The 57671-nt window shown below is 35.2% G+C and carries 39 protein-coding genes (2 of these 39 cut by a window edge); 24 read left to right on the forward strand and 15 right to left on the reverse strand.

Translation table 11 applies throughout. The features are described 5' to 3' along the window. From Q0951_RS01365 to Q0951_RS01380, 4 genes are all read left to right on the forward strand, one after another. Window positions 1-5357: the 3' portion of a gliding motility-associated C-terminal domain-containing protein gene (locus Q0951_RS01365; RefSeq protein WP_299333276.1), read on the forward strand. Its footprint begins 55 nt before the window's first position; the window shows 5357 of its 5412 coding nt (coding positions 56-5412); the start codon falls outside the window, past its left edge; its stop codon occupies window positions 5355-5357. Window positions 5358-5428: 71 nt separating this feature from the next. Beyond that, window positions 5429-6331, forward strand: a complete 903-nt coding sequence (locus tag Q0951_RS01370; RefSeq protein WP_299333278.1) for a type IX secretion system membrane protein PorP/SprF — start codon at window positions 5429-5431, stop codon at window positions 6329-6331. A gap of 19 nt (window positions 6332-6350) precedes the next feature. Beyond that, complete coding sequence (locus Q0951_RS01375) at window positions 6351-8264, forward strand: OmpA family protein (protein ID WP_299333280.1); 1914 nt, start codon at window positions 6351-6353, stop codon at window positions 8262-8264. 147 nt (window positions 8265-8411) lie between these two features. Next, window positions 8412-13673, forward strand: a complete 5262-nt coding sequence (locus Q0951_RS01380) for a choice-of-anchor L domain-containing protein (protein ID WP_299333283.1) — start codon at window positions 8412-8414, stop codon at window positions 13671-13673. Window positions 13674-13759: 86 nt separating this feature from the next. Here the strand turns inward: Q0951_RS01380 and Q0951_RS01385 are convergent, their stop codons facing one another. From Q0951_RS01385 to Q0951_RS01395, 3 genes are all read right to left on the reverse strand, one after another. Further along, a complete protein-coding gene (locus Q0951_RS01385) occupies window positions 13760-14134 on the reverse strand; it encodes a hypothetical protein (RefSeq protein WP_299333286.1) in 375 nt (124 codons plus the stop codon). A gap of 67 nt (window positions 14135-14201) precedes the next feature. Next, window positions 14202-15620: a DUF5689 domain-containing protein gene (locus tag Q0951_RS01390; protein WP_299333289.1), complete on the reverse strand. Its 1419-nt coding sequence runs from the start codon at window positions 15618-15620 to the stop codon at window positions 14202-14204. 54 nt (window positions 15621-15674) lie between these two features. After that, window positions 15675-18524, reverse strand: a complete 2850-nt coding sequence (locus Q0951_RS01395) for a TonB-dependent receptor (RefSeq protein ID WP_299333292.1) — start codon at window positions 18522-18524, stop codon at window positions 15675-15677. A gap of 137 nt (window positions 18525-18661) precedes the next feature. On the opposite strand from Q0951_RS01395, the gene Q0951_RS01400 reads away from it, so the two are divergent. Continuing rightward, window positions 18662-19729 carry an endonuclease/exonuclease/phosphatase family protein gene (locus Q0951_RS01400; RefSeq protein ID WP_299333295.1) on the forward strand — a complete coding sequence of 356 codons (1068 nt, stop codon included), beginning with the start codon at window positions 18662-18664 and terminating at the stop codon, window positions 19727-19729. Window positions 19730-19790: 61 nt separating this feature from the next. On the opposite strand, the gene Q0951_RS01405 is transcribed toward Q0951_RS01400, so the two are convergent. From Q0951_RS01405 to Q0951_RS01435, 7 genes are all read right to left on the reverse strand, one after another. Beyond that, window positions 19791-20228 carry a hypothetical protein gene (locus tag Q0951_RS01405; protein ID WP_299333297.1) on the reverse strand — a complete coding sequence of 146 codons (438 nt, stop codon included), beginning with the start codon at window positions 20226-20228 and terminating at the stop codon, window positions 19791-19793. An 88-nt stretch (window positions 20229-20316) separates the two neighbouring features. Then, entirely contained in the window at window positions 20317-21975 is a 1659-nt protein-coding gene (locus Q0951_RS01410) for a solute:sodium symporter family transporter (RefSeq protein WP_299333299.1), read from the reverse strand. A 52-nt stretch (window positions 21976-22027) separates the two neighbouring features. Further along, window positions 22028-24376 carry a penicillin-binding protein 1C gene (gene pbpC, locus Q0951_RS01415; protein ID WP_299333302.1) on the reverse strand — a complete coding sequence of 783 codons (2349 nt, stop codon included), beginning with the start codon at window positions 24374-24376 and terminating at the stop codon, window positions 22028-22030. A gap of 22 nt (window positions 24377-24398) precedes the next feature. Next, window positions 24399-24710 carry an antibiotic biosynthesis monooxygenase gene (locus Q0951_RS01420; protein WP_299333304.1) on the reverse strand — a complete coding sequence of 104 codons (312 nt, stop codon included), beginning with the start codon at window positions 24708-24710 and terminating at the stop codon, window positions 24399-24401. Then, window positions 24700-24978, reverse strand: coding sequence for a hypothetical protein (locus Q0951_RS01425; RefSeq protein ID WP_299333307.1), 279 nt, complete (start codon window positions 24976-24978; stop codon window positions 24700-24702). The genes Q0951_RS01420 and Q0951_RS01425 overlap by 11 nt, the downstream gene beginning before the upstream one ends. Before the next feature lie 9 nt (window positions 24979-24987). Next, window positions 24988-30573, reverse strand: a complete 5586-nt coding sequence (locus Q0951_RS01430) for an MG2 domain-containing protein (protein WP_299333310.1) — start codon at window positions 30571-30573, stop codon at window positions 24988-24990. 156 nt (window positions 30574-30729) lie between these two features. Beyond that, on the reverse strand, window positions 30730-31809 hold the full coding sequence (locus tag Q0951_RS01435) for an isoaspartyl peptidase/L-asparaginase family protein (RefSeq protein ID WP_299333313.1): 1080 nt from the start codon (window positions 31807-31809) through the stop codon (window positions 30730-30732). 121 nt (window positions 31810-31930) lie between these two features. Here Q0951_RS01435 and Q0951_RS01440 point away from each other — a divergent pair, with 121 nt between their 5' ends. The 4 genes from Q0951_RS01440 to Q0951_RS01455 all read left to right on the forward strand — a co-directional run bounded on the left by Q0951_RS01440 (window position 31931) and on the right by Q0951_RS01455 (window position 37482). Then, entirely contained in the window at window positions 31931-33484 is a 1554-nt protein-coding gene (locus tag Q0951_RS01440; RefSeq protein WP_299333316.1) for an aldehyde dehydrogenase family protein, read from the forward strand. 270 nt (window positions 33485-33754) lie between these two features. After that, entirely contained in the window at window positions 33755-35125 is a 1371-nt protein-coding gene (locus Q0951_RS01445) for a DUF1800 domain-containing protein (protein WP_299333319.1), read from the forward strand. Between the two features lie 2 nt (window positions 35126-35127). Beyond that, a complete protein-coding gene (locus Q0951_RS01450) occupies window positions 35128-36318 on the forward strand; it encodes a DUF1501 domain-containing protein (protein ID WP_299333322.1) in 1191 nt (396 codons plus the stop codon). 591 nt (window positions 36319-36909) lie between these two features. Beyond that, the gene (locus Q0951_RS01455) at window positions 36910-37482 is read left to right on the forward strand and encodes a hypothetical protein (RefSeq protein ID WP_299333325.1); all 573 of its coding nucleotides are present in this window, start codon (window positions 36910-36912) and stop codon (window positions 37480-37482) included. Window positions 37483-37524: 42 nt separating this feature from the next. Here the strand turns inward: Q0951_RS01455 and Q0951_RS01460 are convergent, their stop codons facing one another. Genes Q0951_RS01460 through Q0951_RS01480 form a run of 5 tightly spaced genes read right to left on the reverse strand, consistent with a single transcriptional unit; the run spans window position 37525 to window position 41739 of the window. Next, window positions 37525-38658, reverse strand: coding sequence for an ATP-binding protein (locus Q0951_RS01460; RefSeq protein ID WP_299333328.1), 1134 nt, complete (start codon window positions 38656-38658; stop codon window positions 37525-37527). 27 nt (window positions 38659-38685) lie between these two features. Then, window positions 38686-39408, reverse strand: coding sequence for a phosphodiester glycosidase family protein (locus Q0951_RS01465; RefSeq protein ID WP_299333330.1), 723 nt, complete (start codon window positions 39406-39408; stop codon window positions 38686-38688). A gap of 1 nt (window position 39409) precedes the next feature. Further along, window positions 39410-40039, reverse strand: a complete 630-nt coding sequence (locus tag Q0951_RS01470; protein WP_299333333.1) for a hypothetical protein — start codon at window positions 40037-40039, stop codon at window positions 39410-39412. After that, the gene (locus Q0951_RS01475; RefSeq protein ID WP_299333335.1) at window positions 40036-40788 is read right to left on the reverse strand and encodes an SDR family NAD(P)-dependent oxidoreductase; all 753 of its coding nucleotides are present in this window, start codon (window positions 40786-40788) and stop codon (window positions 40036-40038) included. The genes Q0951_RS01470 and Q0951_RS01475 overlap by 4 nt, the downstream gene beginning before the upstream one ends. 12 nt (window positions 40789-40800) lie before the next feature. Continuing rightward, complete coding sequence (locus tag Q0951_RS01480) at window positions 40801-41739, reverse strand: aldo/keto reductase family oxidoreductase (protein ID WP_299333337.1); 939 nt, start codon at window positions 41737-41739, stop codon at window positions 40801-40803. 29 nt (window positions 41740-41768) lie between these two features. Here Q0951_RS01480 and Q0951_RS01485 point away from each other — a divergent pair, with 29 nt between their 5' ends. The 15 genes from Q0951_RS01485 to Q0951_RS01555 form a co-directional block, all read left to right on the forward strand. Further along, the gene (locus Q0951_RS01485) at window positions 41769-42341 is read left to right on the forward strand and encodes a DUF4382 domain-containing protein (protein ID WP_299333340.1); all 573 of its coding nucleotides are present in this window, start codon (window positions 41769-41771) and stop codon (window positions 42339-42341) included. A 188-nt stretch (window positions 42342-42529) separates the two neighbouring features. After that, a complete protein-coding gene (locus tag Q0951_RS01490) occupies window positions 42530-43531 on the forward strand; it encodes a MoxR family ATPase (RefSeq protein ID WP_299333343.1) in 1002 nt (333 codons plus the stop codon). A 55-nt stretch (window positions 43532-43586) separates the two neighbouring features. After that, entirely contained in the window at window positions 43587-44453 is an 867-nt protein-coding gene (locus tag Q0951_RS01495) for a DUF58 domain-containing protein (protein ID WP_299333346.1), read from the forward strand. Window positions 44454-44501: 48 nt separating this feature from the next. Beyond that, window positions 44502-46103 (forward strand): hypothetical protein, encoded by a 1602-nt coding sequence (locus tag Q0951_RS01500; RefSeq protein ID WP_299333348.1) that lies wholly within the window; start codon window positions 44502-44504, stop codon window positions 46101-46103. Beyond that, window positions 46103-47107: a VWA domain-containing protein gene (locus Q0951_RS01505; RefSeq protein ID WP_299333350.1), complete on the forward strand. Its 1005-nt coding sequence runs from the start codon at window positions 46103-46105 to the stop codon at window positions 47105-47107. Before Q0951_RS01500 ends, Q0951_RS01505 begins: the two co-directional genes overlap by 1 nt. Before the next feature lie 5 nt (window positions 47108-47112). Beyond that, window positions 47113-48156 carry a VWA domain-containing protein gene (locus tag Q0951_RS01510; protein WP_299333352.1) on the forward strand — a complete coding sequence of 348 codons (1044 nt, stop codon included), beginning with the start codon at window positions 47113-47115 and terminating at the stop codon, window positions 48154-48156. A gap of 86 nt (window positions 48157-48242) precedes the next feature. Beyond that, window positions 48243-48740 (forward strand): hypothetical protein, encoded by a 498-nt coding sequence (locus Q0951_RS01515; protein WP_299333355.1) that lies wholly within the window; start codon window positions 48243-48245, stop codon window positions 48738-48740. 1 nt (window position 48741) lies between these two features. Next, a complete protein-coding gene (locus tag Q0951_RS01520; protein WP_299333357.1) occupies window positions 48742-49572 on the forward strand; it encodes a tetratricopeptide repeat protein in 831 nt (276 codons plus the stop codon). Window positions 49573-49587: 15 nt separating this feature from the next. Next, complete coding sequence (locus tag Q0951_RS01525) at window positions 49588-50394, forward strand: BatD family protein (protein ID WP_299333360.1); 807 nt, start codon at window positions 49588-49590, stop codon at window positions 50392-50394. A 20-nt stretch (window positions 50395-50414) separates the two neighbouring features. Further along, window positions 50415-52190, forward strand: a complete 1776-nt coding sequence (locus Q0951_RS01530; protein ID WP_299333363.1) for a BatD family protein — start codon at window positions 50415-50417, stop codon at window positions 52188-52190. Window positions 52191-52231: 41 nt separating this feature from the next. Beyond that, a complete protein-coding gene (locus Q0951_RS01535; RefSeq protein ID WP_299333365.1) occupies window positions 52232-52948 on the forward strand; it encodes a tetratricopeptide repeat protein in 717 nt (238 codons plus the stop codon). Window positions 52949-53049: 101 nt separating this feature from the next. Beyond that, window positions 53050-53310 (forward strand): hypothetical protein, encoded by a 261-nt coding sequence (locus tag Q0951_RS01540; RefSeq protein ID WP_299333367.1) that lies wholly within the window; start codon window positions 53050-53052, stop codon window positions 53308-53310. Window positions 53311-53395: 85 nt separating this feature from the next. Further along, on the forward strand, window positions 53396-54991 hold the full coding sequence (locus Q0951_RS01545; protein ID WP_299333369.1) for a SulP family inorganic anion transporter: 1596 nt from the start codon (window positions 53396-53398) through the stop codon (window positions 54989-54991). Between the two features lie 13 nt (window positions 54992-55004). Then, window positions 55005-55829, forward strand: a complete 825-nt coding sequence (locus Q0951_RS01550; protein WP_299333371.1) for a universal stress protein — start codon at window positions 55005-55007, stop codon at window positions 55827-55829. Between the two features lie 118 nt (window positions 55830-55947). After that, window positions 55948-57671, forward strand: partial view of a SulP family inorganic anion transporter gene (locus Q0951_RS01555; protein WP_299333374.1) — the 5' portion only. It continues 139 nt past the right edge of the window; the window shows 1724 of its 1863 coding nt (coding positions 1-1724); its start codon is at window positions 55948-55950; the stop codon falls past the right edge of the window.

A 57671-nucleotide genomic window follows, 5' to 3' on the forward strand; every position in this document is an offset into this window, starting at 1 on the left:
CTGATGCGCAAATTACTTCATATCCATACTTAGAAGATTTTGAGTCTGGTGATGGAGGTTGGACTGTAGATGGTACTAACTCAGGTAGCTGGGCATTGGGAACACCAGCAGCAGCTGTCATTAACAGTGCAGATACTGGAACCAATGCATGGGTTACCAATTTAACAGATAATTACAGTGCCAACGAAAACGGTATTGTTGTAAGTCCGGTTTTTGATTTTTCATCTTTAAATGCGCCATCTATTGAGATGAGTGTTTGGTGGAATTCAGAATTTAGTTGGGACGGTATGGTTCTTCAATCGTCAATTGACGGTGGAACCACATGGGTTAACGTAGGAGCAAATGGAGATCCTAACAACTGGTACAATGATGGTACCATAGCTGGTAATCCAGGAGGTCAACAAGAAGGTTGGACTGGTAGAGGAGCTACTGGATCTGGTGGCTGGGTTGTTGCCAGACATGCTTTGAATGGATTAGGAGGAGAAGCAAATGTAATTCTTAGAGTTGCTTTTGGTTCTGATGGTTCAGTTCAAGATGAAGGAGTAGCATTCGATACAGTTTCAATATTTGACGTCAGTTGTCCAGAACCATCTGGAATTACCGTTGCTGGAATTACAGCAACTGGTGCAGACATCAGTTGGACAGCTGGTGGTTCTGAAACAGCATGGGAGGTAGTTGTTCAACCAGTTGGTACTGGAGAGCCTACAGGTTCAGGTACAATGACAATGGATAACCCTTACACAGCAGGAGGCTTAACTCCTGTAACCGATTATGAAGTATGGGTACGAGCCGATTGTGGTGCTGATGGAACTAGTAGTTGGGTTGGTCCAGTGAACTTTTTATCAGGATGTGATGTATTTGTTCCAGATTATTTAGAGTCGTTTGGGACTATCATACCAAATTGCTGGGATGAAGCAGGAGATGGAGATGCTACTACAGGGCCTACAGGATTAGGTGCTGGAGATTGGGCGCCAGATGGATTTTTAAATAACGGTTTTGATGGTGCTTATAAGATCAACTTATGGCAAGCTTTTAAGAGCGATTGGATCTTATCCCCTCAATTTGATCTCACAGGAGGACCATTCCAAGTCGATTTTGATTTTGGAATCATGCAGTTTGGAAGTAATACCAATGCAGGAACTCTTGGTTCAGATGACACAGTTCAATTATTAATATCAACAGATAATGGTGCAACTTGGACAAGTTTAGTTACTTTCGATAATACAAGTGTAGTACCAGCAACAGGAACACAGGTTGTATTTGATCTTACTGCATACGCTGGACAAACAGTGCAGTTTGGAATATTAGGTTCCGAAGGAACTGTAGATGATCCGGAAGATAACGACGTATTTGTCGATAACTTTAGAGTTAGAGCAATTCCATCCTGTCAAGAGCCGACAGGTTTAGGAGTAGATAATATAACTGATACATCAGTAGAGGTAAGTTGGACTCCAGGAGGTGCTGAAGCATCGTGGGAAGTTGTTGTTCAACCTCAGGGAACAGGTGTTCCTACAGGTGCAGGTACAGCCACAACAGATAATCCGTATACAGCCACTCCAATTGATCCAAGTACAGCATATGAAGTATGGGTAAGAGCCGATTGTGGCGCAAATGGATTAAGTAGTTGGACTGGTCCTGTTGATTTTTCAAGTTTAAATACACCGCCTCCACCTCCAAATGGAGTAACGTGTGCCTCGGGATCATCCTCATTTATATTCACAGAAAACTTTGATCAAAATCCTCCAGCTGGATGGACAGGAACAGGGTTTGATGGTTCAAATGGTAATTGGGATATCGCAGCAGCAGGAGCCAATTCGTTTGGAACTGGTCCAGCAAATGCATTTGATGGAGGTACTGGAACGCATTTAGAATATGAAGCTTCAGGTAATTCTACTGATATTGCATCTGCTATAAGTCCCGCAATTGATTTAACCACAGCCACAGATGGCGCAGAATTATCATTCTTCTTCCACGCTTTTGGAGAAGATATGGGAACCTTAAATGTAGGAATAGCTAATGATGCAGCAGGACCATTTACTAACTTATTTACTTGGGTTGGAGATTTACAGATTTCTGATGATGAAGCATGGGTTCCAGTAGGAATCAATTTAGATGCTTATTTAGGACAAGTGATTTATTTAGAGTTTAGTTATGGCGGAGCAGGAACAGGTTTTGAAGGTGATTTGTCAATTGATTTTGTTAGAGTAGAATCATGTGGATCATTCTGTATACCACCAAGTGGAATTACAGTGTCAAATATTACAGGGACATCAGCAGACATCAACTGGGATGCTAACAATGGAGAGTCTTCATGGGAGTTTGTTGTTGTACCCTCAGGAACAGGAGAGCCAACTGGTGCTGGAACAACAGTTGGAGCAACTAATACACCTATATCTGGTTTAGAATTTGAAACAGAATATGAAATATGGATAAGAGCCGATTGTGGTTCAGAATTTAGTATATGGTCTGGACCAGTGGTCTTTACTACAACGATACAAACTAACTTTGATGTTGATTGTGCAGCTGGGCCTATTACAGGTTCTGTATGTTACGGAAATAATGATTCGGAAATTTTTACATACACAAGTTCAGATGGTTCACCTGTGAATCTAACATTTAATGCAGGAGAAGTAGAAGGCGCACCATTTGATTTCTTAGTCGTATTTGATACCGATGGTACAGTCTTATATAACGATGAAGGAAATGATGGCGATATTTCAGGATTAACTTTCCAATCTACAGGAGATACGATTTCATGGCAAGTCCAATCGGATGGATCAGTAAGTTGTGAATCTGGAAGTTTCTGTTGTTCCGCAGGAATTGATTATACCGTAGCATGTGCAACGTGTATCAATCCAGCAGCAACATATCAGGTTATTGACGATTGTGATAATGGAGATCAATTCCTTATTGATGTTAACGTGACATCACTAGGTGATGCAACATCACTTACAATCTCTAATAATATTGATGCAACAACGGTTCCGGTAACTACACCAGGAATATATCAAATTGGACCTTTCCCATTTTTAGTAGATGTGATTGTATCTGTAAGTAATGATCAGGATGTTAACTGTGTGATTACTAGTAGTGCTATTCAACTGCTCGCTTGTCCTCCTGAAAATGATAATCCATGTAACGCAACAATTGCAGTGGTTAATGATGACGAATCTTGTGATCAAACAACACCTGGAACTTTAGTTGAAGCAACAGATTCTGGAGTCCCTAGTGGATCATGTGGAGGTAATCCAGATGATGATGTATGGTTTGAATTTACAGCATTAAGTGAAGTACAGTTAATTTCACTTGTTAATATAGCAGGTGGTGGATTTAATACAGATATTGCTTTATATGAAGGTGCTTGTGATGCTCTTGTAGAGTTAGAATGTTCGGATGCAGATGCTATGGTGTCTCCACAATTGGTTATAGGAAACACATACTATATTAGAGTGTTCTCTGGTGGAAATGATTCTGAAACAACAACATTTGACCTTTGTATCAAAGAAGCACCAACAAATATTATATGTGAAAATGCAGAAAACTTCTGTGCTGAACCAGGAGGAGCTTTAACAACTTCAAATATTATTGGTATTCCAGACCCTACAGATATTGCATGTTTATTCTCTGCACCAAATCCAACTTGGAATATCATTCAAATTGGAGATCCTGGATTAATTGAAATAGAAATTGCTCAGGTTGATGATGCTGGAAATGGACTAGATGTAGATTTTGTTCTTTGGGGACCATTTGCTTCACTAGATGACGCTTGTGGAAACTTAGATCTTGGTTGCCCTAATCCAGGTGGTGATTGTCCAAACAATACAGGAAATCCTGATTTCTATCCATTTGGTAATATTGTGGATTGTAGTTATTCAGCGGCTCCAACAGAAAACCTTACTATAGATAATGCTCTATCAGGTGAAATCTATATTTTATTGGTTACAAATTTCTCTGATGACCCTGGAACGATTTCTATAAGTCAGACCAATACTGGTGGTACTGATGATGGAAATATTACAGCTGAAATTGAAGTAGATTTAGGACCAGATCAAGAGTTTTGTGGATTTGATTCTTATGAGATCATTGCTGATTCTCCATTTGCTGATACATGGGAGTGGTACTGTGATGGGTTTATAATTGATGGAGAAACATCTTCTTCTTTAATAGTAACGGAATCATGTACATACACCGTTATTGTTTATGACGAACAATGTGATGCTCAGGCTCAGGATTCTGTTACGATTACCTTTGGAGACGAACCAACAGCAAATGATGTAGCTGATATTATTACTTGTGATGATATCTCCGCAGATGAAATTGAAGACTTTGATTTAAGTATTCAAACCGATGGGATTTTAGGAGGACAATCGGCTTCAGATTTTAATGTTACATATCACTTAACGTTATCAGATGCTCAGTCTGATATGAACCCATTACCATTAAACTATACTAATACATCTAACCCACAAACCATTTATGTGAGAATAGAGGATGCTAATGCAGAGTTTTGTTCTGCAACTACAACATTTGATTTGATTATTTCTGGTCCAACACCAGATGCTACAAGTGTTCCAATTGAAGAATGTGATGACGATACCGATGGTGTAACTCTATTTGATTTGGCGGCTCATGATGCCAATATTTTAAATGGACAAAATGCTGCTGATTTCACGGTAAGTTATTATGAAAGTGAAGCAGATGCTATTGCAGGAACAGGAGCTATTGATACTTCAGTATTATATAGTAGCTCGTCTCAAACTATTTATGCAAGAGTAGAAAGTAATGTTGCTTTCGACTGTTTCTCAACAACACCATTTGATTTAATAGTTAAGCCATTACCTAGTACGTCATTTACTACCGACTTTGATTATGAAGTTTGTCCAAATGCAACAGTACCAATTTTAATAACGGCAACGCCAAACAACTACAATGCTTCCGAAGTTACTATAGCTTGGTATCAGGATGGCGGACTTATTGCTGGTGAAAATGGATTGACATTACCAGTATTAGAAGCTGGACTTTACGAAATTGAAGTGACCTTCAATGACGGAACACAGTGTTCTAGTATAACTGCTCAGGATGTTATTGAGCTTGAAAGCTGTGTAATACCACAAGGTATATCTCCTAATGGAGATGGTATGAATGATACTTTTGATTTAAGCAGCTATGATGTAAGTAAACTTGAAATATTTAACCGAAATGGTACATTAGTCTATTCAAAGGAGAACTATACGAATGAGTGGTATGGTCAATCCAATGATGGTGATGAGTTACCTGTAGGTACATATTTTTATACTATGGAATATGAAGACGGAAAGCAAAGAAGTGCTTGGGTTTACATTCAACGACTAAATTAAATAACCAATTATAATCAACGATATGAATTCATTGAATTCAACCAAAAACAACTAAATCAAACAACTAACAAATGAAAAAATTTTATATCATTATTGTATTGCTCATAGCAACACAAGTGTATGGCCAGCAAGACCCTCAATATACACAGTACATGTATAATATGAATGTCATCAATCCGGCTTATGCAGGTTCAAAAGAGAATCTGTCGTTTGGGTTACTTTACCGTACACAATGGACAGGTATTGACGGAGCTCCAAAAACAGGAACCTTTTTTGGTCATTTACCTGTTGGAGAAAAAGTAGGTATAGGTTTATCTGTAATCTCTGATGAGGTAGGACCTATTAAAGAAACTAATGCTTACGCTGATTTCTCATACACCCTACAATTAGGAGGAGAACATAGATTAGCATTTGGTGTTAAAGCAGGAGCAACATTTCATGACATAGGACTAGCAGGAATTGATTTAATAGATCCTAACGATCCATTTTTTCAGAACATTAATACAACAACTCCTAATATAGGAGCAGGATTCTTTTATTATACAGATAACTACTACTTAGCAGGATCTGTTCCAAATATTTTGAATTCTGTCCATTTAGATGCTAATGGGAATAAACTAGGTTCTGAGGAAGCACATTATTTTTTCACTGGTGGATATGTATTTCAATTATCTCCTAACGCAAAGCTCAAGCCTTCGTTCTTAGTGAAATCTGCATTTAGCGCACCTACATCATTTGATGTTAACCTTAACGCCTTGTTTTATGAAAAATTCGAGATTGGTGCATCTTACAGATTAGATGATTCATTTTCAGGACTAATAAATTTTGCGATCACGCCTTCAGTAAGAATTGGGTATGCTTATGATAGTGTTACTTCTGATATCAGAAGATACGCACCAGCATCTCACGAATTTATGTTATTATTTGATTTAAACTTTCCAAAGAGAGTTTCTCGTTCACCAAGATATTTCTAAACAGTTAAGCTAAACAATTATGAAAAAATTATTGACACTTTTCACAATAGCAGCATTAAGTAGTTTCAGCTTAATTGCTCAGAATAAAGACACAAAAAAAGCAGATAAACATTTCAACAGATTTGAATTTGTTGAAGCTGCTGAAGATTATGCAAAATTAGTTGAGGACGGAAAAGGAGATCCTTACGTATATGCACAGTTAGCAGAATCTTACTATAACGTATTTAATACACAAGAGGCTGAGCGTTGGTATGCAAAAGCATTAGAAAGCTCTGATAGCCCAGAAATGATTTTCAAGTATTCTCAAATGCTAAAAGCTAATGGTAAATATGAGGAATCAAATACTCAAATGGCAAAGTTTGCTTCAATGCGCCCAAGTGACGATAGAGCAATAGCCTTTAATAAAAACCCAGATTATTTACCAAAGATTTTAGAAAAAGGTAAAAAGTTCAATATTCAAAATTTAGGATTGAACACACAGTATTCTGATTTCGGAGGAACACTTCAAGATGGAAAATTATACATCACATCTGCTAGAAACACATCACGTAAAACTTACGGTTGGAACGAAGAACCATTCCTAGATATTTATGAAATGTCTAAAAATGATGATGGAACTTATCAGGCAGGTGCTTTAGTAAGCGGAGATATCAATACAAAGTATCATGAAGGCGTTGTTGCTTTTTCACCTGACGGAAACACAATGTACTTTTCACGTGAAAGCTATTTTGAAAAGGAATATGAAAAGGATTCTGTAACTAATTATAGAATTAGCCAGTTGCAATTATTTAAAGCAACAAAAAGTAGCGATGGTTGGGGTAATGTTGAAGGTTTCCCAATCAACAGTGAGAACTATACAGTAAAGAATCCATCAGTAAGTGCAGATGGTAAGACACTATACTTTGCCTCAAATATGCCAGGAGGTTATGGATTATTTGATATCTACAAAGCAAGTATCAATGATGATGGTTCTTTAGGCGAACCTGAGAACTTAGGTCAAAAAGTAAATACGCAAGGACATGAAATGTTCCCTTATATCAGTAGTAATAATACATTGTATTTTTCTTCCAACGGTCACCTTGGCCTTGGAAACTTAGATGTGTTCTACACGAAAGAAGTAGATGGGAAAATGGCTCCAATTAGAAATGTTGGAATCCCTATCAACAGTAGTGCTGATGATTTTGCCTTTCATTTAGATGAAGAAACTGAAGAAGGGTTTGTATCCTCAAACAGAGAAGGTGGATTAGGTGGAGATGACATCTATGCAATTAAAAAATTACAACCATTATGCGATGTGCTAATCTCGGGAATGGTAATGGATTCAAAAACCAGACAGCCTATAAATGCTGCCTCAGTAACCATGTATGACGATCAAGGTAATAAGGTATTATCTAAAGTTACTAACTCTGATGGAACTGTAGAGTTTATAGTTGAGTGTGGTAAAACTTCAGAGTTAGAAGTAACCATGGATGGATATGAAAGTAGAAAAGTGACCGTTGGTGCTTCCGAAGAAGAAGAAGTAGAAGTATCTATCGCTTTAGACCCTATTGAAGAAATAGTAGGACCAGAAACCGTAAATCTTAATCCGATTTATTTTGATTTCGATAAATCTAATATCACAGCTCAAGCTGCTTTTGAGTTAGATAAACTGGTACAAATCATGAACAAATATCCTGACATGGTTATCAATGCAACATCCCACACAGATAGTAGAGGTTCTGCTTCTTATAATGAACGATTATCTGATAGAAGAGCTAAAACAACTGTTCAGTATGTAATTTCAAAAGGGATTGATAAATCTCGAATTTCAGGGATGGGTAAAGGAGAAAACGAACCTAAAGTAAATTGTGGTTCTAATTGTACTGATGAAGAACATCAAATGAACAGAAGATCAGAATTTATTATCGTTAGTGGAGGACCACAAGCACAATAATAAAAACCTATTATAAAATGAATAACTAACCAATATAAAAGCCCTGAACTAATCAACAGGGCTTTTATTGTTCATATTCAAAAAAATAATTGCTCAACATCAACCTTTAATGATGTAAAAAAGAAAAGTATAAAACAACCGACACAAATGAAAAAAATCATCTTAATAATTGCGCTAATATTCACCTGCTCTTGGGTTGAAGCGCAAACGTATTTACAAGAAAACTTTGATACTGAAATCCCTGCAACTTGGACTATTACTGATGGTGGTGGTGCTACAGGAGATTCTTGGGCATCTGGTCAGCAAGGAGGAGGTAATAGCCTCGACGGAACAAATTGTGCTATTGTTGATAGTGACTCAAACGGAAATGGAACTGAGCTTATAGAAACCTTAACGTCTCCGGTTTTTGATACTACTGGAGCCACAACTTTATATTTAGATTTTGACCAGTTTTATAACAATATTGGTGCTGATACAGCAGTGGTTGAAGTTTTTGATGGTACAAACTGGATTGAAGTTTTAAACCAAACGGCTGATGCAGGTGCTTTTGGAGCTCCAGATCAGCAACACATTGACATTACAGCCTATTCAAATGCTGCTATGCAAGTTCGATTCATTTATAATGATGGGAATGTTTGGGCATGGTACTGGCTGGTAGATAATGTACAGGTATATAATTCTACTTGTGATTTTCCTACTGATATTATAGTAACAAACATAACTGCTAACACAGCAGACATCAGTTGGACAGCTGTTGGTACAGAAACTACCTGGGAAGTCGTTGTACAACCTGTAGGTTCTGGTGAACCTACTGGGTCAGGAATAGTGACAAACACTAATCCTTACACAGTAACTGGTTTAACAGCTATAACAGACTATGAAATTTATGTAAGAGCAGATTGTGGAACTGACGGATTTAGTATTTGGGCTGGACCGATTAATTTTCAAACTGCATGTGATGTATTTGTGCCAGACTACTTAGAGACTTTTGGGACTATTATCCCTAACTGTTGGGATGAAGCAGGAGATGGAGATGCTACTACAGGGCCTACAGGATTAGGTGCTGGAGATTGGGCGCCAGACGGATTTTTAAATAACGGTTTTGATGGTGCTTATAAGATCAACTTATGGCAAGCTTTTAAGAGCGATTGGATCTTATCCCCTCAATTTGATCTCACAGGAGGACCATTCCAAGTCGATTTTGATTTTGGAATCATGCAGTTTGGAAGTAGTACCAATGCAGGAACTCTTGGTTCAGATGACACAGTTCAATTATTAATATCAACAGATAATGGTGCAACTTGGACAAGTTTAGTTACTTTCGATAATACAAGTGTAGTACCAGCAACAGGAACACAGGTTGTATTTGATCTTACTGCATACGCTGGACAAACAGTGCAGTTTGGAATATTAGGTTCCGAAGGAACTGTAGATGATCCGGAAGATAACGACGTATTTGTCGATAACTTTAGAGTTAGAGCAATTCCATCCTGTCAAGAGCCGACAGGTTTAGGAGTAGATAATATAACTGATACATCAGTAGATGTAAGTTGGACTCCAGGAGGTGCTGAAGCATCGTGGGAAGTTGTTGTTCAACCTCAGGGAACAGGTGTTCCTACAGGTGCAGGTACAGCCACAACAGATAATCCGTATACAGCCACTCCAATTGATCCAAGTACTGATTATGAGGTTTGGGTAAGAGCCGATTGTGGCGCAAATGGATTAAGTAGTTGGACAGGTCCAATTGATTTTTCAACATTAAATACCCCACCACCACCACCAAATGGAGTGACATGTACTAGTGGATCATCTTCATTTATATTTACAGAAAACTTTGACGAAAACCCTCCTGCAGGATGGACGGGAACAGGGTTTGATGGTTCTAATGGTAACTGGGATATCGCAGCAGCGGGAGCCAATTCGTTTGGAACTGGTCCGGCAAATGCTTTTGATGGAGGCGCTGGAACGCATTTAGAATATGAGGCTTCTGGTAATGCCACTGATATTGCAGTGGCTATAAGTCCAGCCATAGATTTATCAGCAGCTATTGATGGTGCAGAATTATCCTTTTTCTTCCATGCATTTGGAGCAGATATGGGAACCTTAAATGTAGGAATAGCTAATGATGCAGCAGGACCATTTACTAACTTATTTACTTGGGTTGGAGATTTACAGATTTCTGATGATGAAGCATGGGTTCCAGTAGGGATCAATTTAGATGCTTATTTAGGACAAGTGATTTATTTAGAGTTTAGTTATGGCGGAGCAGGAACAGGTTTTGAAGGTGATTTGTCAATTGATTTTGTTAGAGTAGAATCATGTGGATCATTCTGTATACCACCAAGTGGAATTACAGTGTCAAATATTACAGGGACATCAGCAGACATCAATTGGGATGCGAATAATGGAGAGTCTTCTTGGGAGTTTGTTGTTGTACCCTCAGGAACAGGAGAGCCAACAGGAGCAGGAACAACAGTTGGAGCAACTAATACACCTATATCTGGTTTAGAATTTGAAACAGAATATGAGATATGGGTAAGAGCCGATTGTGGTTCAGAATTTAGTATATGGTCAGGGCCAGTGGTCTTTACAACAACAATACAAACAGATTTTACAGTTGATTGTTCAGTAGGACCAATTACAGGTTCTGTATGTTACGGAAATAATGATTCGGAAATATTTACATACACGAGTTCAGATGGTTCACCTGTGAATCTGACATTTAATGCAGGAGAAGTAGAAGGCGCACCATTTGATTTCTTAGTCGTATTTGATACTGATGGTACAGTCTTATATAACGATGAAGGAAATGATGGCGATATTTCAGGATTAACTTTCCAATCTACAGGAGATACGATTTCATGGCAAGTTCAATCGGATGGATCAGTAAGTTGTGAATCTGGAAGCTTCTGTTGTTCCGCAGGAATCGATTATACAGTAGCTTGTGCAACGTGTATCAATCCAGCAGCAACATATCAGGTTATTGACGATTGTGATAATGGAGATCAATTCCTTATCGGTGTTAATGTGACATCGCTAGGAGATGCAACATCACTTACTATATCCAATAATATTGATACTAATACTGTTTCGGCACCTGCAGAAGGTGTGTATCAAGTTGGTCCATTCCCATTTGGAGTGGATGTGATCATTACCTTAAGCAACGATCAGGATGTCAATTGTGTAATTAACAGTTCACCAATTATACTTCTTGCTTGTCCACCGGATAATGACAATCCTTGTGATGCTACAGTCGCAGGAGTCAATGCTGATGACAGTTGTGATATCATTACGTCTGGAACTTTATTGGAGGCAACAGATTCTGGTGTACCAGTTGGATCATGTGGAACAGATCCAGATGATGATGTTTGGTTTGAATTTACAGCGCTTAATGAATTCCAGATCATCCAATTCACCAATATCAATGGAGGAGGTTTCTTCCAGGATTTAGATCATGCAGTATACGAAGGTGCCTGTGATGCACTAGTAGAGTTATACTGTTCTGATAATGATGCAAGCTTAACGCCTGCATTAACAGTTGGAAATACATACTACATTAGAGTATTTTCGGCTGGAGATGAACCAGTAGATTATACATTCGATTTATGTATCAGACCAGGAACTGGAAATGTTTCTGTAGATCAAACTACATACACTGTGGAAGAGTTAGTGATTGATGTTTTAATTGACAGTCCGTGTGCACAAATTGATAACATTACGTTCTCAACAGGAACAAACTTTGGTAGTACTAATGGTATTGGATATTTTTCTGCTGAAGAAGGTAGTTTTCCGTTTGAAGAAGGATTGCTATTAACTTCAGGAGATGCTAGTGAAGCAGCAGGACCAAACTTTAATGCTATGAGTGCTGGTGGTTTTGGCTGGCCTGGAGATCCTGAATTGGATGCTGTTGTTGGAATTAATTCTAACAATGCTACCATTATAGAGTTTGATTTTGTGCCATTATCTGATGAGATTAGTTTTGATTTCCTAATGGCTTCCGAAGAATACAACGGTAGTACAGGAGGTACATTTGAATGTACATTCTCTGACGCCTTTGCATTTTTATTGACCGATGAAAATAATGTGACTACTAACTTAGCAGTATTACCAGGTACGACTACACCAATTCTTGTAACTAATATTCACCCGGAAAACCCTGGGTGTCCAGCGATTAACGAAGAATACTTTGGAGGTTATGTTCCGCAAAACCTTCCTCCAATGTCATTTGACGGTAGAACTACTGTATTTACTGCATTTTCAGAGGTTAATATTGGTGAAACCTATCGTATTAAGTTAGTAATTGCTGATGCAACTGATACAGCACTGGATTCTGGAGTATTCTTAAAAGCAGGAAGTTTTGATATCGGTGAAGTTGAATTAGGAGATGATATCACTATTGAAGCAGGAACCGCAGCATGTATTGGAGAGCAAATTGTTCTTGAAACTCAAGCTTTATCTGTAGACCATGTCTGGTTTAAAGATGGTTTTGTTATTGAAGGTGAAACCTCTAATCAATTAGTTGTTACAGAAGATGGTACTTACACTACTCAAATTATATTCTCTTCATCATGTATTATCTCTGATGAAATTGTTGTGGAGTTCTTACCATTACCAATTGCAAATACACCACCAGATCTTGTAGGATGTTCTATTGGAAATGATACAGCAGTATTTACATTGTCTGACAATGATGCTGAAATCTTAGGAGATCAAAGTCCAGCTGACTTTACTGTAACCTATCACTTAACTGAACAGGATGCCATTGATGGTGTTGACCCTCTTGTGAGTCCTTATACAAGTATATCAGATCCACAAACAGTATATGCTCAGATAACTAATAACGTTACAGGATGTATTAACACTACGAGTTTTAATTTAGTATTAGGTATTGAACCGGCAACAACCTTTACGCAAGACTTCGACTATGAAGTATGTCCTAATGCTACAGTACCAATTATAATTGAAGCTACACCTGTGAATTATACAGCGTCGGAAGTGACTATCAATTGGTATTTAGATGGTGTCTTACAACCAGGAGAAAATGGATTGACATTCCCAGTACTTCTAGCTGGTGATTATGAAATTGAAGTAATCTTTAATGATACAGGATGCTCTAATATTACAAGTCAAACAGTAATAGAATTAGAAAGTTGTGTTATTCCGCAAGGTATTTCTCCTAATGGAGATGGAATGAATGATACATTCGACCTAAGCAGTTATAGAGTAAGTAAATTAGAGATCTTTAACAGATATGGTACCTTAGTGTATTCTAAAACTAATTATCTTGACGAATGGTTTGGTCAGGATCAAGATGGTAACGAATTGCCTGTAGGGACTTATTTCTATACGATGGAATATGAAGATGGTAAACGAAGAAGTGCTTGGGTATATATTCAACGTCTAAATTAATCGACACTTTTTTTATAAATTAAAAAAGCCTCTAACAGTTTAGTTAGAGGCTTTTTGATATCAAACCATTTTATAATGTAGTACTACTAAACCAATAGTATAACTGATAAGGCAATACAGCAAATTAGTAAGAACCATAAAACCCAAATGTTATAATGTTGTGGTTTACTTTTATTAATATTTTTTGCATTTAACACCTTTCTTTTTTTACCACTATACTGAATCCAGTTTTTGAAATAGATAAAAATACAAGTCATAAAAAATAAGGCCCAGGCTTTTCCTGAAGACATAGTTACTGTATTCATACGCTTTAAAAATATGGACAGCATAATACCTGATAGTAATATTAAACTACATTGAAGCGTAGAAATGTAGAATAATGCAATAGTATTGGCTTTCTTTTTTTTAGTGGGTTTATAATATGTGAACACATTATAAAACAATACATCGAAAACAGTCATAAGGATTCATTTACAAAAAAAGCCACATCCAAACTGGATGTGGCTTTCCAAATATATTCAAAATAAATTATTGTGCGTCTATGCTAACAAAATCTAATTCATAAGTTCCATCAAAATCTGATTGACCACTACCTACATATTTAAATGCGATATAGATTTGACCAGATCCACATGAAAGGTCTACGTTTCCTGAGTCAAACCAATCTCCGAAGAAATCACTGTCTTGAGTCACATAAGCATCAGTGATAATTCCCCAAGTTGCAGTTCCAATACCAGCTTCGGTACCATCCCAATCGTTAGAGAATAAGATTTCTAATGTACTTCCATCAGAGAAACTGTTAGATGTTTCGAAGTTTAATGTTACTCCAGAATTAGCATCTAAATCAATTTGAGGTGTAATTAACCATGCTACAGTACTTGCATCACCAGAGTTAAATGATCCTACTCTTGCAGAAATTCCTTGTGAAGCATTTGTTCCACCTTGAGTATAAGCTTCCCATCCTTCAGATCCTGCTTCAATAAAGTTAGTCCATCCGTTTCCAGAAATCAATGAGTTAATGGTTTGTCCTTCAAAATCATCTTCAAATAAGTTATTCATTCCAGTTGTACTTGCTAAACCACAAGATAATTCAATTGGATCACAACGTACATCATTAGTAAAGTTGATATCTTCTGGTGAGTTGATTACTAATGTGTAAAACTCATCAAAGAAATCTCTTGTTAAGATACCGTCAATTGATCCTCTATTTGCAGGCAGTAGTAACGATTTAAAATCTGAAAAGGTACTTGTGCTTAAGATTACAGACGAACTGCTTGCACAGCTTTCTAAAAGACGCTCTCCATCAAATTGATCATCATCTTCAGCAGCAAAGGTCTTTAAATCGTCGCCTAATACATCATTTCTGTTAAATTGTACATCGTTTAAACGAATAAATAAGTTTTCAAGATCATTAGAAAAATCACTGATACTTACTTCCAAAGGAACAATAGTAGCAACTTCAGACGTACGTAGTACAGTTTCTGACATGTCGGCAGCAGAGATCTTAGCAAGTTCGTTTCCTTCACGTCTTCCTAATTGAACTACTCCATTATCAACAGCAACAGATAAACCATCTAATTTGACGTACACTTTTCTTCCGAAATCATACACAGTAAATAAAGGATTTACATCAATTTGAACAACAATACCTGCTGTTGGGTTTTCAGCCTTATCTTGTAATACAATTTCTTCGAAAAAATTACCACCTTCGTCACTTGAGATTACATAACCTTCCATAAAGTTATTGGTATTTTCAAATGTGATGATATCTTCACCAGATTGCACTAAATTACCAATAACAGCATCTATATCTATAATGTTTCCATCTATTGTTGGGTCTACAACATTAGTATTTGGAGTGTCAAAATCATCGTCCTGAACACAAGCATTAAATACCACTAAACTTAAGGCAAGTAGTATGATTTTGTTTAATTTAATTGTTTTCATTTTTTCTTTTTTTATCTCATCCTTAAAAAGGACATTATTTTGAAATTTATTTTTTTAGAATCTTAAGTATACGTTTAAGTAGTAAGTTGTTCCATTTCCGTTGAAATAACGCGAACCAAAAACAGGACCATTATCTCTAGATTTATCCTCTAATACACGATCATAAGTGGCCAATCTTGATTGCTCAAATCCACCAGTTTTATATTCTTGATCAAAGATGTTATTAATGGTTGCAAAGAACCCGATGAAATAATCACCAACTCTCCATGATTTTCCTCCTACTACATTGACAAGTACATAATCGTCAAATTGTTCTTGTTTTAACAATTCTCTTGCAACATCTTCATTGTAACCAACAATAGGTTGGCCATCAAAATCTGAAGTAAAGTTTGCAGATCTTGCTAAGTTACTTACGTCAATATACGCATTAGAGAAGTAGTTAGTTGTTAAACCAACATTCCAAAAGTCAGGATCACGATATTCAAATCCAATTTGGTAAGCACGTTCTGGTCCACCAGCTACGTGATAGTCTTTGATGTTTGTTGTTCCGTCACCAAAAGTAAGTGGACCATCAAAATCATCACTAGTTAAATATAAGTTAGGATTATTATTGAAGGTGTATTGTCCAACCGAAGCCGCAGCTTTTAATTTAATGGTTGGCGTCACTTGAGCCTCAAAACCTAATTCTACTCCTACATGTCTTTTCTCTACATTAGTTAGTATTTCTTGAACAAATGCATCTCCAGTATCTAAACCAAGTCCGGCGAGATCTTCGGTAAAGAAGAATCCAATATCAGTTCCATCCTCAAACCCTGAATAGAAACCTGTAAGTCTTGCTTTGATTATTGGAGATCTAAAGATATAACTTGCATCAACAGATCTTATTTTTTCACTCTCTAAACCAATCACAACATCATTGTTCTGTCTAGCATTACTAAATGAATTTCTAATTGATGGTGCTTTTGTAAAGTAGCTTGCGTTAAAATCTATTAAGTGACGGCCAGTGATTTTGTATGTACCTCCAGCTTTTATTCCATAATTTGAAAAGTCTAATTTTTCACTTTTACCAAATGAACGAGCTCCTGCGAAGTTTCCATTATTGAATAAACCATTTCTTTGGTATGTTGTTTGTGAAATGTTAGCTCCTAAATAAAAGTCGATTTTGTTATATTTAAATTGAGCTTGTGCAAATCCAGTAACAACGTCAGCATCGATTTCATAGTTATATTTGTAACGGTCTCCTTCTGTGACAATTCTGTTAGGATTATTAAGGTCACTTTGAGCAATATCTTCCAATGATTGGATAACATTAGCGTCTTCTTCAGCAAAGAAATCAACATCTAAATATCCTGTTCCACCTAAAAGATCTTTAAGGTTAGCAAAGTTTTCACTTTTAAGTTTTCTATAGCTTACCATCGCATTTAATCTAATGCGCTCAGTTAATTCGGTGTCTAAGATAGAGTTTATAGTAAATTGTGAGTCATCATTTCTATCCTCTTGGATAGCATAAATAGAGTTTCCACCTTGAGCTCTAACAGTAGCATTTGCACTGTATAAAGCATTCCAATCTAATTGACCATCATTAACAAATTGCTGCTCAGCAATATAGGCTTGTTCATAGTCGTAAGCTGTTGGGTTTTGATCTCTTAAAAAATAACTTGGTAGATTTTGATAGTAGGTTGGATCAGGATTTCTAGCACCTCCTAAATAACTCGCTTGACCATTAAAATTTACTAGTCGCGTTCCACCATTATCTATTCTTGTATTACCAATTTTACCAAACTGATAAGCAATGTTTGTATTTAATTTGGTTTTAGAAGAAATATCCCAGAAGTGGTTTAGCATTAAAATTGGTTCTTCAATCTCTCTAACTCTTGAATTTCTGATATCTCCATCTAATTCTCCCCAAAACGGATTGTATTCTCTTCCTTTTAAATTTAAAACTTCATCAGTAATCGCTGTAGAACGTCCACGTCTGTTTTGTGCATAAATACCAGTAAAGTTGATACTGTGTTTATCATTGATTTTTTTCTCTACTGCAGCAAAAAACGAATTAGAGTCATAAAGTGTTCCATCTATGAAACCTTCATTACCAAAACGTCTTGAGGCTAAGATAGAATAAGACCATCCTCCTTGCAGTAATCCTGAATTATAGCTAGCCATGATACGACCTGTATAACTTCTATTTGCAGAAGCATAAGAAACTCTACCTCCTTTTCTGTATTTAGAAGCACGCATTACAATATTGTTGGTACCTGCTAAATCTCCAAAAGTATAGTCATTAGCCGACATACCCATTGAGAATTCTTGGTTTCTTTGAACATCATTCAATCCACCCCAATTTCCCCATTGTGGTCTACCATTAAATTGTTTGTTCATTTCAATACCATTGATAAGTACTTTACCATTGGCATTGTCTAAACCTCTAGGTCTGAAGAACGTTGCACTAAAGTCAAATGCAGCAGCACTTAAAAATTGATCTCTAGATGCCTGTAATAAACCAGAAATATTATCTGTCAAACCATCGTCTTCACTATTTAAATTGTCATCAGAAATTGAAATAATGAATAAATCTGTCTTGTCACTAGAGTCATAATCGAGGGTCATACCGCTTATATCAACAGTTTTACCTTCATTTACAACAATAGGATAACGTTTTGTAACATAACCTACCTTTTCAACTTTTAAAACTTGCTCTCCTAAAGGAACAATAGTTTCAAATTGGAATTCACCCATAGCGTCAGTTTTAACAGACTGACCAGTTTCTTCAATGGTGATAGTTACATCTGGAATCGGCTCCCCTGTTGTGCCATCTAGAACGCTACCTTTGACAATAGTCTCCTGAGCGAAGGATGTTAACACGGAGAACATTCCGAATAAAAAAATAAAAAAACTTTTTTTCATGCTTAATATTATGATTAATAGTTTAGGTGCATTAAATAATAGTTATTTAAGGCGTGCAAATTTACATTATTTATAATAAATACATACTTTTGGCTCGACATTTGTAATCAAGATAACGATAACATAATATTCAAACTATGAAACCATTACATTTTTCTCTGACAATTATTTGTTTTCTATTGACATTTAATAGTTTCTCACAAGAGGAAAAAAAAGAGAAGCGCTTTAAAATTCACACTTTAGCCTTCTACAATTTAGAGAATTTATTTGACACTATCAACGACGTTACCAAGTTTGATGAGCGCAGTCCTATTATGGAAATCAAGGCTGACAGAGCTGGTATCTACAACAAGAAAGTTAATAATATGGCTAGAGTAATTGCTGATATTGGCGCAAGTACAACAGGTAACTCTCCAGCTTTGATAGGTGTTTGTGAAATTGAAAACAGGCAAGTATTAGTTGATGTGGTAAATCATCCTTTGTTACTGCCTAAGAATTATGGAATTATACACTACGAATCTCCAGATGTTAGAGGAATTGATGTAGCACTTTTATATCAAAAAGATTTATTTAAACCTACTAGCCACGACTCTTATGAACTATTAATTTATGATGATTTAAGTAGAAAGCGTGTGATTACCAGAGATCAACTTTTAGTCAGCGGAGAGCTTGACGGAGATCCCATTCATGTCATTGTTAATCACTGGCCTTCCAGAAGTGGAGGAGAAGCTAGAAGTCGATCAAAACGTGTAGGAGCAGCAAAACTCAACAAACGTATTATTGATTCTATCCAGTCTAAAGATCCTTACGCTAAAATATTTACAATGGGAGATTTAAATGACGACCCAACTAATGCAAGTGTAAAAGATGTTTTAAAAGCGAAAAGTGATAAAGAAGATTTGAAATTAAAAGAGATATACAATCCTTTTGAAAGAATGTTTACTGATAAAGGCTACGGAACGACAGCCTACAGAGATGCCTGGAGTTTATTTGATCAGATTATGATGACTGAGCCTTTAATAAAAAAAGATGATTATTCATCTTTTAGATTCTACAAAGCTGGAATTTATAACAAAGCATACCTTACCAACAAAAGAGGGCGTTATAGAGGGTATCCTTTCAGAAGTTTTGCAGATGGTGGCTTTACAGGAGGCTTTAGTGACCACTTCCCAGTATATGTATACTTAATTAAACAAGTGGACTAAATCATAAGATACAATACAATATAAAAAAAGCGCTATTTATAAATAGCGCTTTTTTTATGTTTTAAAACCATGTATTCCAAGGAATTTTTGCCAGTACTAAAATTAAAGCTAAAGTGTAAAAAATAGCTAGCATTTTAAATTTTGGTTTTGAGGTTAATTTCTTTTTATGTTTTGAATATCCAATTGTTATTAAAACAACTGCAATTATCATTGTAATAGGATGCTCAATAATATTAGAACGCAACGTTTTATTTTTCATGACTTCGCCCATTCCAGTGTCGCTTATTACTGAAAGGTAATTTGAAGCAAAGAATACTACAATACCAATAAGCAATTGAATATGAGTAACAATTAATGTGAATAGTGAAATTCTAAAATCTACAGCTTGGAATTCTTTCCCACTGAACAACTTTATTAACGCATTAAATGTTGCTATAACTAGCATTAACAGTACTAGGTAAGCCCAGTAAGAGTGAAGCATTTTAACAATATCGTACATGTTGTATAGTTTAAATATTACAACAACAAAGGTATGAATTATATGTAATTATTCTTCCAAACTAATTGTGAAGTCCGTAAATCCTTAACTAAGAGTAATATATATAGACGCCAATCACTATAGCTACAATAATTGCTCCTGCACTTTTTGCATATTTCCATGGGGAGATGTCTACGTCTTCTGTGAATTCTTGCTTATACACTTCTGGTCTTGGCTTAAAGTAACCAATGAGCAACATGATAACGACATTCAATACAAACAGTATGGCCATGATATGTAAAAAATGTGGATAAGTATCAACTTCAATAATTTTTAAAGCCTCTGGATTTGTAACACCGTTAATTTTAGCTTCCTCCAAAGCATTGTTCGTTAGTTTAGGCCTAATGATAAACTCACTGATAATATAGAGAATGGAGCCAGATAATAATCCGATTTTTGCAGCAAGGGCTGGCACTCTTTTGGTAACAAATCCAACAAAAATAATAGTTAGAATAGGAATACTATAAATACCATTGACTTGCTGGAGATAATCAAAAATACTCTCCAGATCTGATAGGAAAGGTGCAATTAACATGGCTCCTATAGCGAGAATTATGCCGAAGAGTTTACCATATTTTACAGTTGTCTTTTCATTGGCTTCGGGATTGATATGTTGCTTGTAAATATCTATACCAAATAGGGTCACCGAACTATTAAGAACACTATTGAATGAACTCAAAATAGCACCAAATAACACAGCAGCAAAGAAACCAATGAGTTCTGGAGGTAGTACTTTTTTTACCAATTCTCCATAAGCCTGATCTGGAGCAGATACATTTAAAAGTCCTTTTTGATGCATGTAATAAGCAATAATTCCAGGTACAACAACAATTAATGGCCCTAATATTTTAATAAAAGATCCTAAAAGCAACCCTTTCTGACCTTCCTTTAAGTTTTTTGCGCCTAATGCACGTTGGATAATTTGCTGATTGGTTCCCCAATAAAATAGTTGTACAAGCATCATTCCTGTAAATATGGTAGCAAATGGAACCGAAGCGGTTTTAGATCCAATAGAATCAAATTTTTCAGGAATTTCAGTTTGCAGTCTTGCAATGCCATCAAATACACTTCCGTCGCCAATAAGCATTAAGCCAAAAACCGGAATCATGACACCTCCAATGAGTAAACCAATGGCATTTATGGTGTCAGAAACCGCTACGGCTTTAAGTCCGCCAAATACAGCATAGATTGAGCCAATAATTCCTATTCCCCAAACACAGATCCATAGTGCAGCTTTTTCTGAAACGTTTAAGAGTTCCGGAACATCAAACATAGCACTTATAGCTAAAGATCCAGAGTATAGAATGGTAGGAAGCAAGACCACTACATAACCTGTTAAAAATAGTGCAGATGTCAATGTTTTAGTGGTAACGTCAAAGCGTTTTGCTAAAAACTGAGGAATGGTAGTCAGTCCACCTTTCAAATACTTAGGCAGTAAGTATAATGCTGTAACGACCATGGCAATAGCAGCAAGGGTTTCCCATGCCATAACTAATATACCTTCAGTAAACGCAGAGCCATTAAGACCTACCAATTGTTCAGTAGATAAATTGGTCAACAGTAAAGAACCTGCAATAACACCTGCAGTAAGACTTCTGCCTCCAAGAAAGTAGCCATCAGATGAGGTTTCATCAGTTTTTTTGGTAGCGAAGTAAGAGATAATAGCAACTAAAGCAGTGAAGCCAACAAAAGAAAGTATACCTATCATAATGTAGTTTTAGTACTGTAAAATACTAAAAAGCAGATTAATCAATATTGTGTTATTCCGAAATAGAAATCTGCCGTTTGGTTTCATTTCCATACTCATCAACGACTGTGATAAGGTGTTCTCCTGTTTCAGGAACAATAGCAAGCTCATGTATATCTCTTGTGGTGCCTACGTAAGTTTGATCGAGATACCAGAACACCTTAGCCTCTGGTTTGGAGTGGGCAATTTTTAATACCAGATCATTGGTTTCTCCGTCAAAATCCTTAGGTAAAAAGACCGTGTTATTCCGCTTCGGATAAATAAAATTCATAGCCTCCTGAGGTTCTCCCAAACAATCTAACCTCAATTTTGGCAATGGTTTATAAAATGGGTTTTTAGTTTTATAGTAGTATTCTTTTATAGGTGATAATACAAACCAGGGTTTGTGCTTAATATTGCTAAGGTCTTCACAAGACGAATTGACCTGATAGGTTTCTGTAGCATCAACATGGGCAAGAATATGATACGGACAAGGTTGTGTTTTTAAACCACTTAACTGAATGTAACGTTGTTCTGTTTCATCACAAATAGTAGAAGCTCGATGTCCACTTTTAGAACAGATATTAACGGCTTGCATCTCGTCATACGGTTTTGAAAACCATTCGCTATTTGGTAACAGATCAAATACATCAAATAAAATAGGCGCAGCTGTCTGCACACCAACTAATCCAGGACGACCTTCACCATCTGCATTGCCAACCCAAACTCCAACCACATAATCTTTTGTAGTGCCAATTGCCCATGCATCTCTAAAACCGAAACTTGTACCTGTCTTCCATGCAATTTGTTTTGAATCATCAAAAAACTCCCAGCTTTCATCACCTTCTGGTCTGTTCACTTTTTTTAAACTTTCATAAGTGAGATAAATAGAAGCCGCATCAAATAACGTTTTGTCTGTTGAGGTGCTTCCAAAGTTTACCATTTCCGAAGCTAAAAATGTAGGTTCTAAGAATTCATGGGTATAATATTCACTTGAGGTTTCAGAAAAATGATTCAATGTAGAAGATAGCGCAGCATAACTCTTACATAAATCCCAAAGATTACTTTCAGCGCCTCCCAGAATTAGAGACAAACCATAATGATTAGCATTATATTTGAGATCTTTTAACTGTAGTTGTTTTAAATATTGATGGAATCTGTCCAATCCGAAATCTTGTAACATTCGCACAGCTGGAACATTTAACGAACGTGATAATGCGCGACTTGCAGGAACTACACCATCAAATTCTTTATTGAAATTCTCTGGATTGTAGCTTCCAAACTGACTTGGGATATCTGTAACCAGAGTATTGGGTAAAATGTCGCCAGCATCAAGCATAGCAGCATATAAAAAAGGTTTTAGAATACTTCCTGTGCTTCTAGGCTTATCAATAATATCCACATCTTTTTGATGCGCTCTATCAGTTGGGGTATTACCAATATAAGCCAGAACTTCTCTAGTGTGTACATCTAAAACCAAGACTGCAGCATTATGTATTTCATTTTGCTTAAGAAGATTATACTGGTTTTTAACTATATGATTTACACGTTCCTGAAGTTTACTATCAATGGTGGTTTGAATGCGTTTCCCTCGATTCGATATTGCCACTTTTTGTAAGAGATGAGGTGCAATTTGAGGTAGTGCATAAGGTTTTTGAGGTAAGCCTTCTGCAATTGATAACTCATAAGTAAGAGAATCGATGATCTCGTTATCCAAAAGTTTTTTGAGCAAGCGATCTCGTTTTTCTAATAAGCGCTTTTGATTTTTCCCTGGATAAATCAGACTTGGAGCATTAGGTAAAACAGCAAGAGTTGCGCTTTCAGCCCAAGATAACTGGTTGGCATCTCTATTAAAATAACGCCATGAAGCTGCATCAAGACCAACAACATTACCTCCAAAAGGAGCATTACTAGTGTAATAGGCTAGAATCTTTTCTTTAGAATGCCGAAATTCTAAACGTGTAGCCAGAATGATCTCTTTTATCTTTTCAAAATAGGTTCGTGCTTGTCCTTTTCGAGATAAACGAATCACCTGTTGTGTTAGTGTGCTTCCACCACGCTTGACTTCTCCAGAGCTAATATTATCGCTTAGTGCTTTAGCTATCGATATAGGATTAAAACCTGGATGATCATAGAAATATTCATCCTCAAACTGTATGATACAGGTTTTGAATTTCTCAGGAATACTATCATTGTGTGGAAACCGCCATTGACCATCAGAAGCTATTTGAGCACCTAAAAGCTCATTTGTTTTACTGGTAATAACAGTTGCAGTTGGATCTTTAAATAATTCTCCAGGTAAACAAAACACATACATGATCAGGAGTATTGTAAAGACAATAGACCTTTTTTTATGTCGTTTTATGTAGTTAACTAGTTTCATTTGTGTTCCCAGAGTGAGATTATTAATTACTTAAAAATTCATAGTCTCGTTCTACCTTGCAAATTCTCACCTTATACCAACTATACCATTGCGCTCTACCTTGTTGCTGAGCGATCAAATGATCTGTATGTTGTTTCCATTGCTTAATGGACTCTAAGTTATCCCAATAACTTATCGTAATTCCTATGTCATTTCTGGCACTTTCAATACCCAAAAACCCATGCTGCTGTTTGGCAAGTGTTTCCATGAGCTGAGCCATTTCGGAATAGCCTTCGGTATCTTCAGCCTGAGTTGAGGTAAAGATGACTGCATAATAGGGTTTGTTATTTTGCATGATATGTGCCTGTTTGATCTTTTTTAATTGCTTTTATAATTAGTACCTGACTGTTATCTAATCGTCGTATTGTAGACACCTTTATACCAACGGGAGTTTCGTTTTTATAAATCGTATCGTTTTTGATTTCATAGTCATCTTCAAATGAGATCATATCTCCAACATGATGACCTCCACCGTGTTTCCAGTTTAGAGTTTCCACTTTTGAATTGTCAATGCCGCACGAATAGCATACCATTATTAACAACAAGATGATGTATTTTTTCATGGTCATCGCTTATTTTTTAACTGTGATCCAACGCCCTTTATTCCTCACAAAAAAGTCATTGTCATACATGCCTTCAACTTGTGTTCCTGGTAAATAATACGTACCTAAATAAGCTGCATTGAGCATAACTGTAAATACTTTTGTTCCGTGTTTACCCTTTCTTGGTAAATCGAAATAGAAATTCACTCGATCATCTCTTATGTCTGTATATCTTGCTGTGCTGGTAGTTGTATCACCAAAAGCAGTGAAACGTGTATTGACAATTTCCCAACCTGAAGGGAATATTTGTGTTAGTGCCACATCATTCAAGTATTGATTTTTTAAATTACTAACACTTATTCTTGCTACAATGTCTTGTCCTTGCTGTAATTCGGAAATGTTTAAGCGATTTCCTTTTAAGTCGGTATAAACCACAGACACGCTCAATCCACGTTGTTCTGCGAGTTCTTCGCCAAGTGGTAGCTTACCTGAATTAAGGACTCTAACATACACCAAATTATCTAATGCGTTTTCTAGCTTTAATGTATTTGAACCATCTTTTACCTCTAATCGACGCTGGGCAATAGTGTTTTTTGTAGTGATGGTTTCTGTTTTTCCATTAAAACTATAGCTGAAATTCATATCCTTTCCACCATTTGCCTCTACCAGCTTTGCCATAGCCAATAGACTGTAGGCAGTGGTTTGCGTACTCATCCAGTCGTCACTAGATAATTCTTTAGCAATAGACTCAGCAATTGCTTTAGCTTTCGGATTTTCAGTGATGATCATAGTTTCCAGTGCCATAGCTCGATTTCTATTTACCGAACCATAGGTGTAATAATTACTTTCAGAAGGTTCAAAATTAATGTTTGCCGTTCTTGATAATTGATCACTTGCCTCTTTTTGACCTGCTAAAGCATAGGCTGCTGCTAATCGCCATTTGGCTTCATTTGAAATCTCGGTAAATTCTCTAAGTCGGTTCATAGAGGCGAGATCTGGGCTTCCAGCTAATGCTAATGTGTAAAGTCTGTAAGCTTGTGCCAGATCAGAGTTGTAACGTCTATAACTTGGTCTCCAATCCCTAGCTGCTTGTTTTTGGTATCTCAACCAGTTACTTTTAAACGTTAATGGCAATACAAATCCTTTCTTTTCAGCTTCTATCATAAAATGTCCTGCATAGCTAGTTCCCCAATCATTAGCAGTGTTTTCTCCCATCCAGTAGCTCATCCCTCCGTTAGGACGTTGGAAATTACCCAAACGCTTGATACCGTTTTCAATATTGGATTGAATTTCCTGTTTTTTCTCATACTTTAAATCGAAAATATCACTCAAATATAACTGCGGAAATACGCCAGACGTGGTTTGTTCAACACAACCATGAGGATACTTGATTAAGTATTGTAGTCGTTTAGAGAAATCCATTGGCGGAAGTGTAGAAAACTCTACAGTTGCTGTATTAGTTCCTGGTACTCCAAATGTGTTAAACTCTAATGATTGTGAAGCGTTAGGCTCAAGTCTTGCGTTTTCGTATAATGATGTAATCGGATTAGGGTTTACCACATCTAATTCTACTTTATAAGTTGACGTTTCGCCATTTCCTGTTGCAATTACTTCAACAGTATTTACACCTTTTGCTTTGCTGACATCCAATTCGAAATACGCCATTTTTTCATCTGGCTTGGCAAATGTGAGTTTTTGAGAACTATTTCCAACTACAGAAATACCATCACTGAGTTTCAAGCTCAGATTTACATTTTTCACCTTTGGTTCCATAGCAAAGACGGTTACTGGGAGTGTTACTTTTTCACCAGGACTTAGTTTCCTTGGTAAGGTTGCTAAGACCATTAATGGTTTTTTAACCTCCACAGATTTGTCTGTACTTCCATAAGCTTCGGTTTGATTATTTCCTGCAACAACCATAGTCCTTACAGCACCAACGTAGTTTGGTAATTTAATTTTATGCGAAGCTCGTTTACCAGCTTCAAGTTCAAAAGGACCTAAATAAGTAACAACGGGTTTGAATCGGTTTGCCTTTTTGTTCTTTCCTTTGGCAGCGCTTCCATCACCGCCAATAGCAAATACCTGATCAACACTACCTGAATAGGCGCCAATCACATCATCAAAAATATCCCATGTTTTCACACCCAGCGCTTCTCGAGCATAAAATGCATTCCAGGCATTTGGTGTTTTAAATCGGGTAAGATCTAACAGGCCTTCTTCAACCATAGCAATGGTATAGGTCATTGGTTTTTTATTCTTTTCTGAAATAAACACTTCAAATTCCTGTTCTGGTCTTAAAACACTTGCCATACGTAATTCTGGTTCTAAGATGGTTTTAGGGTCTTCTACCAAAATTGGAATCACACCATATAAACGTATAGGAAGATCATTACTTGTTATAGCGTGAGGTTGTAATAATGAAATATTGACAAATACATTTGGTGCCATTTCTGAAGTGACAGGAATATCAACTGTGGTTTCTCCTTTTGTGGTTTTTACCCATTTATAATCGATCACATCTGACCCATTTTCTATACTAACAAGAGCCCTTCCCTCATTACCAGATGGGAATTTAATTTGAGCAGTTTCTCCAACAGTATACTTATCTTTATCTGAAGCAAACACCAACATTTTAGCCGCTTCTTTGTCGTTTCCTGTTGACATTCCAGACCAGTTTCTGTAAAAATATGCTGTGCGACCTGTTGCATGACCACTTACAGGATCATAAATTCTAATGAGGTAGCGACCTCGTTCTTTTTCTGGAATTTTAATGGTGAATGTTGTTTTGCCATTTGCGCCAGTAGAGGCTTTTTGGTCTAATATGGGTCTGTGATAACTGCTAGATACATAGTTAGAAAGATTGTCATAAGAAGAGTTCCACCACCAACGCCATTCTACTTTGTAGACTTTAATTTCAAGATTATCACGTTTTACAGGATTTCCATCTTTATCAACAACTGCCAAATCAAATGTTTGATTGGTGTCTGTAAAGTAGGAGCCGTAGTAGTTGCCTTTTGGAGAACGTAAGCCAACATAAGATTCATAGGGGGAGTATGTTTTTGTAAATGCATCTAAAGAAAAATCGCCTCCATTTTCAAAAGCTCTTACTAAAAATTGTGCGTTAAGCATTCCTGGAGCATTTTTTCCAATGTCTAATTTGGTGTCGATTGTCGCTTTTCCAGATTCATCAAGATTACCTTCGAACACATTTAGTTCTTCGGTATTAAATTGGCGAGCAGGATCAGTAAAGACATAGCCTTTATAATTTTTAAAGCTTGTATATGAGGTGCTGAATTTTGCTTTAACTTCTGTTTTTATATTTTTTGCAGGTGCACCATGTAACCATTTAACGTCCAGAGATCCATTAAGAGGTTCGGTACTTGAGAGCACATCCTGATTAAAATCGATCTTGATCTTAAGTCGGTTAGGTTTTACGGTTTCAACTTTTAATGATTTATAGAATTGTGCACCGCCTACAGACACTTTAGCATTGTAGTTTCCTGTTGTTCCTTCGGAAACTGTAGGCACTATAAATTTATAGAAGTTATTGATATTATCAGAGGTTACATTTTTATAGATGAGTTTTCCATTAGGATCAGTTACCTCAAGTTTTACTGGATGTCCTTTAGGAAGCGTATTAGCTTTATCATTCAACATAAAAGTTAAAAACAAAGAATCTCCTGGTCGCCAGACACCACGTTCACCATAAATGTAGCCTTTGAGTCCACGTTGCAATCGGTTACCAGAGACATCAAACTTGCTCAATGACAGTGAATTTCCATCGGTGAGCCTTAAATAACTACTGTTATTGCCTTTGGTTGCAATTGCAAAGGCCGCATATTTATTAGTTTCATAGACAGCTAAACCTTCACTGTTTGTAGTTACAGAGCCTATTTCCTGTTGTTGGAAATTATATAGCGTAATGGTAGCGTTAGCTTCAGGAGTAGTATTTAGAAGATTTGTAACTGCAAAATAATAGGTGTTTTTTGCACCTTGTTTTACAATAATTCCAAGATTGGAAGCCAATAGATTTTGAGTGACTATACGATTTTCGTTGTAGTAAGCATCATGACACGGGTTCTCACGTTGTCTCCAGTTATAGCTGTAATTTCTATATCTGTAAGTACGGTTATCCCAGTATTCCTCTTCTCTTAAATCATCGTCTTCGGTGTTGGTATTTGCGTAATTGTCTTCGTAATAATAATCTTCCTCATAATAGTAATCGTCATATTCATCATCTTCATTTAGTGCGCTATCAGGATTTGCAGTACAATCATAGAGCGAATAGCTTCTGTTAAAATCTAGTTCAACACGATATATTGCTCCAGGGTCTGCTTTAAAATATTTTGATAAATCAATACTGTAAGCTTTCCATTTTCCAGAGTTTTCAGCAGCAGATTGTAGTTCAATAGTTTGTTTGGCTATTCTTCGACCAACACGTTTGATCTCATTTCGATTATTGCTATTCATTGGATTATCTTGAAGAAACTGTAAAACATTATCTTCAAATATTTTGATAATCCTAACATCAACAGCACTTAGATTAACTGCTTCAAAATTAAACTTAAGCTCGTTAGAATTTGGTAAAATAGTTCCGTTACTAATGAGTCTAACCTGAGGTTTGATTTCTTCAAAAGAGATGGCCTCAGAAAATGGTTTTTTGAGCTTGTAACCATCAATATTGGTGATGCCCTGAAAGACATCCACCTGAATATTACCAACTAATTTTGTGTCTGGATATACTTTTAAAACATTACCAATAACACTAAATTTTGGATTTTTTACATTTTGAATGGTGACCAGACCGTCAAAATTTTGTTGGGTTTTGATTGGGTCTGAAAAGTTGATATATAAAAATTGTTCAGGTGTTTTGTAAGCCTGTACATTAACTATAGTGAAGTTATTAATACCAGGAATTTTAATTTTGTTTTCGCCTTTATTGTCTGCTTTGATAGGTTTTCCATTCCATTTTATAATGATTTCAGAATCATCTACTAAACGATTAATACTATCAATTTTGAAATCGAAATATGTTGAATGATCATTTAGCTCATTAAACTGTAATTTTAGCTTTTTGCCATTTTGTGTAGCCTCTACTAATGTCTTTGCTTCATCCAGAGAAATCACATCTGCCGATTTGATAACAGCTTCTAAATATTGCCATTTTTTACTGTAAGATTGTAAATCATTAGTGTTGATGCTGAAATTTGGAGTTATGGTTTTAAATCGAAATACATAATCTTCATAATCTTTAGGCATATCCTTGTATATTTTGTCAAGTTTGACAACTACAGTATACTCGGTTGCGGGATCCAAATATTCGTCAGGAGTAAATATCAGAGTATGTTTATTACTGGCTTTAAGTGTCCCATCAACATCTGGAGATACGCGAATAATGTCATCTGTGATGTCTTGTCCCATTTCCCAACCTTCAACATCGTTCGATAAGTTTATTGTAATTGGTTTAGTAACAGATTGCATGCCTGAGGAGGTATAGCTTATATAATCTCTAAACTTAAATAGACTATCAGTGTCCTGAGTGATTTCATCTTTTTTCTTACAGGAAAAGATAATGGTGATACAAAAAATGAGTGCAGAAAGATATTTTAGTTTCATGGTTATGGACATATTATATTGGTTTGTATGATAGATTCAAACCATCAAATTGATAGTTGAACATCATAAAATTACAGGATTTAAAAGGGTTCCATGCGTAGGTTATTTTATCTGTTACAGATAAAATAGAATTCGTCATGTTATGTCAAGAATTCGTTATTCTTTATAAATTCCAATCTCCAGTTCTCCCTTATCATTCATTGTTGCCCTATACATACCAGCAGTATTAAATTCGGCTACCATGTTACCATTTTTATCTACGGCAACGATACCTCCATTGCCGCCTAATTCTGGAACTTTCTTTTGAATAACCTCCTGAGCAGCTTCTTTAAGAGACAGACCTTTGTATTGCATCAATGCAGAAATATCATGGGCAACCATAGCTCTGATAAAATATTCGCCCCAGCCTGTACTTGATACTGCACAGGAATTGTTATTAGCGTAAGTTCCGGCTCCAATTATTGGTGCATCTCCAACACGACCATAACGCTTATTGGTCATGCCACCTGTTGAGGTTCCAGCAGCCAGATTACCATTTTTATCTAGTGCAGCACAACCAACAGTTCCAAATTTGGCATTTTTTATATCAGCATCATAGAATGCTGTTTTTGCATCATTTTCTTTTTTTGCTTCGGAAGCTTTTACACGTTCTAAAGATTTAAATCGATTTTCAGTATAAAAGTAGCTAGGCTCTACAATGGTTAAACCTTGCTCTTTAGCATAAGTTTCGGCTCCAGATCCAGCCATCATCACATGTGGTGATTTCTCCATAATTACCCTTGCAAGGTCTATGGGGTTTCTAACAGTTGTTGTGCCTGCTGATGCTCCAGCATTAAGTGTGTTTCCATCCATTATTGAAGCATCGAGTTCATTGGTTTCCGCATTGGTAAACACAGCACCTTTTCCTGCATTGAACAATGGAGAATCCTCCATAACATTAATTGTTTTTTGAACGGCATCAAGGCTTGAACCACCTTTTTCTAAAATATCATATCCAACTCTTATCGCTTCTTCCAATTTGGCTTTGTAAGCCGCTTCACGCTCTGGTGTCATGTTTTTTCTGAGAATGGTTCCTGCACCTCCATGAATAATTATGGCAAATTCAGCTTTTGATTCATTAAGGTTTTCCGAAGAATTTATTGTAGAATTTTCAACTTCAGTTTCAGTGTTTTTAGCTTTTTCAGCACAACCAAAACACATGATAAAAACGAAAAAGTAAAGGATGGATTGTTTCATGATTATATTAAATTTATAAGTGCTTTAAAGTTACATTATTAAACAAAATGCTTCAAGTAAAAATGACTTTTTATTAGTAACTTCGCGTCAAAATCTAATAAATCATAAAAAACATACAAATATGGAAGCTATTGCTACCGATTTCGGAATAAAAGATGCCTTGAAAGAATTAGGTGTTAACGATATTAATGAAGGAACATCTACTGGCTCTAACAATTTTTCTAATGGAGAGATTATTGAATCTTATTCTCCTGTTGACGGACAATTGATCGCTAAGGTGAAGTCGTCTACAAAAGAAGATTATGAAAGAGCAATGTCAGCTGCAACAGAAGCGTTCAAGAGTTGGAGAACAATGCCTGCTCCACAACGCGGTGAAATTGTAAGACAGTTTGGAGACAAGTTAAGAGAGAAAAAAGAAGCACTTGGTAAATTGGTGTCTTATGAGATGGGAAAATCATATCAGGAAGGCTTAGGTGAAGTTCAGGAGATGATTGATATCTGTGATTTCGCTGTTGGATTATCACGTCAGCTTCACGGTTTAACCATGCATTCTGAACGTCCAGGACATAGAATGTATGAACAATACCATCCATTAGGGGTTGTTGGAATTATTTCGGCATTTAACTTTCCGGTAGCTGTTTGGTCATGGAATACTGCTTTAGCGTGGATTTGTGGTGATGTGTGTATATGGAAACCATCTGAAAAAGCACCAGTTTGTGGTGTAGCTTGTCAAAATATTGCAGCAGAAGTCTTTGCTGAAAACAATTTACCTGAAGGGATTTCATGTTTGATTAATGGTGATTATAGAGTTGGAGAATTTATGACTAAAGATAAGCGTGTGCCTTTAGTATCGGCAACAGGATCAACGAGAATGGGTAAAATTGTAGCTCAGGAAGTTGCAGCACGATTAGGAAAATCATTACTAGAGCTTGGTGGAAATAATGCTATTATTGTCACTCCTGATGCAGATGTGAAAATGACTGTGATAGGTGCTGTGTTTGGAGCTGTAGGAACATGTGGACAACGTTGTACATCTACACGTCGTTTGATCATTCATGAGAGTATTTATGACAAAGTAAAGAATGCTGTTGTTGATGCTTACAAGCAGTTACGTATTGGAAACCCATTAGACGAAAATAATCATGTTGGACCTTTAATTGATAAAGATGCAGTGAAAATGTACCAACACGCTTTAGAGAAAGTTGTTGAAGAAGGTGGAAATATCGTTGTTGAAGGCGGTGTTCTTGAAGGTGAAGGTTATGAAAGTGGTTGTTACGTAAAACCTGCAATTGCTGAAGCTCAACCACATTATGAAATCGTTCAACACGAGACCTTTGCTCCAGTATTATACTTATTGAAATACTCTGGAGATGTTGAAAATGCTATTGACATTCAAAATGAAGTAGCTCAAGGCTTATCGTCGGCTATCATGACTAACAATTTGCGTGAGGCTGAACGTTTCTTATCTGTTCAAGGATCCGACTGCGGAATTGCAAACGTAAATATAGGAACATCAGGTGCTGAAATTGGAGGCGCTTTTGGTGGTGAAAAAGACACTGGAGGAGGACGTGAGTCTGGTTCTGATGCATGGAAAATTTATATGCGTCGCCAAACAAACACCATCAACTATACTACCGAGTTGCCATTAGCACAAGGAATTAAGTTTGATCTCTAAGACGTATTTAAATTATAAAAATGAAAGCCATATCAAAATCGATATGGCTTTTTTAGTTTGTCTACACTCTATTTTACATGAAGTCCTCAGATATATAATGAACAACGCAGTAAAAACTTTACAGATTCATTCTTAACTGCGAAATATTTTGATACAATGACATAATGTATTTATATTTAAATCTGTTGATTTACTAACAATTACATTGTTTTGGAATCATTTTTGAGAAGGTATATTTAAACGAAGGTTAAGTTTTTAGGTCTTATGTATATGAAACAGCGAGAAATTCAGCATTTATATTGGCGAGCAGGTTTTGGGATTACACCTACAGAACTCAATTCACTGTCTCAAAAAGATAAAAAGTATATTGTCAACTCTTTATTCAAAAAGTCAAAGCGTATGACGCCATTGTTAGCTAATACCAGTTATTTAGATGGTTTTACAAAAGAAATTTTATTAGGAGATAAAAGAAAACAAAAGGAATTTAGAAATAAAAGTCGTGAGAAAATCAAAGAGCTTAACCTATTATGGATAGATAGACTTATAAATACTGATGAGGTCTTAAGAGAGCGCATGACTTTATTTTGGGCGAACCTTTTTGTTTGTCAGGACAATCACATATATCATGTACAAAGTTATAATAATACTTTACGAAAACATGCTTTAGGCAATTTTGGCGATTTCGTTAAAGCCATCTCAAAAGAAGCTGCGATGTTGAAGTATTTAAATAATAACCAGAATGTAAAACGAAAACCCAACGAAAACTTCGCACGTGAGCTTATGGAGCTTTTTACTTTAGGCGAAGGACATTATACCGAAAACGACATAAAAGAAAGTGCAAGAGCCTTTACAGGATATGCTAACTTTCGAGGAGAGTTTGTTCTGAGAAAACGGCAGCATGATTATGGATTTAAAACCTTTTTTGGACACACAGGCCGTTATGATGGTGACGACATTATTGATATTATTCTTGAACAAAAGCAATGCGCACGTTTTATCTGCAGAAAGATTTACAGCTACTTTGTAAATGAAACAATAGATGAAAACAAAGTAGAAGAACTTACATCTGTTTTTTATAAAAATTATAATATCGAAAAACTAATGCGATATATTTTTATGTCTGATTGGTTTAGTGCAGAAGAGAATATTGGAGCAAAAATCAAGTCGCCAATTGAATTTTTAGTAGGCTTGACCAGAACAGTTCCAGTGAAATTTCAGGAAGAAAAGGATCTTATTAAAATCCAGAAGCTTCTGGGACAAATACTATTATATCCACCAAATGTTGCTGGTTGGAAAGGAGGAAAAAGCTGGATAGATGGTAATACGATTATGCTACGATTGAAATTACCATCTATAATACTGACAAATGCTAATATTTCCACCAGAGAAAAAGGAGAATTTGAAGATAGTTTTAAAAAGTATTATGGTAAGAACCGAAAAAATAAATTTATAAAGACAAAAGTAGATTGGAACACTTTTGAAAGACAGTATAAGTCAGCATCACTTACAGGTTTTACAGCACAGTTAATCATGCCAAAATTGAGTGTTGGAACCGAAACCTATTTAAAGACATTGAGCAAGACCTCAAAACAAGATTATTGTGTTCAGTTAATGTCGTTACCAGAATATCAAATGTGTTAATTATGGATAGAAGATATTTTTTAAAGCAATCTGCCTTAGCAAGTAGTTTATTTTTTGTGCCAAATTTTGTGAAAGCTTTTGAAAGCTTACCAACAAAAGCATTAGGATATAAGCGTCTGGTGATTATTCAATTATCGGGAGGAAATGATGGTCTCAATACTATTATTCCTTTTAATAATGATACCTATTATCGCAGTCGTCCAACCATTGCTATTTCAAAAAACAATGTACTAAAGGCAACTGATGAACTTGGCTTTCATAATAGTTTGTTACCATTAAAGCGACTATATGATCAAGGACATTTGTCAATTATTAATAATGTAGGTTATCCAAATCCAAATCGTTCACACTTCAGAGCAACAGATATCTGGCAAACGGCAAGTCATTCGAATCAGTTTTTACAAACAGGATGGATAGGACGTTATTTAGATAGCTACGGAAAAAAACCATACAGTGCCATTGAAATAGATGATAGTTTATCACTAGCACTCAAAGGTCAAAATAAGAATGGTATAGCCGCAAGAAACCCTTATGTTCTTTTTAAGACCTCTCAAGATCCTTACTTTAAAAATGTCTTAAAGTATTATCAGGACGAGCACTTAAGCGAGCATAATTTGGGATATTTATACAAAACTATGATTGCAGCCGAATCGTCTGCAAAATATATCTACGAAAAGCATAAAACGGCAACTACACACCAGGAATACCCAAACAATGAATTTTCAAATCAATTAAAAACTACAGCAAAATTGATAAACTCTGGGATAGATACAAAAGTCTTTTATTCGTCTCTTGGTGGTTTTGATACACATGCAAAGCAGATAAATAGCCAAGCTCGTTTGTTAAAAATATATGCTGAAGGGATTGAGTCTTTTGTAAAAGACCTTAAAGATCAAGGTACCTTTAACGATACACTCATTTTAACGTTTTCAGAATTTGGAAGACGTGTCAAACAAAACGCTGCTAATGGAACAGATCATGGAGCAGCAAGTAACCTTTTCATTATTGGAAACCAATTAAAAACTCCTGGATTCTATAACGATCTAGCTAGTTTGAATGATTTAGACGCGAATGGAGATTTGAAATATACAGTAGATTTCAGGTCTGTTTATGCCACAGTCTTGGATAAATGGTTAGCTGTTGAGGATCAAAAGGTTTTAAATACATCTTTTTCAAAACTAGACTTCATATAATCATTTAAAAACAAAAACCCTGTTTCATTTTCGATGCATCGAGATTGAAACAAGGTTATATGTAATTGATTAATAGCAAGGCTAAAATCGTAAAAATTAGGAAGGCTTTACAAAAAAAACTATGAGTGGTAAAAAAATCTGTATGAATGGTAATTATCAAAAAATCTCATAAGATGATCCTAATTCAATGTATTGAAAATTAGATTTTTTTATCTGTTTAATCAAGAATATATAAAAAGACAAAAACCTTGTTTCATCATTGACAATACGTCAAATTAGAAACAAGGTTATGTGTAATTGATTAATAGCAATGCTAAAGTCGTAAAAATTAGACTTGGTCTGGAAAAAAAACTATGATTGGTTAAAAAAACTGTATGAATGGTATTTTTTTGATTTTTTTTAAGATTAACGGAACTCTGTAATTTTTTGAAAAATAAGTTTTTGATGATGTAAGGCTTTTCATCAAAAAATTCAATTGAGAACGAAAATCAAGTATAATTTTAATATTTTCAACGATTTAAATGCTTAAAAAAGGTTTCAAAGCAAATTTTTATTTAAATTTAAGATGCTATTAATCAAACAATTATTATTATGAAATTATTACTAAAGTTAATTATGCTTTCCTTTTTTATTTCATTTACATCTTGTGAAAAAGATGATTCGATGTCTGAAGACAATATCAATAGGGAAATAAAAAACGAAAAGGAAAAAGATGAATGCGAGACTGCTTTCGCATATGGTAAACCAGAAGAAGCGATTTGTTTTTTAGATGATGACGAGTTAAACTCTAACAGATGGGGTTGGTCAATTGGACCAATTTCTGTTAATCATAGTGAGTCATACCTTATATATCAGTCTGCTGGAGGGTGTAATCTGGATAATGGTGAGCTTATTGGAACGCTCCATGTTGTTTATGAATCAGACTATGTATTAGTAGATTTTGTTGCTAATGAAGGATATGGTTTTTTTGAAACTCATTTATTTGTTGGTAATGAAAAATATCCAAGAAAAAGGAATGGTCAGTTTACTGTAGCTCCAGGCCAATATACGGAAAGCAATAATTACCCAGATGGCTCATTAAATGATAATTATAAAATTGATAATGTTGAGGGTCAAATATATATCATTGCTCATGCAGTGGTTTGTCCATTCAAAAAAAATTAGGAATTAAATAATATTTGAAGTGCAGTTAATAATTTTTTAGCTTCAACTGTACTTCACTTTGCGCAGTATTCGGACAGCTTCTTGGTAATAGGTATAAACTTCTTTGCTATGATTTTTTAAATACGGCTTAGCTTCAGTTAATTTGTTTATGGCCTCATGGAAAAGGTTGAGATAGCACAGAAGATATGTGGTTGGGAGGTTTTTCAGATCTAATTCTTCATGTTTATTCAAAATTAATCCCTTTTTCAATTTTTCTAAAATGGCGTTATTGGAATTGTAAATGTGATGCAATACCTTTTTGTCAAATTGAGGAGGTTCAAAAAGTAAATTGGTCTCGATATTATAATGTGCATTATCTTCAAAATGGATGATGGTCTCTTCAAGTTGATAGTATTTGTTTTTATTTTGAAGACCTAAATTTACATATTCAATTATTTTAAACGTATTGCTGTCATACATTATTGATACTTCATCCAACGTAGAAAAGAACAATCTAACTTGCTCATTTATTAATTCAATATCTACTCTAGAGAAGAAGGTTTCGTTTTTCACCTTCTTTTTTTGACCAGACCAGCACAGTACAAAATACTCTTTAAATACCTTATATTGAGGATCAAAGTCTTTACGTTTGGTCATAAAATCAAATACGCCATCTAAAGTATATTCAATATTGTTTTGAGCATGAGACTCTATAGCATTTACAATTTTAGAATTTACATCTTTGACCTCAATATCAAACACCTTAGGCATACTCATACTGCCATCTCTAAAAAACACGGAGCCACCATAATATTTCCAAATATTCTTACGTAGCGATGTTATTTGATTGATAGGTCTAATAGTAACTAGTCCAACCACTTTATCATCTGGTAAATGAGGAAACGGGATGTTTTCATACTGTACAATTGGTGGATTTGTTAGATAGGCATTGATAAGATTTTGAATCTTGCTATCGTCAAAAAAGTTAACACCAATAATCTTGTTGTCCTCATCTTCAACACCAATAACTATGTAAGAGTTATTTTTAGGATTGCTATTTGAAAGTGCACAAATATGTTTTAAAAATTTTGCTTTTCCCTCTTTATGAGTGATATCAACTTTACGCTTTTTATCATAAAAACTATTCTCATCATTATGAGCTAATAGATTTTTAATAAGCAATCGTTTATTGATCATAGTTGTTTTCCACAGCTGTGGACGGCTTTAATTCATGTGTTTAGTTTCAGCTATTATAACTCCAAAATTACCGTCTAATTGTACCCATTTTTTCTTCGGAAGATAGGTACGTGATACAAATCCGTCAAGATATAATGCATTTTTACAACCTTGGGTTTTAAAGAAATCGGCAAAGTCGTATAAAGTAATAGTGTCTTTAGACATAGCAAAGATTAAATTTCCATTAGGTAAAACACCTACACCATTTCTAACATTAAAGTGTTTGGAGTCTTTCTTAAATATAGGATGGATACTGTCGTTTATGACCAACATAGGACCTGATTGAGTTGCGTAGGTAATTGTTGAACTAGCTTTGTATTCTGAGGTCTGGCAAACAGCTCCTTTATTATCGTTGGTGAGATAAAAAACACCATTTGGTTTAAGGTAGAAGTTAGTTTTAAGTTTGTTTAGAGTATCTAATGGTGTTTTTGTAATTCCGTTTTCAATGTATAAGCCCTGAGGAGAGCCATCTCTTAAATACATCCCTCCGTTCATTGCAAATATCAAGCTTTGATTATCATGTTCCAGAGAAGTCTTTAGATTAAGGAAATTACTATAGTTATTACCTAGACTGTCTTTTAAATAGAATTTTAACGTTTGTGTTTTTAGATCTACTACATGACTAATAAATCTGTCGTCATCAATTTGTTGGGCCGATGAGGTACATGAAGTCATCAGCATTAAAATAATAGCAACTATTAAATGTTTCATATTACACTAACCTAATTTCCTGTTTGATATTTTCTCTGGCCTTTGCTTCAAGTGTGTTATAATATAAGTCAGTAAAATAAATACGGTTACGTTCTAAAAAATGTGACATTATTTTTTTACGGGCTTTGTGATACATGAAATCAGGATATATGGCATATTCGCGTCTTATATTTTTGATATAGGTCTCATAAATATTCCAATGGGATCCTAGAATTGAAAGATCAATATCTAATAAGAAGGCATTGTCATTATTTTCGTCTAAAACAATATCGTGTTTTTGAGTAGATTTTATCAAAATTTCGACGTTTTTTATTCTTTTTTCTTCAAAATTGATTGATTTTAATCGTTTTTGAGCAAATTCTGCACTTTTTAGTTCATTGTTCTTTTTTGTAGATTTATATATGATATCATGATACCAAATAGCAAATCTAAATGCATCATAATCAACAATAGAAGCCTTAACGTCTTCAGCTTGAATTAGCATCTTGTAGATATGTGTCAAATTGTGATAATGTCTGTTTTTTGACGTGTATTGTGTTACAATTTCATTCCAATACTTGGAGATGAGTTGTTGGTCTTCAGTATATATTGAAGTTAGAGAATACCATTCTTTTTTTAACCAATCTGTCATATATCTTTTTTCACAATGGTAGAGTTGGCTTGCGCTGTACAAAACATTAATACATCTGCAATGTTTACATGTGCAGGTCTAGATATAGCAAACTGAATAACTTCGGCAATATCCTCTGGCTGTAATGCTTTATACCCTTTATAGACATTATCAGCAATAGGGTCTCCTTTAAAACGTACTTGAGAAAATTCGGTTTCAACAAGTCCAGGGTTTATAGCTGTAACCTTTATACCAAAAGGGTTCAAGTCAATTCTCATGCCTTCAGTAATTGCTAACACAGCATGCTTGCTTCCGCAGTATACGTTTCCTTTTGGATACACTTCTTTTCCTGCTGATGATCCAATATTTATGATATGTCCTGACTTTCGCTCAGTCATTTGAGGGATGATAGCTTTACTGACATACAATAAACCTTTTACATTAATGTCCATCATGGCATCCCAATCTTCAAGATTACCTGTTTGAATAGGATCAAGACCATGAGCATTTCCTGCATTATTGATTAGAACATCAATGGTTTTAAAGTTGCTAGGAAGAGAATCAATAGCATCAAAAGTGGCTTTTTTATCGCGAACATCAAAGTTAAGCGTGTATACATCCGTTTGTTTACTGAGCGCTTTGTGTATGGTGTCCAAACGCTCCTGACGTCTTCCACATAGAATTAATTTGATACCGTGTTTTGCAAATTCGTGAGCTGTTGCTCTACCAATTCCACTTGTTGCTCCTGTTATTAATGCTGTTTTATTCATTTTAATAGTTTTTTAAGGGACTTTATGACCTTGACAAGCCACTAAAATTTTAAACCAATCTTCAAGTTCCAAATGTATATCTGTTGCGTCCATAGCATTAGAAATACGCTGTTTGTTGGTGGTGCCTATAACTGGATGGATTTGAGATGGATGTTTTAAGATCCAAGCAAGTAGTAGTTGGTCTTCTGTGGCGTTGTATTTATCTAATAATTCACCAAGCTGACTGTGGATACGACGGGTTTGTTCAGTATCTTCTCTAAATACACAGCCTAAAGGCGACCATGCCATTGGTGTAATCATGTTGGTCATCATATGATCCAATAAGCCATTATGCATCGCTGTATGTTGAGTTAATGAAAACTCTATTTGATTTACTGAAATATCTACTGATTTGGATAAAAGATTAACTTGCGAAGGGGTGAAATTAGACACACCGAAATCTCTTATTAATCCTCTGGTTTTTAATTCTGAAATAGCCTCTGCAATTTCATTTGGTTGCATTAACGGACTGGGTCTATGCAGTAGTAATAAGTCTAGATATTGAGTTTTTAAATGTTTTAATGATTCTTCAACAGACCAGATAATGTAAGATTTGCTGTAATCATAATGCTTCACAGTATTAGTTCTGGTATCACTCAAATACTGTATACCACATTTACTAATGAGTTGAATATTATCACGCTGAACATTACTTTCTACAAAAGCTTTACCAAAATCAGATTCTGTTGTATAACCTCCATAGATGTCAGCATGATCAAAGGTTGTAATGTTTTGTTCTAAACAATGATATATCAGGTCTATCATTTCATGTTTTTGGAGTTGTTTTCCCCAAAGTCCCCAAGTCATAGTACCTGCAATTAATCGAGAATATTTCACTTTTTTTTCAGTTTGTAAGGGTTTTTTTGCAATTCGTGTATAAAAATAGTCAAATAATGAAGAAGAGTGTATCATTGTTGTGTAATTAATTCAATGTCCCAATCATGAAATTTTTTAGTCTACACAAAACCGCTTTATACAGTATTATATTTGTATTCTTTCTCAGCAGTTGCTCAAAAGAATATGAGACAGAAACCTTTGAAAACAGTAGTTTGATTAGCGTTAAGCTTCAAGGTACTCAAAGTGTCTTAAGTAGAGCCAATATTACAATTTTAGATGTTCAGTTTCAGATTTTAGAAGACGAGAACAATCCTAATGCATGGCTAAGTTTAAATACAATTAATACAGGTAATCATGACTTAGTAAATATTACAGGAAATGATGTAGTTACTTTAGTTGATTTTGAAGAAATTCCAACAGGGTTTATATACAGTATTAAACTTGTTTTAGGCGACGAGAATTCAATAGTTAAAAACGGAGTTGAGTATACTTTAGATATGGCTCAAGATTGCGATTATCAATCTACTAATATTGTTGCAAAACAATTAGAGACTAATAAATTGTATGATTTCCTTATCGAGTTTGATATCGATGGTTCGGTAGAGTTTTTATCTCAGGGAACTGTTCTCCTCGACCCCAAAATGAATACACTTCTAAGACGTTTTGAATTGTTTTAGACACAACTTTTTTTTAATAATAAAATATTGAGCAGTACATTATGTGCTGCTCTTTTTTTGTCTAAAATCGTAACGTATTATATATATCTAACTTTTAACCAATTCTTAACAGCAATACAGCAAAAATTTTAACAATTTGCGATACTTAATAAAACTGAGATAATCACAGCGTTTAAAACACATATATAATGGAAGAAACTGGAACAATTGACATTAAGAGCATTAATGAAAAAATAGAGAAGGAAAGTGCTTTTGTTGATTTGTTAATGATGGAAATGAATAAAGTCATCGTTGGACAAAAACACATGGTAGAACGATTGCTTATTGGCTTGCTAGGACAAGGTCATATACTTTTAGAAGGTGTGCCTGGTTTAGCAAAAACATTGGCAATTAATACTTTGTCACAAGCTGTTGACGGAAGTTTTAGTAGAATCCAGTTTACACCAGATCTATTACCAGCTGATGTTGTTGGTACGTTGATATACAATATGAAAGTCAATGACTTCTCAATCAAAAAAGGACCAATTTTTGCCAATTTCGTTTTGGCAGATGAGATTAATAGAGCTCCAGCAAAAGTTCAATCGGCATTATTAGAAGCCATGCAAGAAAAACAGGTAACCATTGGTGATGAGACCTTTATTTTAGATAAGCCATTCTTAGTAATGGCAACTCAAAACCCTGTTGAACAAGAAGGAACATATCCTTTGCCAGAAGCTCAGGTTGACCGTTTTATGCTAAAGACCGTCATTGATTATCCTAAACAAGCTGAAGAGCAACTGATCATGAGAGCAAATCTTAAAGGCCACTGGGACAAAGTAAATCCTGTAGTCTCGGTTGCTCAAATTTTAAAAGCTCAAGAAGTTGTCAGAGAGGTCTACATGGACGAGAAAATTGAAAAATACATACTCGATATTATTTTTGCCACACGATATCCAGATCAATATAGATTGGCAGATTTAAAACCACTTATTTCGTTTGGAGCATCTCCTCGTGGTAGTATTAATTTGGCTACTGCAGCAAAATGTTATGCGTTCATAAAGCGTCGTGGTTATGTGATTCCAGAAGATGTGCGTGCTGTAGTTCACGATGTTTTACGTCATAGAATAGGAATTACTTATGAAGCTGAAGCCGAGAATGTCACTTCAGAAGATATTATCAATAAGATTGTAAACCAAATCGAAGTACCATAAATGAGTGGACTGTAATCGTTACAAAAATTAGAAGGCTACACTCTGCAAATAGAAAATGGATACTAAGGAATTACTGAAAAAAGTACGAAAAATTGAGATCAAGACACGACGGTTGTCTGATCATATTTTTGGAGGTGAATACCACTCAACCTTCAAAGGAAGAGGTATGACATTTTCTGAAGTTCGCCAGTATCAATTTGGTGACGACGTTCGTAATATTGACTGGAATGTTACAGCTCGTTACAATGAACCCTTTGTGAAGGTATTCGAAGAAGAACGTGAATTGACCATGATGTTAATGGTTGACATTTCTGGATCTAAGCTGTTTGGTACAGTAGATCAATTTAAAATAGAGATTGTCACTGAAATAGCAGCAACATTAGCGTTTTCGGCTACTCAAAATAATGATAAAATTGGTCTCATATTATTTTCAGACCAGATTGAATTATACATTCCTCCGAAAAAGGGAAGATCACATGTGCTTAGAATCATTCGTGAGCTTATAGAATTTGAGCCTAAAAGCAAACTAACCAATATTGCCGAAGCCTTGAAATTTTTATCTAATGTGATGAAAAAGAAGGCTATCGTTTTTGTGCTTAGTGATTTTATTGCTGATGACTATGAACAGAATTTGAAAATTGCAGCTGGTCGACATGATATAACTGGGATAAGAGTTTATGACAAACATGAAGCTACAATACCAAATTTAGGAATGGTTGAAATGGAAGATGAAGAATCGGGAGAGCTCATGTTAGTCAATACAGCATCTAAATCGGTACGACTTAATTACAGTAAGTACTACAATGAAAAAGTAGATTATTTTAAAGATACATTTACAAAATCTGGATCAGGTACAATTGACTGCCGCACTGATGAGAGTTATGTTAAAAAATTACTTGGATATTTTAAAAGAAGAGGATAAGTGAGCTATTGTAAGTTAAGATATATCATTAATAATTGTAAGCAGCAGATGCTACTTGTAATTGTTTGCGCTTTATTGTTTACAATAAATACAAATGCTCAGGTCACCTCCTCAATCGATACTACAAGCATAAAAATAGGAGAGCAAATTACTTATAAAATTCAAGTAGAAGCAGATTCTACCAATCTGATTGTTTTTCCTGAAGGACAAACATTCATGCCTTTGGAAATGATTGAATCTTATGATGTCGATACCACAAAAAATGATGCCAGACTCAAATTGATTAAAGCTTATGGACTAACGCAGTTCGATTCAGGTTCGTATACCATTCCGAAGCAAAAAATAGTTATTGGCGATAAAACCTTTTTTACAGATTCATTACGTGTAAAAGTAAATACTGTTGCAGTTGATACCACCAAACAAAAGTTATATGATATCAAGCCAATGATTGAGGTCGAAAAAGCATCGAGTAATTTGTGGAAATATCTACTTATTGGTTTACTATGTATTGCTTTAGTTGCCTTTGTATTGTATTGGTTTATTTGGCGAAAGAAGCCATTGACTGAGGAGGAGGAAATTGCATTACTTCCACCTTATGATAGAGCAAAACTAGCCCTTCAAAAACTGGATGAGAGTAACTATCTGCAGAGGGAAGAACTCAAAGACTATTATTCTGAATTAACTTTTATTATCAGAAAATACCTCGACGAAAAAGTATACGATCGTGCTCTTGAAAGCACAACCGATGAACTAATTGACCGTTTAAATCTGCTTAGTGATGCAAGACAGATCGAGTTGAGTAAGAATGATATTATTAATATTGAAACCATCTTAAAGCGTGCCGACCTTGTGAAATTTGCCAAGTCTGCTCCAGATATCGAACTGGCAAAGTTAGATAGAGAGACTATTGATGCTGAGATAGATCAGGTTAAAGAAGCGTTGCCAGAACCAACTGAAGAAGAGAAGCTTCTAGATCAACAATATAGAGAAGAACAAGAGCGAAAGAAAAAGCGTAAAAAAATCATCATAACTGTAGCAGCAAGTGTTTTAATCTTAGTCGCAACCTTTGTTGGGTTTGGTGTGAAATACGGATTTAAATATGTGGTAGATACCATTATAGGTAATGAAAACAAAGAACTTTTAGAAGGCGATTGGGTACGAAGTGAATACGGTGTGCCACCAATAATGATCTCAACTCCAGTAGTTTTGGAACGCATGGAAAGCAAAGCTATTGATACTATTCAACAGATTAAAACAACAATGTTTTCTTATGGAGATCTCAATAGCCCAATGAATGTACTATTGAGTACAACTAAATTTTTAAATCAAGGCGACAATGAGATTGATTTAAATCTTGCAATAGAGGGAAGCTTAAAAACACTTGAGAACAATGGAGTTAAGAATTTGTTTGTAAAACGCGAACAATTTATCACACCTAATGCAGCTGAAGGACTCAAAGTGTTTGGTACTGCAGATTTTCCGGGAGAAACACAAAATGAGACACGTCCAGGAGAATATGTGATCTTAGTGTTTACTGCTGAAAATGTATTACAGCAAATAGTATTGGTATGGGACAATCAGGATGAATATACCAATGATACAATAGATCGTATTATCGACTCCATTGAACTTAAAAAAGTAGAGGACTGATGTTTGAAGGAATAGAGTTTTTAAATAAAGAGTTTTTTTGGTTGTTTCTATTACTGCCATTGGCTATCCTGTGGTATGTTTTCAAGAGAAAACGCCAAACAGCCGAGCTTAAGATTTCGAGTATTAAGGGCTTTAAAGTAGGGAGTTCTCTGCTTCCTAAACTTCGTCCGTTGTTATTTGTTTTCCGACTCTTAGCATTATCACTATTAATTGTTGCTATAGCCAGACCAAGAACTTCGGATGAAACTACGAAAACGAAAACCACAAAAGGGATTGATATTGTTATGGCAATTGATGTGTCTGCAAGTATGTTAGCTAAAGATCTATTGCCTAACCGATTAGAAGCTCTAAAGAAAGTAGCTGCCGAATTTATCCAAGGCCGACCAAATGATAGAATAGGTCTTGTTGAGTATGCAGGAGAAAGTTATACTAAAACCCCAATAACAAGTGATAAAAGTATTGTTCTTCGTTCTCTCAGAGACATTAAATACAATACAATAATTGAAGGCGGAACTGCTATTGGTATGGGGTTAGCCACATCTGTTAATCGATTAAAGGATAGTAAAGCTAAGAGTAAGATTATTATTTTACTAACTGATGGTGTCAATAACTCGGGATTTATAGATCCAAAGATTGCTAGTGAGTTAGCGGTTGAATACGGCATCAAAGTCTATACTATTGGTATTGGAACTAATGGTATGGCTTTATCTCCATATCAGATTTTACCCAACGGAAATTTTCAGTATCGAAGAGTTCAAGTTGAAATTGATGAAGACTTACTGAAAGAAATAGCAGATGTTACTGGTGGAAATTATTTTAGAGCTACAGATAATAAGAAATTAAAAGAAATTTATAATGAAATAAATAAACTGGAAAAAACTGAAATCGAAGAAATAAAATATACAACTTATGATGAAAAATATCGTTCGTTGGTATTGATTGCTTTAGGGTTTTTGCTTTTGGAAGCACTTTTACGATTGACAGTTTTTAGAAGTTTTGTCTAGATATTATGTTTGATTTTCAATTAGAAGAAAAAGTTTGGTTTTGGATGTTACTGATTATTCCGGTAATAGTCTTCCTGTACACCATACTTCAGTTTTGGAAATATAGAACACAAAAACGATTTTCCAGTAATAAATTACTTAGTCGATTAAGCCCAAACCAGTCGCTTTTTAAATCGATTTTAAAGGTTGTAGTTCTATGTCTTGCTTTTGGGTCTTTGGCCATAGCATTAGTAAATCCAAAAATTGGAACCAAATTAGAAACTGTTAAACGACAAGGTGTAGATATTGTATTTGCAGTCGACGTCTCTAAAAGTATGCTTGCCGAAGATATCTCTCCTAACCGACTGGAAAAATCTAAGCAATTGGTAAATCAAATCATCAATAATTTAGCAAGTGATAGAGTTGGAATTATTGCTTATGCAGGAAAAGCATTTCCACAATTACCAATCACAACAGATTACGCATCTGCTAAAATGTTTCTTAAAAGCATGAATACAGATATGCTGTCTTCTCAGGGTACAGCAATCAATGAAGCCATAGAATTAGCAAAGACCTATTTTGATGATGAAGAGCAAACAAACCGTGTGTTAATCATTATTTCAGATGGCGAAGATCATAGTGATATAGCAAGTAACGTTGCAGAGGAAGCTGCCGATGAAGGCATAAGAATCTTTACCATAGGTGTTGGTGAGACTGAAGGTGGACCAATTCCAATAAAGCGAAATGGGATTTTATTAAACTACAAAAAAGACAGTCAAGGTGAAACCGTTATTACTAAACTTAATGAGGAGACCTTGCAGCAAATTGCAGAAGAAGCTAATGGTGCCTATATTAAAGGGAATAATACTTCCGAAGTGATTGAAGAGATAAAAAATATCTTAAACCGAATGGATAAAACCGAATTTGAAGCTAAAGAGTTTGCAGATTACAAAGATCAATTTCAATGGTTTCTTGGTTTTGGAATTTTCTTTTTATTCATCGATATTTTCTTACTAGAACGTAAAACCGAATGGTTAAAACGTCTCAATCTTTTCAACGAGAATATATAGCGCTTCACTAGCAATCAATATTTTATAAATTCTTTAACTATATAGCGTCACACAGTTTTTTATATTGCTATTTAGATGCGATGAAAATGAACCGAATTAAACACATATTACTAATCTTTTTACTACCATTGTTTGCTATTGGTCAAACAAGAGATCTTTCGTTATTCAGAAATTTTGTTGATAAAACCTGGAGTGCACAAGGAAAATGGAATAATGGAACTGAGTTTAAGCAAGAAGTAAGCTTCCATTATGATCTAGATAAGGCTATAGTAGTATCTAAATCAAAAGGGTTTGTAAACAAAGAGCAAACTAAATTTGGGAATAGAAACCATGGTGTTAGACAATACGATACAGCAACCAATACCATAAAATTTTGGGAGTTTGATATCTTCGGAAATGTAACAGAAGGGAACGTGTATGCTGAAGGAAAGAATGTTATATATCAATATAAATATGGAGATACTACTGTAACCGATATGTGGGAGTATGTAGATGCATCTACCTATAATTTTAAAGTAGGTAGTTATAAGAATGGAACATGGGAAGAGATTTATCTTGAAACCGTATTTAAAGAAAAGAATTAAAATGAAAAGATTTTTAATTATTTGTGCAATTTTAATGACTACAACGTCTTTTAGTCAAGACAAAGACAAAGAAAGGGAGAAACAACTCAAAGTTGATACCGCTAAAAATTATGTTTTTGAAGCTAATGAATTGGTAGATGCAGATAATTATATTTCTGCCGAAATGGAATATAGAAAAGCCATTTCAAAAGCACCATCAGTTGTGGCTGGAAGCTACAATCTTGGCAATACATATTACGAAAAGGGAAATTACGATGAAGCACTTTATCGTCATACACAAGCTGCAGAAAATGCATCAACTAAAACCGAAAAGCATAAAGCATATCATAATATTGGTAATATCTTAATGAAAGAAGAATTGTGTCAAGAAGCGGTAGAAGCTTATAAAAATGCATTAAGAAATGACCCAACTGATGATGAAACAAGATATAACCTCGCCATAGCCAAAGAATGTGCAGCTCAACAACAGCAGGAAAAAGATCAGGAAGAGGAAAAAAACGACGAAGACAAAGAAGACGAAAATAAAGATCAGGATAAAAAGGAAGAAGAGAAGAAAGAAGACCCTGAGGATAAAGGTGACCAGGATAAGAAAGAAGGCGAGGATGAGCAAGATGAAGAAGGAAAACCTAAAGATGAAAAAGATCAAGGTAAGGGAGACAAGAAAGATGATAAGGAACAAAAAGGAAAACCAAAACCTAAAGAAGGACAATTGTCGCCTCAACAAATTAGAAATTTGTTAGAAGCCATGAATAATCAGGAACAGAAAGTTCAGGAAAAAATGAATGCCGAAAAGCAAAAAGGTGTTAAAGTTAAACCAGAGAAAGATTGGTAGTCTAAAACGATACTAATGAAAAAGTCAGCTGTTTTATTAGCCATATTTTTGTCAAGTTTCACGTTTGCTCAGGTGAAATTTGAAGCTGAGGTTGCAAAAAAAAGAATGGGGATTAATGAACGATTGCGTGTGGACTTTATCATGAACAAAGAGGAAGATCAGTTTGCTGCTCCCGATTTTGAAGATTTTATTATAGTTGACGGACCTAACCAAAATATCCATACCTCTTGGGTTAGAGGCAAAAAAACCTACACCAAAACAATTACCTATTACTTAGCTCCTAGAAAAAAAGGAACATTGAAAATTGAAGAGGCATCTGCTGATATCGATGATGCAACTTACACAACAAAACCAATATTAATCAAGGTTGGGGAGAAGGATAGGTTTACTGGTAAAGAAAAAGATTCTATTACAAGTATTATAAATAGTAACATTTATGTTGTAACAGAAGTTTCTAAAAATGAAGTTGCCTTAGGGGATTCTTTAACAATAACCTATAAGTTGTATGTCTCTCCAGAATTTGGAGTTTCTAATTATAAAGAGATGGAAATACCACAATTTGAAGGTTTCAACTCTGAAAGTATTAAAGAAGACAGAGCAGTTATTCAAAAGAAGATGGTTAATGATAAAGAGTTTCGGTTTATTGTTTTTAGAGAGATGAGGTTAATACCAAAACAAAAAGGACAAATTGAGATAGATTCTTTTGAAATCAGTGTTTCAGCCGAAATGCCCACTCCTAGAAGAGACATTTTTGGTAGCAAAGTGATGCAAAAAGAAGTTAGATCATTTCAAACAGATAATATTATTATTAATGTTTTATAATCAGGTATCGTAGAAAGAAGATGAAAGCTTTAAAACACATAGTATTTTTACTGGTTGTACTCACTACAAGCATGACATTTGCTCAAGTAAAATTTGAAGCTAAGGTTAGCAAGAAAAAATTAGGAATTAACGAGCGTTTGCGTATTGATTTCGTTATGAACAAAGATGGGGATAATTTTAATCCGCCAGACTTTGCCAATTTTACAGTTGTAGGCGGTCCTAACACCTCTGTAAGTAATTCCTGGCTTAATGGTCAGCACTCATACACCAAAACCTATAGTTATTTTTTGTCACCTAAAAAAAGAGGAAAAATTAGAATCAACCAAGCTACTATAGAAATTGAAGGAGAGATTTATAAAACTCAGGTTGTTAATGTTGAAGTGACCAAAGCGGTTAAACGACCAAATGATCCAGATAATGTTGAAGGTGTTGCCTCAGAAAGCATACATTTGGTGGCCGAGATCTCTAAAACTAATCCTTACATCAATGAGGCTATTACTGTAGTCTATAAGTTATATGTCTCTTCAAATACAGGTGTTAGTAATTGGAGAGAAATCGATAATCCGAGATACAATGATTTTTGGAGCCAGAAAATTGAAACCAAAGGATTGAAAATTCAAAATGGTAAATATAAAGGCGAAGATTATCGATATGTTGTACTCCGAAAAACAGTGCTATATCCTCAGAAAACAGGAAAACTGGAAATAGAACCGCTTACGTTGGATATTACTGTAGAAGTCCCAACAAACAGACGGAATATATTTGGTGGACGTCATATGGCAGAAGTCAATAGAACGGTATCCGCAGGAAGTCGAGTTATCAATGTTAAACCTTTACCTGAAGCTGGAAAACCAGAGGATTTTGCTGGTGCTGTAGGTGATTTTAAATTTAACGTAATCACCTCTAAAACCGAATTGAATGCTTCAGAATCTTTACAAGCTAGAGTTGAAGTGACTGGAAAAGGAAATTTAAACCTATTCCAATTACCAAAATTAACTGTGCCAAGCTCTCTTGAGGTTTATGAACCAGAGCACAACGAAAATATTAGAACAAATCTTACAGGAATCCAAGGATCTATTTCAGATAATTATACTATTGTACCACAGTATAAAGGGAAATATCCAATACCGAGTATTTCATTTTCATATTTTGATCTCGAAACAGAAACGTATAAGCGAATTTCTTCGGGTGAAATAGTGATCGATGTCATTGAAGGACCTGTTAATACCTCCTCAGGTGATAATAATTTAGTAACAACAGAATCTAATGAAAAAGAAAAGGTTTTAAGTAGCGATCAATTTGCATTTATAAAAACTGATGCCAAATTAAAGCCCATTGCTTCAGAAAATTTCTTTAAATCCGCCAAGTTTTGGAGTTCATTATTATTGCCTTTACTGGCTATTCCATTAGCAATGGTATACCGTAAGAAGAAAGAAGAGCGTAGCGCAGATGTCTTCGGAAATAAAATTAGGAAAGCCGATAAACTGGCAAGACGCTATCTAAGTGAAGCTAAAAAGGCATTAGGTGAAAAAGAAGCTTTTTATGTGGCTTTAGAAAAAGCATTTCATAATTATTTAAAGGCGAAGTTACATATTGAAACAACCGATTTCAGTAAAGAAAAAATAGAAAGTACCTTGTTAGAAAAGCAAGTCAATGACACCACAGTAAAAGAGTTTATAAGTATTTTGGAGCATTGTGAGCTAGCAAGGTATACACCAATTACCAACGTTGAGATGCAACAGGATTATGATAAAGCAGCATCAGCAATAGCAATCATTGATAAAGAGATTAGATAGTGATGAGATTAATGTACATACTGGTTTTTTTGTTGAGCACAATGTCTCATGCTCAAAATCAAACTATTTTTGAGCAAGCAAATGCATTATATAATCAAGCAAAATATACCGAAGCCCTAGAGAAGTATACATCCATTTTAGATTCGGGAGAACACTCTGCCGAATTATATTTCAATATCGCAAATTCGCACTATAAGCTCAATCATATAGCACCAAGTATCTATTATTACGAAAAGGCCTTATTGTTAAAACCGAATGATAAGGATATAAAAAATAATATTGCTTATGCTAGAAACATGACTGTTGATGATATTGAAACACTACCTGAAGTAGGCTTTTCCAGATTAATCAAAAATGTTACCAATACGATGAGTTTTGATAATTGGGCAAAATTATCTGTTGGTTTAATCATTGGGTTTGTCCTGTTATTTCTTCTATATTATTTTTCTCATAGCACTGCTAAAAAACGATTTGCTTTTGTGACAAGTTTGTCTTGTCTTTTCTTATCGTGTGTAGCTGTTGCCTTTGCTTTCCATAAATTTGAACTAGTAGAGAGGGATCAGCCTGCTATAGTTTTTGCTCAGGAGGCCCAAATTAAGAGTGAGCCAAATCTGCGAAGTCCAGAGTCATTTAAACTACATGAAGGGACTAAGGTTCAAATAATTGATACCGTTGATAATTGGAAAAAAATCAAGCTTTCAGACGGAAAAACAGGTTGGATTTTAAAAAATGACGTTAAAATGTTGAAGAATATTTAAACATTATTTAACCAAATTATTAAAATCTAATTTTATATTTGTTTCTTTATGCTCTATTTATGAGACGAAATTTAATAGTTATTTTTTTTTCAACCATCTTTATGATGCTAATAGTAGCACCAGCAGTCATCATGGCTATTGATGAATCTATGGACATGTCCTGTCTTTATAATATTTCTGAAGAAGAGGAAGAAAAAGAAAGTGAAAAAAATAAAGAACTTGAGGTTTTTGTTGATTGTACAGGAGAAAATGAAGAAAGTTTTATCTCCACAAACAGGAACAAGTATCTAGTATATGCTTTTAAAAATTATCCCAAGCCTCATCTTAATTTAATTTCCCCTCCTCCCGAATTCATTTCGTAATTTTTACAAAAAACTGGACTCTATTGTCCTAACTAATTACCAAATTAGCTAACGAGTTTACTCTTTAGCCCAAATCAATACATATATGTTTAAAACTATTAAGAATGACTTACCAGCGAGTATAGTCGTATTTTTTGTCGCATTACCATTATGCCTTGGTATTGCACTAGCAAGTGGAGCGCCATTATTTTCAGGGCTTATTGCAGGAATTATTGGAGGAATTGTTGTTGGAAGTTTAAGTGGCTCCAAGATTGGAGTTAGTGGTCCTGCAGCAGGATTAGCCGCAATTGTATTAACTGCAATTGGAACACTTGGAGGCTTTCAAAACTTTTTACTTGCTGTTGTTCTTGGAGGATTGATTCAGTTGATATTTGGCTTATTAAAGGCTGGTATTATTGGATATTACTTTCCGTCATCGGTTATCAAAGGAATGCTTACTGGAATTGGAATCATTATTATCTTAAAACAGATTCCTTATTTCTTCGGACTTGACAAAAATCCAGAAGGTGATTTTGCATTCTTGCAACTTGATGGAGAGAATACGTTCACCGAATTACTTAAAGCAATAAATGCATTAATAAGTGGAAACTTTGATAAAGGTGCAACACTTATTGCCCTTGTTGCACTTGGAATACTCCTGCTTTGGAGCAATGTATTGAGTAAAAAAGGTAAGTTTTTTGAAGTTATCCAAGGACCATTAGTAGCGGTAGTTGTAGGTATTATATTCTATGTATTGACAAAATCTAATGACGCACTAGCCCTTCAATCTTCACACTTGGTAAGTGTACCAGTGCCTGAAAACTTTGATTCGTTCATTGGACAATTTAGTTTTCCAAATTTTTCAGCCATTACTAACCCAGAGATTTGGGTTGTTGCATTTACTATTGCCTTAGTTGCTAGTCTAGAGACCTTACTTTGTGTTGAAGCCACAGACAAATTAGATCCACATAAAAACGTGACACCAACTAACAGAGAATTGCTTGCTCAAGGTACTGGAAATATAATTTCTGGTTTGATTGGAGGTTTGCCAATTACACAAGTAATTGTAAGAAGTTCGGCTAATATCCAGTCTGGAGGTCGTAGTAAAGCATCAGCTGTGATTCACGGATTTTTCTTATTGATCTCAGTGATTTTAATTCCAAAACTATTAAACATGATCCCATTATCTGTACTGGCAGCTGTATTATTTATAGTAGGATTTAAATTAGCTAAACCTTCATTGTTTAAAAAAATGTACGAACTAGGTTGGAAGCAATGGGTGCCTTTTACAATAACTGTGCTTGGTATAGTATTTACAGACTTACTCGTTGGAATTGGAATGGGATTAGCTGTAGGTATTGTGGTAATCTTAATAAAGAGCTACCAAAACTCTCACTTCTTACATATTGAAGATAAAAGTAACGGGAAACATAAAATAAAAATGACACTTGCTGAAGAGGTGACTTTTTTTAACAAAGGAGCCATTCTTAAGGAACTGGATAGTTTACCAAGAGATACCTATCTCGAGCTAGATGTTAGGAAAACAAGATATCTTGATAATGATATTATTGAAATACTTGATGATTTCGCAATTAAAGCTAAAGAGCGACATATTGATATTCAATTAGTCTCAGAACGCGGCACCGTTGAAAACCCAGAAAGTTTTATTGAGTTTTTCCGATTAAGACCAAAAACTGCTTGAAAACAAAAACATTATGAAAACTAATGCCAACACATATAAAATTCTAGTGCTTTCCGATTTAAAAAAATCGACAACCAACTTGCTTAAGAGTAGTATTAGTCTTGCTCAAATTATTAATGGAGACATCGATTTTTTCCATGTGAAAAAGCCAACTGAAATTGTTGGGCAAGAAAGTCAACTGTCGGCTATTAGAACTATAAATAAATTGCATACTGCTACAACCAATGAAATTGAACAAATTATTACTCCAATTTCCGAAGCTTATAATATTCCTATAACGTATAAACATGCCTTCGGAAATGTGAAAAATGAGATTGGTGAATACATCAAGAAGACAAATCCTGATATCATTGTTCTCGGACAGCGAAAATCAAAACCACTTAGTTTCATAGGAGATAATATTTCAGATTTTGTAATAGCACAGCATGATGGTGTGATTATGATTGCAGCTGATGATAAAACCCTAGAGCCTAATTCTGAACTCTCTCTTGGAGCACTCAATGGTATTGAGAAGTCTTTTAATATGGATTTTGCACATAGTTTAATTGAACACAGCCAAAAACCATTAAAATCTTTCAAAATATATAAAGATTCAAGTGCATCGGAAACTCAAAAGGAAATCTTTGGAAAAAAAACCATCGAATATGCTTTTGATCAAGGGAGTAACTCAATGAAAAGCTTGTCCAATTACTTATCAAAGAGTGATGTTAACTTGCTCTGTTTCAATAGAGCAACCAATGGACAAGATAGTCTGGCTAAATCTGAAGTTAAAAATGCCATAGATACACTTAATGTCTCACTGTTGATAACCAATGGGCAAAACCAAAGTTCGATTTAACAAGGTCTTTTAATTTAGATGTGATCAGAACTTCTTGTTAATTGAAGTTGAATGTCATTATTTTACTGTTTTTATAACTAAAAAGTCTTAATTTTAGATTGATCCTAACGAATCAAATATGAAGAACTTATTTTCCAATATCAAAGGTGACGCTTTTGGTGGTATTACAGCTGGTATCGTTGCATTACCATTAGCACTGGCTTTTGGTGTATCCTCTGGTCTGGGTCCAAGTGCAGGATTATATGGAGCAATCTTCATTAGTTTCTTTGCGGCACTTTTTGGTGGAACCAATACACAGATCTCAGGGCCAACGGCACCAATGACAGCTGTAAGTATGGTTGTTATTGCAGGAATTGTTGCTGCTAATGATGGCAGTATAGATAAAGCACTTCCAGCCATCTTAACAGTATTCTTATTAGCCGGATTGATACAAGTTGGTCTGGGAGTTTTAGGCTTTGGAAAATATATAAAGTACATTCCATATCCAGTTGTGTCTGGATTTATGACAGCCATTGGAGTGATTATATTAGTAACTCAGATACTTCCGTCTATTGGCTATTATCCAAAAGATGATCAGGAATTTGTGGAGAAGTTTAAGACCAAAGCTGAAGATGTTATCCTAAAGAACATTATCGATGCCGAGGCCAACGAAGGTATTCTAGTATTAGAAAATTTTAATGAAACCTACGCAAGAGCCAATCAAATTACCGAAGATGATATTTTAAAAGAGGCCAGATCTATGGCTAAAAATGAAGGAAAAAAGACCTTGGGCGTCATTAAAATGCTTCCAAGAGCTCTTCAAAATATCAATTGGTTAGAGTTGGCTTTAGCATTGTCAACCATTTTTATTGTTTACGGTTTTAAGCGAATTACTACTAAAATTCCGAGTGCATTAGTTGCCTTAGCAGTAGTCTCAGGTGTTGCGTATGGATTTGGTTTAGATTATAAACCCATAGAACAAATCCCAACAGGGTTTCCAATGCCTCAACTTGAGATGTTCACTGGTTTTAATTTTGCCACTATTTCACCTTATATTTTTACAGCAATAACTTTGGCGTTGTTAGGAGCCATAGATTCTTTATTAACCAGTGTCGTTGCAGATAATATGACTAAAACCAAGCACAAACCTAATAAGGAATTAGTAGGACAAGGGATTGGTAATAGTATTGGTGCTATTTTTGGAGGTATTCCTGGAGCAGGAGCAACTATCAGAACTGTAGTAAATATCAATGCAGGAGGTAAGACCAAATTATCAGGTATGATTGCTGGTGTAATGCTATTGTTTATTTTATTGGCTTTAGGGCCTGTAGCCTCTAAAATTCCTGCTGCTGTGTTAGCTGGAATATTAATTACTGTTGGTATAGGCGTCATGGATTATAAAGGCTTAAAAGCAATTCCTGCATTACCAAAAGACATTAAAATAGGGCCTGTAAAGTTTAGTTCAGAAGTATTAATCATGCTCGTAGTATTAGTCCTGTCAACGTTTTGGGACCTTGTTTATGCTGTTGGTATTGGTTTAGTCATTGCCTCACTAATGTTTATGAAAAAGATTGGAGATCTAACTGCTAAGCGGTCTGATGTAAAACCCCTCAAAGAAGAAGCGTGGCCTGATGAATCCGGATTTCCTATGAGCTTAAAAGAAGAAGTTTTTATAAAGCATATCAAAGGACCATTATTTTTTGGATCAACATCAGAATTTCAACAATTAGCCAAACAGATTCCTGATACAGCAAAAACGGTTGTGATTCGTTTAGGTAGAATGCAATATATGGATCAATCAGGATTGTATGCGATGGAAGATGTACTGGTAGATCTCAGAAAACAAAACATGAATGTTTTAAT

It is taken from the genome of uncultured Psychroserpens sp., assembly GCF_947501425.1.
GTDB lineage: Bacteria > Bacteroidota > Bacteroidia > Flavobacteriales > Flavobacteriaceae > Psychroserpens.

Coding starts and splice junctions, on each gene's coding strand:
- Q0951_RS01370 (WP_299333278.1), top strand. CDS start 5,429: ATGAAAAAATTTTATATCATTATTGTATTGCTCATAGCAACACAAGTG.
- Q0951_RS01375 (WP_299333280.1), top strand. CDS start 6,351: ATGAAAAAATTATTGACACTTTTCACAATAGCAGCATTAAGTAGTTTC.
- Q0951_RS01380 (WP_299333283.1), top strand. CDS start 8,412: ATGAAAAAAATCATCTTAATAATTGCGCTAATATTCACCTGCTCTTGG.
- Q0951_RS01385 (WP_299333286.1), bottom strand. CDS start 14,134: ATGACTGTTTTCGATGTATTGTTTTATAATGTGTTCACATATTATAAA.
- Q0951_RS01390 (WP_299333289.1), bottom strand. CDS start 15,620: ATGAAAACAATTAAATTAAACAAAATCATACTACTTGCCTTAAGTTTA.
- Q0951_RS01395 (WP_299333292.1), bottom strand. CDS start 18,524: ATGAAAAAAAGTTTTTTTATTTTTTTATTCGGAATGTTCTCCGTGTTA.
- Q0951_RS01400 (WP_299333295.1), top strand. CDS start 18,662: ATGAAACCATTACATTTTTCTCTGACAATTATTTGTTTTCTATTGACA.
- Q0951_RS01405 (WP_299333297.1), bottom strand. CDS start 20,228: ATGTACGATATTGTTAAAATGCTTCACTCTTACTGGGCTTACCTAGTA.
- Q0951_RS01410 (WP_299333299.1), bottom strand. CDS start 21,975: ATGATAGGTATACTTTCTTTTGTTGGCTTCACTGCTTTAGTTGCTATT.
- pbpC (WP_299333302.1), bottom strand. CDS start 24,376: ATGAAACTAGTTAACTACATAAAACGACATAAAAAAAGGTCTATTGTC.
- Q0951_RS01420 (WP_299333304.1), bottom strand. CDS start 24,710: ATGCAAAATAACAAACCCTATTATGCAGTCATCTTTACCTCAACTCAG.
- Q0951_RS01425 (WP_299333307.1), bottom strand. CDS start 24,978: ATGAAAAAATACATCATCTTGTTGTTAATAATGGTATGCTATTCGTGC.
- Q0951_RS01430 (WP_299333310.1), bottom strand. CDS start 30,573: ATGAAACTAAAATATCTTTCTGCACTCATTTTTTGTATCACCATTATC.
- Q0951_RS01435 (WP_299333313.1), bottom strand. CDS start 31,809: ATGAAACAATCCATCCTTTACTTTTTCGTTTTTATCATGTGTTTTGGT.
- Q0951_RS01440 (WP_299333316.1), top strand. CDS start 31,931: ATGGAAGCTATTGCTACCGATTTCGGAATAAAAGATGCCTTGAAAGAA.
- Q0951_RS01445 (WP_299333319.1), top strand. CDS start 33,755: ATGAAACAGCGAGAAATTCAGCATTTATATTGGCGAGCAGGTTTTGGG.
- Q0951_RS01450 (WP_299333322.1), top strand. CDS start 35,128: ATGGATAGAAGATATTTTTTAAAGCAATCTGCCTTAGCAAGTAGTTTA.
- Q0951_RS01455 (WP_299333325.1), top strand. CDS start 36,910: ATGAAATTATTACTAAAGTTAATTATGCTTTCCTTTTTTATTTCATTT.
- Q0951_RS01460 (WP_299333328.1), bottom strand. CDS start 38,658: ATGATCAATAAACGATTGCTTATTAAAAATCTATTAGCTCATAATGAT.
- Q0951_RS01465 (WP_299333330.1), bottom strand. CDS start 39,408: ATGAAACATTTAATAGTTGCTATTATTTTAATGCTGATGACTTCATGT.
- Q0951_RS01470 (WP_299333333.1), bottom strand. CDS start 40,039: ATGACAGATTGGTTAAAAAAAGAATGGTATTCTCTAACTTCAATATAT.
- Q0951_RS01475 (WP_299333335.1), bottom strand. CDS start 40,788: ATGAATAAAACAGCATTAATAACAGGAGCAACAAGTGGAATTGGTAGA.
- Q0951_RS01480 (WP_299333337.1), bottom strand. CDS start 41,739: ATGATACACTCTTCTTCATTATTTGACTATTTTTATACACGAATTGCA.
- Q0951_RS01485 (WP_299333340.1), top strand. CDS start 41,769: ATGAAATTTTTTAGTCTACACAAAACCGCTTTATACAGTATTATATTT.
- Q0951_RS01490 (WP_299333343.1), top strand. CDS start 42,530: ATGGAAGAAACTGGAACAATTGACATTAAGAGCATTAATGAAAAAATA.
- Q0951_RS01495 (WP_299333346.1), top strand. CDS start 43,587: ATGGATACTAAGGAATTACTGAAAAAAGTACGAAAAATTGAGATCAAG.
- Q0951_RS01500 (WP_299333348.1), top strand. CDS start 44,502: ATGCTACTTGTAATTGTTTGCGCTTTATTGTTTACAATAAATACAAAT.
- Q0951_RS01505 (WP_299333350.1), top strand. CDS start 46,103: ATGTTTGAAGGAATAGAGTTTTTAAATAAAGAGTTTTTTTGGTTGTTT.
- Q0951_RS01510 (WP_299333352.1), top strand. CDS start 47,113: ATGTTTGATTTTCAATTAGAAGAAAAAGTTTGGTTTTGGATGTTACTG.
- Q0951_RS01515 (WP_299333355.1), top strand. CDS start 48,243: ATGAACCGAATTAAACACATATTACTAATCTTTTTACTACCATTGTTT.
- Q0951_RS01520 (WP_299333357.1), top strand. CDS start 48,742: ATGAAAAGATTTTTAATTATTTGTGCAATTTTAATGACTACAACGTCT.
- Q0951_RS01525 (WP_299333360.1), top strand. CDS start 49,588: ATGAAAAAGTCAGCTGTTTTATTAGCCATATTTTTGTCAAGTTTCACG.
- Q0951_RS01530 (WP_299333363.1), top strand. CDS start 50,415: ATGAAAGCTTTAAAACACATAGTATTTTTACTGGTTGTACTCACTACA.
- Q0951_RS01535 (WP_299333365.1), top strand. CDS start 52,232: ATGTCTCATGCTCAAAATCAAACTATTTTTGAGCAAGCAAATGCATTA.
- Q0951_RS01540 (WP_299333367.1), top strand. CDS start 53,050: ATGATGCTAATAGTAGCACCAGCAGTCATCATGGCTATTGATGAATCT.
- Q0951_RS01545 (WP_299333369.1), top strand. CDS start 53,396: ATGTTTAAAACTATTAAGAATGACTTACCAGCGAGTATAGTCGTATTT.
- Q0951_RS01550 (WP_299333371.1), top strand. CDS start 55,005: ATGAAAACTAATGCCAACACATATAAAATTCTAGTGCTTTCCGATTTA.